43 protein-coding genes (1 of these 43 running past the window's edge) are annotated in these 57,380 nt (G+C 39.7%); 13 read left to right on the top strand and 30 right to left on the bottom strand.

Features of this window, described 5'->3' with window-relative positions:
• Positions 1-482: 482 nt before the first annotated feature.
• Positions 483-860 carry a hypothetical protein gene (locus tag LV85_RS06565; protein ID WP_111317390.1) on the top strand — a complete coding sequence of 126 codons (378 nt, stop codon included), beginning with the start codon at positions 483-485 and terminating at the stop codon, positions 858-860.
• Between the two features lie 194 nt (positions 861-1,054).
• Here the strand turns inward: LV85_RS06565 and LV85_RS06560 are convergent, their stop codons facing one another.
• The 3 genes from LV85_RS06560 to LV85_RS06550 form a co-directional block, all read right to left on the bottom strand.
• Positions 1,055-2,167 (bottom strand): Gfo/Idh/MocA family protein, encoded by a 1,113-nt coding sequence (locus LV85_RS06560; RefSeq protein WP_111317389.1) that lies wholly within the window; start codon positions 2,165-2,167, stop codon positions 1,055-1,057.
• A 169-nt stretch (positions 2,168-2,336) separates the two neighbouring features.
• Positions 2,337-3,197 (bottom strand): sugar phosphate isomerase/epimerase family protein, encoded by an 861-nt coding sequence (locus LV85_RS06555; RefSeq protein ID WP_111317388.1) that lies wholly within the window; start codon positions 3,195-3,197, stop codon positions 2,337-2,339.
• 2 nt (positions 3,198-3,199) lie between these two features.
• The gene (locus LV85_RS06550; RefSeq protein ID WP_245942186.1) at positions 3,200-6,721 is read right to left on the bottom strand and encodes a PVC-type heme-binding CxxCH protein; all 3,522 of its coding nucleotides are present in this window, start codon (positions 6,719-6,721) and stop codon (positions 3,200-3,202) included.
• A gap of 142 nt (positions 6,722-6,863) precedes the next feature.
• Between LV85_RS06550 and LV85_RS06545 the strand changes: the two genes are divergently transcribed.
• The gene (locus tag LV85_RS06545; protein WP_111317387.1) at positions 6,864-7,736 is read left to right on the top strand and encodes an AraC family transcriptional regulator; all 873 of its coding nucleotides are present in this window, start codon (positions 6,864-6,866) and stop codon (positions 7,734-7,736) included.
• A 39-nt stretch (positions 7,737-7,775) separates the two neighbouring features.
• Here the strand turns inward: LV85_RS06545 and LV85_RS06540 are convergent, their stop codons facing one another.
• The 6 genes from LV85_RS06540 to LV85_RS06515 form a co-directional block, all read right to left on the bottom strand.
• Positions 7,776-8,456, bottom strand: a complete 681-nt coding sequence (locus tag LV85_RS06540) for a LytR/AlgR family response regulator transcription factor (RefSeq protein ID WP_111317386.1) — start codon at positions 8,454-8,456, stop codon at positions 7,776-7,778.
• 3 nt (positions 8,457-8,459) lie between these two features.
• Positions 8,460-9,602 carry a 6-bladed beta-propeller gene (locus LV85_RS06535; protein ID WP_111317385.1) on the bottom strand — a complete coding sequence of 381 codons (1,143 nt, stop codon included), beginning with the start codon at positions 9,600-9,602 and terminating at the stop codon, positions 8,460-8,462.
• Complete coding sequence (locus LV85_RS06530) at positions 9,599-10,999, bottom strand: sensor histidine kinase (RefSeq protein WP_111317384.1); 1,401 nt, start codon at positions 10,997-10,999, stop codon at positions 9,599-9,601. Before LV85_RS06530 ends, LV85_RS06535 begins: the two co-directional genes overlap by 4 nt.
• 960 nt (positions 11,000-11,959) lie before the next feature.
• On the bottom strand, positions 11,960-13,426 hold the full coding sequence (locus tag LV85_RS06525) for an SLC13 family permease (protein WP_111317383.1): 1,467 nt from the start codon (positions 13,424-13,426) through the stop codon (positions 11,960-11,962).
• 220 nt (positions 13,427-13,646) lie between these two features.
• On the bottom strand, positions 13,647-17,207 hold the full coding sequence (locus LV85_RS06520; RefSeq protein ID WP_111317382.1) for an ABC transporter permease/M1 family aminopeptidase: 3,561 nt from the start codon (positions 17,205-17,207) through the stop codon (positions 13,647-13,649).
• A 1-nt stretch (position 17,208) separates the two neighbouring features.
• Positions 17,209-18,099 (bottom strand): ABC transporter ATP-binding protein, encoded by an 891-nt coding sequence (locus tag LV85_RS06515; protein WP_111317381.1) that lies wholly within the window; start codon positions 18,097-18,099, stop codon positions 17,209-17,211.
• A 206-nt stretch (positions 18,100-18,305) separates the two neighbouring features.
• On the opposite strand from LV85_RS06515, the gene LV85_RS06510 reads away from it, so the two are divergent.
• A complete protein-coding gene (locus LV85_RS06510) occupies positions 18,306-19,433 on the top strand; it encodes a sensor histidine kinase (protein WP_111317380.1) in 1,128 nt (375 codons plus the stop codon).
• The gene (locus tag LV85_RS06505) at positions 19,430-20,134 is read left to right on the top strand and encodes a LytR/AlgR family response regulator transcription factor (RefSeq protein WP_111317379.1); all 705 of its coding nucleotides are present in this window, start codon (positions 19,430-19,432) and stop codon (positions 20,132-20,134) included. Before LV85_RS06510 ends, LV85_RS06505 begins: the two co-directional genes overlap by 4 nt.
• A gap of 94 nt (positions 20,135-20,228) precedes the next feature.
• Here the strand turns inward: LV85_RS06505 and LV85_RS06500 are convergent, their stop codons facing one another.
• The gene (locus LV85_RS06500; RefSeq protein ID WP_111317378.1) at positions 20,229-20,690 is read right to left on the bottom strand and encodes a hypothetical protein; all 462 of its coding nucleotides are present in this window, start codon (positions 20,688-20,690) and stop codon (positions 20,229-20,231) included.
• 237 nt (positions 20,691-20,927) lie between these two features.
• Between LV85_RS06500 and LV85_RS06495 the strand changes: the two genes are divergently transcribed.
• Together LV85_RS06495 and LV85_RS06485 are read left to right on the top strand one after the other, a co-directional pair.
• Positions 20,928-21,683: a sulfite exporter TauE/SafE family protein gene (locus LV85_RS06495; protein ID WP_111317377.1), complete on the top strand. Its 756-nt coding sequence runs from the start codon at positions 20,928-20,930 to the stop codon at positions 21,681-21,683.
• A gap of 282 nt (positions 21,684-21,965) precedes the next feature.
• Complete coding sequence (locus LV85_RS06485; protein WP_111317375.1) at positions 21,966-22,631, top strand: M48 family metalloprotease; 666 nt, start codon at positions 21,966-21,968, stop codon at positions 22,629-22,631.
• Here LV85_RS06485 and LV85_RS06480 read toward each other — a convergent pair.
• The 9 genes from LV85_RS06480 to LV85_RS06440 all read right to left on the bottom strand — a co-directional run bounded on the left by LV85_RS06480 (position 22,615) and on the right by LV85_RS06440 (position 35,181).
• Complete coding sequence (locus LV85_RS06480; protein ID WP_111317374.1) at positions 22,615-24,135, bottom strand: GH3 family domain-containing protein; 1,521 nt, start codon at positions 24,133-24,135, stop codon at positions 22,615-22,617. The genes LV85_RS06485 and LV85_RS06480 overlap by 17 nt on opposite strands.
• Before the next feature lie 490 nt (positions 24,136-24,625).
• Positions 24,626-25,474: a prohibitin family protein gene (locus LV85_RS06475; protein WP_111317373.1), complete on the bottom strand. Its 849-nt coding sequence runs from the start codon at positions 25,472-25,474 to the stop codon at positions 24,626-24,628.
• A gap of 299 nt (positions 25,475-25,773) precedes the next feature.
• Positions 25,774-27,129 (bottom strand): NAD-dependent succinate-semialdehyde dehydrogenase, encoded by a 1,356-nt coding sequence (locus LV85_RS06470; RefSeq protein WP_111317372.1) that lies wholly within the window; start codon positions 27,127-27,129, stop codon positions 25,774-25,776.
• Positions 27,130-27,162: 33 nt separating this feature from the next.
• Entirely contained in the window at positions 27,163-28,143 is a 981-nt protein-coding gene (locus LV85_RS06465) for a C45 family autoproteolytic acyltransferase/hydolase (protein ID WP_111317371.1), read from the bottom strand.
• A gap of 97 nt (positions 28,144-28,240) precedes the next feature.
• Positions 28,241-29,728: a biotin carboxylase gene (locus LV85_RS06460; protein WP_111317370.1), complete on the bottom strand. Its 1,488-nt coding sequence runs from the start codon at positions 29,726-29,728 to the stop codon at positions 28,241-28,243.
• A gap of 32 nt (positions 29,729-29,760) precedes the next feature.
• Positions 29,761-32,502 (bottom strand): aminotransferase class I/II-fold pyridoxal phosphate-dependent enzyme, encoded by a 2,742-nt coding sequence (locus LV85_RS06455; protein ID WP_111317369.1) that lies wholly within the window; start codon positions 32,500-32,502, stop codon positions 29,761-29,763.
• 3 nt (positions 32,503-32,505) lie between these two features.
• Positions 32,506-32,871 (bottom strand): VOC family protein, encoded by a 366-nt coding sequence (locus tag LV85_RS06450; protein ID WP_170125603.1) that lies wholly within the window; start codon positions 32,869-32,871, stop codon positions 32,506-32,508.
• 64 nt (positions 32,872-32,935) lie between these two features.
• The gene (locus LV85_RS06445; protein ID WP_111317367.1) at positions 32,936-33,865 is read right to left on the bottom strand and encodes a carbon-nitrogen hydrolase family protein; all 930 of its coding nucleotides are present in this window, start codon (positions 33,863-33,865) and stop codon (positions 32,936-32,938) included.
• Positions 33,862-35,181 (bottom strand): aspartate aminotransferase family protein, encoded by a 1,320-nt coding sequence (locus tag LV85_RS06440; RefSeq protein WP_111317366.1) that lies wholly within the window; start codon positions 35,179-35,181, stop codon positions 33,862-33,864. The genes LV85_RS06445 and LV85_RS06440 overlap by 4 nt, the downstream gene beginning before the upstream one ends.
• Before the next feature lie 799 nt (positions 35,182-35,980).
• Here LV85_RS06440 and LV85_RS06435 point away from each other — a divergent pair.
• Complete coding sequence (locus LV85_RS06435; protein WP_111317365.1) at positions 35,981-38,026, top strand: glutamine--tRNA ligase/YqeY domain fusion protein; 2,046 nt, start codon at positions 35,981-35,983, stop codon at positions 38,024-38,026.
• A gap of 457 nt (positions 38,027-38,483) precedes the next feature.
• Here the strand turns inward: LV85_RS06435 and LV85_RS06430 are convergent, their stop codons facing one another.
• The 3 genes from LV85_RS06430 to LV85_RS06415 form a co-directional block, all read right to left on the bottom strand.
• Positions 38,484-38,729 carry a type II toxin-antitoxin system PemK/MazF family toxin gene (locus LV85_RS06430; protein WP_111317364.1) on the bottom strand — a complete coding sequence of 82 codons (246 nt, stop codon included), beginning with the start codon at positions 38,727-38,729 and terminating at the stop codon, positions 38,484-38,486.
• Positions 38,730-39,399: 670 nt separating this feature from the next.
• The gene (locus LV85_RS06420; RefSeq protein WP_111317362.1) at positions 39,400-39,912 is read right to left on the bottom strand and encodes a M16 family metallopeptidase; all 513 of its coding nucleotides are present in this window, start codon (positions 39,910-39,912) and stop codon (positions 39,400-39,402) included.
• A 273-nt stretch (positions 39,913-40,185) separates the two neighbouring features.
• Positions 40,186-40,446, bottom strand: a complete 261-nt coding sequence (locus LV85_RS06415; RefSeq protein ID WP_111317361.1) for a hypothetical protein — start codon at positions 40,444-40,446, stop codon at positions 40,186-40,188.
• Positions 40,447-40,646: 200 nt separating this feature from the next.
• Between LV85_RS06415 and LV85_RS06410 the strand changes: the two genes are divergently transcribed.
• Positions 40,647-42,089, top strand: a complete 1,443-nt coding sequence (locus LV85_RS06410) for a M20 family peptidase (RefSeq protein ID WP_245942184.1) — start codon at positions 40,647-40,649, stop codon at positions 42,087-42,089.
• Between the two features lie 53 nt (positions 42,090-42,142).
• Here LV85_RS06410 and LV85_RS06405 read toward each other — a convergent pair whose 3' ends face one another.
• The gene (locus LV85_RS06405) at positions 42,143-44,167 is read right to left on the bottom strand and encodes a M13 family metallopeptidase (RefSeq protein WP_111317360.1); all 2,025 of its coding nucleotides are present in this window, start codon (positions 44,165-44,167) and stop codon (positions 42,143-42,145) included.
• 284 nt (positions 44,168-44,451) lie between these two features.
• Here LV85_RS06405 and LV85_RS06400 point away from each other — a divergent pair, with 284 nt between their 5' ends.
• Positions 44,452-45,363: an oxidoreductase gene (locus LV85_RS06400; protein WP_111317359.1), complete on the top strand. Its 912-nt coding sequence runs from the start codon at positions 44,452-44,454 to the stop codon at positions 45,361-45,363.
• 106 nt (positions 45,364-45,469) lie between these two features.
• Here the strand turns inward: LV85_RS06400 and LV85_RS06395 are convergent, their stop codons facing one another.
• From LV85_RS06395 to LV85_RS06385, 3 genes are all read right to left on the bottom strand, one after another.
• Positions 45,470-46,327 carry a sugar phosphate isomerase/epimerase family protein gene (locus LV85_RS06395; RefSeq protein WP_111317358.1) on the bottom strand — a complete coding sequence of 286 codons (858 nt, stop codon included), beginning with the start codon at positions 46,325-46,327 and terminating at the stop codon, positions 45,470-45,472.
• Between the two features lie 104 nt (positions 46,328-46,431).
• Positions 46,432-47,676, bottom strand: coding sequence for a ChbG/HpnK family deacetylase (locus tag LV85_RS06390; RefSeq protein ID WP_111317357.1), 1,245 nt, complete (start codon positions 47,674-47,676; stop codon positions 46,432-46,434).
• Positions 47,676-48,830 (bottom strand): hypothetical protein, encoded by a 1,155-nt coding sequence (locus LV85_RS06385; RefSeq protein WP_111317356.1) that lies wholly within the window; start codon positions 48,828-48,830, stop codon positions 47,676-47,678. Before LV85_RS06385 ends, LV85_RS06390 begins: the two co-directional genes overlap by 1 nt.
• 436 nt (positions 48,831-49,266) lie before the next feature.
• Between LV85_RS06385 and LV85_RS06380 the strand changes: the two genes are divergently transcribed.
• The gene (locus LV85_RS06380; protein WP_111317355.1) at positions 49,267-50,214 is read left to right on the top strand and encodes a zinc metalloprotease; all 948 of its coding nucleotides are present in this window, start codon (positions 49,267-49,269) and stop codon (positions 50,212-50,214) included.
• A gap of 61 nt (positions 50,215-50,275) precedes the next feature.
• Here LV85_RS06380 and LV85_RS22040 read toward each other — a convergent pair whose 3' ends face one another.
• Positions 50,276-50,419 carry a hypothetical protein gene (locus LV85_RS22040; protein ID WP_158531150.1) on the bottom strand — a complete coding sequence of 48 codons (144 nt, stop codon included), beginning with the start codon at positions 50,417-50,419 and terminating at the stop codon, positions 50,276-50,278.
• 21 nt (positions 50,420-50,440) lie between these two features.
• Entirely contained in the window at positions 50,441-50,917 is a 477-nt protein-coding gene (locus LV85_RS06375; protein ID WP_111317354.1) for a hypothetical protein, read from the bottom strand.
• Positions 50,918-51,170: 253 nt separating this feature from the next.
• Between LV85_RS06375 and LV85_RS06370 the strand changes: the two genes are divergently transcribed.
• Positions 51,171-52,277, top strand: coding sequence for an XdhC family protein (locus LV85_RS06370; RefSeq protein ID WP_111317353.1), 1,107 nt, complete (start codon positions 51,171-51,173; stop codon positions 52,275-52,277).
• Positions 52,278-52,283: 6 nt separating this feature from the next.
• On the top strand, positions 52,284-52,865 hold the full coding sequence (locus tag LV85_RS06365; protein ID WP_111317352.1) for a nucleotidyltransferase family protein: 582 nt from the start codon (positions 52,284-52,286) through the stop codon (positions 52,863-52,865).
• Positions 52,866-53,143: 278 nt separating this feature from the next.
• On the opposite strand, the gene LV85_RS06360 is transcribed toward LV85_RS06365, so the two are convergent.
• On the bottom strand, positions 53,144-54,286 hold the full coding sequence (locus tag LV85_RS06360; protein ID WP_111317407.1) for a cysteine desulfurase family protein: 1,143 nt from the start codon (positions 54,284-54,286) through the stop codon (positions 53,144-53,146).
• A gap of 356 nt (positions 54,287-54,642) precedes the next feature.
• Here LV85_RS06360 and LV85_RS06355 point away from each other — a divergent pair, with 356 nt between their 5' ends.
• Positions 54,643-54,987, top strand: a complete 345-nt coding sequence (locus tag LV85_RS06355) for a hypothetical protein (protein WP_111317351.1) — start codon at positions 54,643-54,645, stop codon at positions 54,985-54,987.
• Between the two features lie 242 nt (positions 54,988-55,229).
• On the opposite strand, the gene LV85_RS06350 is transcribed toward LV85_RS06355, so the two are convergent.
• Positions 55,230-57,380, bottom strand: partial view of a xanthine dehydrogenase family protein molybdopterin-binding subunit gene (locus LV85_RS06350; RefSeq protein WP_111317350.1) — the 3' portion only. The gene runs 15 nt beyond the window's last position; 2,151 of the gene's 2,166 nt are visible here — the last part of the coding sequence; the start codon falls outside the window, past its right edge — the gene reads right to left on this strand; it ends in the stop codon at positions 55,230-55,232.

Genomic DNA, 57,380 nt, shown 5'->3' with positions numbered 1-57,380 from the left:
TCCTGAAATCTCGCAGAAGTTACTTGTCAGATATCAGTAGGTCATTGTCCGCGATAGCTATCGGGACGATCCCGATAGGAGGCTCAAAAAGGAAACAGAAATGTTTCCCTTTTTGTATTTTAGGGCATTAATCTCTCCTTTTTAATTACTTTTTAAATCTGATTTTCCTAACAATTGCTGCCTATTTTAGCTATGTAGTTAATGCCAAGATAAAGTGAAGTAGTTTTTGCGACAATTCTGTATTTGCTTAGTTTGGCTAGATAGGGAAAGCAGTCAGTAGATCTTCTTGGTAAAAAAGACAGGTTCATTTATAGAGATGGGATCTCCATTGTATTGGTTCTATATTTCTGACTGTCCTCATCAAAAAATAGGTTTACCAAAGCTTGGCTTGCTGAGCCCCGCTAATAATAATTTCTGATCCAAAATTTGAGCTTTCAGATATTTTTTACTTATTGTATCAAATATAAACAATAACCCTAAATATGATGAGAAGTAAAATTACAATGTTAAGCACATTGGTGCTGTTAGTGACCATGAGCTTTGCTTTTGCCCTTAATAACCCTGACGAGAAGTATTTCGAAGGCAAATGGAATGTATTAGTAAAAGGAACTCCTAATGGTGATGCCACCATTCCTGTGCGATTTGAAACTGTAGACGGGAAGATTACAGGCTATTTCATGGAAGAAGGAGTTGTAGAGGAGAAAAAAATGAGTTCTGTAATCATAAAAGGTGATGTAATCAATACCGCGTTTTATATCTCTGGCTATGATGTGACACTTTCCCTGACAAAGGTAGATGCAGACAAAGCCAAAGGTGACCTAATGGGTATGTTTGATGCAGAAGGCACCAGAGTGAAGTAATTTTCATTTTCTAGCCTAAATTGGATAAGTTGGTATTATGACTTATCAACACGAAAAAAGGTGGCAGAACATTCTGCCACCTTTTTCGTCTTGTAACCCAATCTAACCCAGTAGTCAGTTAACAGTGAGCTTTTCGAAGCTCTATATTTACCTCCTACTAGTTTATTGTTTTTAGTCCGAAGACCTATCTTTTCTTATTTTAAAGTAAAGGCTGGCAACGAGATGATCTTACCTCCATCCATGGCGGATTCATGAGCCAGTATACCCACACAAGTAATATTAGCTGATTCCTGGGCATCTGGATAAGGTGCTCTTTCCTCAGTCAAAGCATTTAAGAATTCATTGACTAAATGTGGGTGAGATCCGCCGTGACCTGAACCTTGGATAAAGGACAAATGCTGATTGTCATCCCCGTCATATACTCCAGCCGTGGTGAATGGCGCTATTTCGGCTGGTAGTAAATGTCCATAATCAGGAATCTTCACTTTCTCAGGACTTTCACCAGTATGAATCACAGAATCCTCGTGTTCAATCAAAGTCCACTCAAAGGACTTTTTAGAGCCATAGACATCAAAACTCTCTCTATACTGTCTAGCTGTGTTGAAAAGCGATCGAGTCACCTCAGCAGACAGATCTGAGTCTTTGAATTTAATATGGCATGTTTCGATAGCAAATGGAGAACCGTATTTTGGAATTAATTCTTCGTCAATTCGTCCTGAACCAAAGCATGACACGTATTCAGCCTGGGCCTTCGGCAAAGCCAAAACAGGTCCCACGCAATGCGTAGCATAATGCATAGGAGGGAGGCCTTCCCAGTATCCAGGCCAGCCAGCCATTTCTTGCTGATGTGATGCTCTTAGGAACTGAATTTTACCCAGATCACCTTTCTCATACATTTCCTTTACGAAAAGGAATTCGCGGCTATAAATCACCGTCTCCATCATCATATAAGTCAAGCCTGTTCGCTGAACTTCTTCCACGATTTTCTTACAATCCTCTACAGAAGTAGCCATCGGCACTGTACAGGCCACGTGCTTACCTGCTCTTAGTGCTTTTAGAGACTGCTCAGCGTGATTTTGGATTGGTGTATTGATATGAACTGCATCGATCTCTGTATCCTGCAATAACTCATCATAATCCGTATAGACTTTCTCTATCCCAAAAGCCTTTCCGATTTCCTCAGCCTTTTCCTTATTTCTCTGGCAGATAGCATACATCTTAGCCAGTTTATGTTTCTGATAGATTGGAATAAATTCGGCTCCAAATCCAAGGCCTATAATTGCGATATTGAATGGTTTATTACTCATGATTATTTATTTCTAGGGTTAAAAAAGGTTGTTTTAGTTTGAAAGAAGTCGATAGGCAACAGTCCATAGTCGACGGTATTTTTACTGAATTTAAAGTGATTTAGGATTTCGTTCGGAGTCAATTAAAACTTCGCTGTATAAGTTGCTGACGTAAATCCTAATTCGTAAATCATTTTGCTGCCCAGCTTTTCAGGAATTCAATTCCTTCTTTGGCGAAGCCATCCTGAGAAGGTACCAAAGGTTTCCAGATACAAACCGCACCAGCTAATTCTTTTACCTCAGGAGTGAAGCTTTCTATAGAAACTACTCCAGTATAATTGATCGCTTCTAGACCTCGTTTGTAGGCCGCCCAAGGCGTCGTCCCTGTGCCAGGCGTGCCTCGGTAATTCTCCGAAACCTGAAAGTGAATCAGTTTATCTCCAGCAAGTTTGATAGCTGCCTCTGGGTTTGGTTCTTCGATATTCATGTGAAAACCATCCAAGATCACCTTTGCTTCTGGCTCATTGATATCTGCGATCAATCGCATCAATTCCTCGCATGTATTGATCAAATCAGTCTCGAAGCGATTGAGTGTTTCCAAAGCGATATCTAAACCAAATTTTCTGGCAGTTTGACAAACGATTCTAAGGTTCGTCACTGCTCTATTCCATTCAATTTTTTTCTGCTCGGGAGAAACCAACCTAGCCTTTCCTACAGCAGAATACATCGGTCCGGCTACAAACTTGGCATCCAAACCAGCAGCTATCTCAAAGCACTGATCTAAGTAATCAAAGCTAGTTTTGTGAAAGGAGGGATCCTCATTTGTAAAATCTCTGCTGGTCCCAAAGGCTCCGCAGATAACAGCCTCAAGACCGTTATCGCTAAGCGCTTGTTTCACTTCTGGAATATCAATCAAAGCAGGATCTTCCACTGGAATCTCCACTACATCGTAACCATAGGCTTTGATTTTTGGCAATAGACTCAGTGTCTCGAAACTGAAGGGGGAAGTCCATAACCATGTACTCACCCCAAATTTTACGTCTAATGCCATCTTTATTCTACTATTATGGTTCCGTTCATCAGTCTCCAGTGACCTGGGACTGTACAAACAAATGGATATACGCCCGGCTCATTTGGAACAGTGAAGACTAGAGCCTCCTTGCCATTAGGATCAACTAAGCTTGAAGCAACTATCACTTCAGGAATCTTAGGCACGAAGTTTTGCTCAGCACCTTTAGGATCTCGAGCTAGCTCATCTGCAGCTTTTCCAATCGCCTCTAAAGAACCTGCCTTTCCAATTACAAGATTATGTTGCATAAAGTCAGGATTCTCAAAATCAATCGTCACCTGAGAACCAGCTTTAACTCTGATCTCAGTTTTGTCGAATTTCATTTCGTGAGGAATTACAGCAATTTTGATTACCGTTCCGCTAGCTGTTGTAGCAGGTTTTGCCTCAGCAACAGCAGTTTCTTGAACAATGCCTGCTCCTGGTTTTTTCAGAGATAGACTTGATTTATTACTCAAACGTCCGTTGAACCACCAGTTACCTTCATAGTTTCCGATTCTGTTTCTACTGTCATCCTGACCTACACGTACCCGTTCTGGTCTTAGTGGCTCAGTAAATAAACCATTGGTTTTGCCTTTAGCGACTTCATTTCCGTCTATTTTCAGGGACATGCTTCCATCTTCTTTCAAGGATGCATCTATTGTAAATTGCTCTTCAGGAAGACCTTTGCGCGAGCTGATAATTTCAATTTTCTCATGCTGAGCTACCGCAAAGTGGACTGCATTCTGGTAGATATACAACTCGTATCCGTTTGTTCTATTACCCTGAGCTGCTAGAATACCTCTCATCTCATCCTCAGCTTTGGATACGATAATTCTAATATCGATTTCTTTTCCTGCAGGATCTGGTGGGAATAGAATGGTATTTCTCTGATCCAAATTGTATTGCTCCGCCACCAAACTTCTAGAAATTCTATCCGCTAGACTTAATTCTACATCTGGTGTATCATTCATTGCGTTTCCAGCATCACGATCAGCAAAAGCTGTAGGATGTGACAATACTGCTGCAAATATAGCCTGAGGGATATAAGCGTCTGTTTGATTTTCTTCAACAGCTGTGGCTTGAAGTAATTTCTTCGCCGCTTCTTCGGAGAATGGCATTTCGGAAGCTGCTAAGAATGCATATTTCCGAGTATGAAGATCTGGGTCTTGCATTAGGTTAGCCGTCAAAATAGCTTGCATAGCGTCTGGATTTCTAGGGATTACCCGAAGCGCATTTTTACGAACTGCAGCAGATGGATGAGTCAAAGCTTTCTCTACGATTTGCTGTGCTTTTGAATTATTACCATCCAATGCTCCTAATCCCTGTAAAGCCCAAAGTGCATTAACCGCTGGGCCATTGATGCCAATTTCATCTACCTTCTGACTGTTGATGATATCATAAAGACCTTCCAAGATATCCATGTCTTTTTTCTCTACGATCAGACGCTGAGCTGTGAGTCTCCAGAACATGTTTTCACTTTGAATGGCTGCCAAAAGCTCATCAGATTCTGCGTCTTTTAGATTAAATGTCTTTGATGGCTTGCCTCCTTTATAAGTAATGCGGTAAATTCTACCATGCTCCCGGTCACGCATAGGGTTGATGTAGGCATTGCCATCACCATTGTCCCAGCCACGAGGAGTCGGGTTGTGCTGGATAATAAAATTGTACCAGTCAGCTACCCATAACGATCCATCAGGTCCCACTTCTGCATGAACAGGGGAGAACCACTCGTCAGAACTTGCCAAGATATTGAAGTTATTCTTTTCAGTATAGCCAGAACCCTCAGGAAGTATTTTGGCATCGTGAAGCACTCGACCTGTAGGCTCAGCTACAAAGGCTACGCTGTTCCAATAGCTTTTAGGAAAACTTCTAGCAGTATAAAAATTGTGCCCCGCAGCAGCTGTGTAACTTCCATGCCAATCGACTTGTCTCAAAAATGGAGTCAAATGCGGCATATCATAATGTGTATCTATGCCATGTACGGTATTTGCAGACCCTTGATAAATTGGTCTCTTCAAGTAGTTGTTTGCCATGGAGAAATATACCGAGTGCTGTCCATTGGCAGTAGATATGAATGTTTCAAAATCCTCCGTGAAACCCAATCCCCAGGTGTTGTTACTGGTGTGACCTAGGTATTCGAGGTTAGAACCATTTGGATTGAATCGGTAAACTCCCTGGCTGAAAGAATGCTTTACGCCACTTACCTCGCCATTGAAGCCTGAGTAACCCAATACTCCCCATATTTTATTGTCAAATCCATATTTCAGATTGGAGGGTCCAGCATGGGTATCACTTTTTCCCCATCCATTGATCAATACTTCACGTACATCCGCTACATCATCACCATCTGTGTCTTTTAGGAATACAAAGTCAGGAGCCATGGAAATTACCATGCCGCCATTGACAGCCATGATAGAGGTAGGAATATTCAGTTTATCTGCGAAAATAGTCACCTTATCAGCTTTACCATCTCCATCAGTATCTTCTAAAATTTTAATCTTGTCGTCACCACCATCTTTGCGGATCTCATTTGGATAGTCTGTGGTTTCGATCACAAATAATCTACCTCGTTCATCCCATGCCATCGCGATAGGATTGATGATCATTGGCTCTGAAGCAAATAGCTCTAACTCAAAACCTACTGGAACCTGAACCAGTTTCATGGATTCCTCAGGGGAAAGCGGAAGCTGGAAGCGAGGTGCTGGATCTTTTTTCTCATAGTTTGGAATATCTGCTTTTTCAAATTGAGGAGTAGGAATATTGTAATCTACCAACAGCTTATTGACTTTGTCTCCTACAGCCCAAAGGATACCGTTTGCTACGAGGTTTTGGAACTCTTCATGCTCCCAAGTTTTTTCATTATGCCCATAAGCAGTGTAGAACACTCGGCCTTTGCCTTGCTCACGAACCCAAGTGTAGGGTTCTTGGCCATTCTCATCTACACGCTCCATCAGGATATGCATGTCTGGATTCACTTGGCTATGTACATAAGTCTCATCCCAGGTTTCAAACTCTGAAATTCCCTGCATCACAGGGTGTGCGGCATCAACGATGGTGGCGGTGAAATCACCGGTACCATGAGTGCTGAACTGCCCACCAACTGCCTCGATGTACCAAGGTGAATTCTGGAAGCAAAAAGAAGCGCTGTGAATTGGGATCAGGGCTTTCCCACCTTCTATATAAGACTTCAAGGCTGATTCCTGCTCAGGACTGATTTGCTCATGATTGGCATAGATCATTAGCCCGTCGTAATTATTCAGTGTAGTGGAGTTCAGATCATTAATATCTGTTGTATAACTGAGGTTAATCCCTTTTTGAAAAAGAGGTGTTTCCAAGTACATCATCAATTTCTCCGAATTGTGATGCTCGCTTTCATGCCCAAGAACTAGGATCTCTACTCGTCTTGGTTCGGTAGATGAAAGGAAGTTTTTGTTGCTATTTCCTCCGCATCCTGCGAGGAAAGCTAGCATTATAATCACCAAAGCATAAAAGGGTGATTTAGGAACTTTTTGGGTTTTGAAAATCATATCTATAATTATACATTATTTAGCCTACTAAATTCTTGTATTAATCTGACCCTTTCTCCCTGTTTAAGCTTGAAAAATGACTGAATTTTGTCAAATTTAACCTTGAAAACATACTATTAACATAGTAAATCAGCAAGAACCCATGAAAGAGCCTCTTCAGAAATCTGGAATACCCGATAGGAAAGCCTTCGTTATTCGAGATATGAGAGATCCTTATTACGACAAGCAATGGCATGCACATCCTGAATATCAGCTGGTGGCGATTCTGCGTGGCAGTGGCACCCGCTATATCGGTGATCATATCAAACCTTTCAAAGGTGGAGATACGGTATTGACTGGACCGGGATTACCGCATGTTTGGCGGAGTGATAACGCTTACTTTGAACCAGCAAACGGACTGGATATTCATGGAATCGTGATTTATTTCCCAGAAAACTTCCTGGGAAATGGATCTCTAGAAAAAGAAGAGTTTGAAGGTATTTCCAAACTATTATCTCAGTCCGCCCGAGGTTTGGAAATTACTGGAGAAACCAATGCAATAGTAACTCAGCAGATGAAAGATTTGGTCAATCTGAAAGGAGTTAGAAGCATTATTAAGTTGCTAGAAATTCTACTTGTTTTGGCTGAATCCTCTGAGCTTTTACCAATTACCCAAGTCAATTATTCCTACGATCATCCAGTATCAGAAAAAGATAAAATGGGGGAGATCTTAGATTACATTTTGAAAAATTTTCAAGACAAAATAACCCTGCATGAGCTAGCTTCCTTGGCAAATATGTCTGAAAGTGCCTTTAGTCGCTATTTTAAGTCCAGGGTAAATAAGTCTTTTTCTGATTTTGTGGGGGATGTACGCATTAGTAACGCACGAAAATTACTTCAAGACGAAGACTTGAATATTAGTCAAGTTTGCTTTTCAAGCGGTTTTCCCACACTTTCTAACTTCAATAAACAGTTTAAAGACCGCATAGGAAAAACTCCGCTCAACTATAGAAAAGAATACTTGGATTCTTTTTGATCAGGAGTACTTTTCATGGTATTCCCGAAGATTAGTATCTCAATTATTCCCAAACTTTTCTAGCACCAGTTCCATATAAGTGCTACTTACAGGAAAAGAATTAATGCCGATCAATAACTGATGTCGCTCAGCTTTATCCACCAACTTCATGTTCACGATATAAGAGCGATGAGTTTTGAGGAAAAAGGAGGGAAGCGACTTTTCGATTTCAGCCAGTGTTAAGCGGCTCATCAATCGCTCATTTTTCAGATGAAAAGTCACATAATTGCCCGTAGCTTCGCAGCACATCAACTCGTCAAATCTGACTTTAACCTGACCTTCTGTAGTTTTCACATAAATAAACTGCGGCTCATTATTAGGCTGAAGTTCCAGCCATTCCTGCGCTTTTTGACAGGCTTTGAGAAATCTTACCAGATTAAATGGCTTCAATAAATAGTCGATTGCATCAAGCTCAAATCCTTGCACTGCATAATCAGAATAAGCCGTAGTGAATACAACGAGCGTTTCCTTGGGTAAGAGTGCTGCCAGTTCCACACCGGAAATATCTGGCATATTAATATCTAGAAATACTAGGTCAACGGGATTTGACTTGAGGTATTCAAGGCCATCCACAGCATCGGTAAACACGGCAACCAATTCTAAAAAAGGGACTTTAGAAGCATGTGCTTTGATTACTTCCAAAGCCATGGATTCATCGTCTATTGCAATGGCTTGAATCATAGTTTAAGGTTTTAAATGATGTAGAAGCAAAACAGAACCTTCATTTTCTAAGTAGATTCGGACCTCCTCAGGATAGGCTGCCGGCTGTGCATCCCGACTAAAGGTAACAGGATCTATCATCGATATCAGCACATTATCATCACGATAAGCAGTTGGAAGAAGCATGTCCTTTAGATGCAGCTGAGTCATATCTACCTTGGTAGTATATAATTCCTGAGAACTGATACGATAAGCAAAAGTCCAGAATTCTTGTTTTGTGCTGAGTATTATGCCAAAAATATTGTCTCCAGCAAGTAAGGCGGGAGTTTGTAAATAGCGATAGGAAGCTTCCTGTTTTTTATAGCTAGAAACTATATCAAAGTCATTGACCGCTTCCTCAGGCAATCGATTTTCGCCAAAATCAATCACCAGACGTTTGCTCAAATCCCCAGTTGAGGTGAAGAAACTTATAGTGTCATTGGGTGGTCGATGATAGATCAGAGTATTTTTCCCGGCGTTCAACAGCCCTGCGTGATAATATAGATTGACATTATCCGCTCCTTCGGGATAATGAAAATACAGGCTATCCACTTGCATATCATTAGCAAAAATGCCTAGGATCTGATTGCTAATTAAACTATCCGCTTGATTATCGTAATTTATAGCAAGTGCCCATTTATCTCCCAATTGGGCAAAGCCTCCGGCATTCACAGGCAGCTTTACCTTTTCCTTCCAAATGCCCTCTGGCGAATAAATAACAATGGATTTTCTGAGTTTGTCCAAAACTTGTAGCTCCCCATTATCCGCAACTTGGAAGTCCGTGATCCCTTTCAACTGCTGTGGACCTTCGCCAAATTCACCAATCTTTTGAAGAAAATTCCCCTCCTTATCAAAAACCAATATGCCAGATTCTGCGAGATGATCAAAGAGGTAATAGCGGTCATTTTTTGCGATCAGCTTATCCACTCTATTGAATAAAGCAGCTTCTTCGGTGCTAAGAAGAATGTATTGCTGCTCCTCTACAAAATCTGTAAGCTTAAATTCTTCTGCTTCCGAAAAAGGAATCGTTAAATCCTTAGACTCTTCTGAAATTTGTTCGGATCCTCCGCAGGCAATTAGACTCAATCCTACAAGTACAGGTGAAATCAGAGTTTTAATCTTGATCATATTTGAACTGAAAAATGGACAAAATGCTCTTCATCATTGGCAACGATACTCAAATTGTGCCTATCAGGGTACTGCACCTTCAATCGCTCTTTGACATTGACCAAACCTATTCCAGACTCTTCCTTTGGGGCTTCAGTAGCTTTTTTGGGATGAATACTATTCACCACATCCAGGTGAACCGAACCTTTGAGACAGCGTAGATTGATTCGGATCCAAGATTTGTTTTTGGTGCTGATGCCATGTTTAAAGGCATTTTCTACAAAAGGAATCAACAGCATAGGAGCGATACTGCCCTCGCAGATATCATCTGAGATCTGCACAGATACCTCTAGATTTGCTTCGTTTTTGAAGCGCAACATCTGCAAATCCAGGTAGTTTCTTAGATAGGTAATCTCCCTGCTAAGCGGGATTCTATCCATTTGGTTTTCATGTAGCATAAAGCGCATCATGTCTCCCAATTTCTGAATACCATCAGAAGTCTTCTCCGCATTTTCCATCAGCGCAGCACCGTAAAGTGTATTCAGGGCGTTGAAAAGAAAATGTGGATTGATCTGAGAGCGAAGGAAGCTCAAGTTGGCAGAGCTTTGATTCACTTGGACAGAGAGTGTATCTATCCTTCCTAGGTAGGTTTCATATTTTGCAAATATCAAATTGGAGAAAGGAAAGATCACGAAGACCAATAAGGCGATCATCCCAAGGCCTAGCAGCATGATTTCAGGGACATTGTTTTCTGCCGCGATAATGAAAAACACAATCATTATAACGCTTATCAATCCCCATAGGTACCAGCGATATGCCTTGATATTTCCAGCCAATTTATTCCTGTAAAGCAAGAAGTAATTATAAATAACTAATATAAGGATGGAAGGTATTATGCCTAATAATATTACCAATACTACCTCATTTACAAATAGTTGTGATATAAATAGGAAAATCGTAGTGAACAGAAAAATCATGAATAATCGAACTCCATTGTAGAGTTGAAAATCTTGAAAATTGGGTGGAGTCAGCATTTTTCCGAGTAGAATCACCGTGATCAGATATCCTGGATAAAGAGCCAAAACACTGAAATAGAATCTAAAGAATCTATGCATGGATCCTCCAATTCCTGCTGCCCATAGTGCAGAAAAAACTCCGGTGAGTACAGCTGTTAAGATGCTAAAAAGTATGAGGTGTAGCACATTCCTATCTCGGAGGAACTTGGGAATAATAACCAGGTGAATCAGGTAAAACCCCACGTAAAGTACGATTGGCATAAAGATATAACCAAAGAATCGCATCATATCACTATAGGTGGTACCGAAGCTATTTAGGATGTTGACGATGATGATGGTCAAAAACACGAAGGTAAGAACCCACCATTCTATATCCCTAAAAACAAGACTTTTTGATTTCATAATTCACTAATATTAAATAAGTTAGACTACCTTGATTCAATTAGATTCGTCTGGATGTTCAAGGTGATCTTTTCTGGTTCTCCTTTTTGGCCGCTATGTCTGTACATGAGCAAGAGGTTGTAAATAACCGCTAAAAGGATTAGCAAATAAAAGACTTTCTTCGTGTTCATCAGTTCTACACCTAATTGATAGTTCAAGATTAGGGCTAGGAGCGAGGCAATACAAAAGTTTGGGACGAAAGGGGAAGTATTTGGGATGAGTTTTTAGTTAACAGTCAAAATGAAAGTTGTAGCAGATTTGTCTTTAATTAGGACTTATGATTTCATTTACGACTTATGATTTTGATTTTCGAGGCATATTTCTTTGCTGGAGATTAAACAGGTTATTTGGCATTACAATAACTTGCCTTTTAGAACGACTACGAAGTAGTCAAACTTTTAATAACCGCGGGTGAAACCCCTGGCAAAGAAGTTCATCATATTTCCTCCCGCGCACAAATATCTTTTGGAAATGTTTTTGAATGCGGGAGAGTGGAAATGATGTAATAAAAATGAATTAAGCTGAAAACAACGGATCACTTTTCCTCGCAATAAAGGAAACCGAATTATGAAGTAAGTCCAGCTCAAAGGATTAGGATAAAGTATCCATCCTTGCAAATGCCCTAAACCGTCAATTTGCCTTTTAGAACGACTACGAAGTAGTCAAACTTTTAATAACCGCGGGTGAAACCCGTGGCAAAAGAGGTCCATCATATTTCCTCCCGCGCACAAATATCTTTTGGAAATGTTTTTAAATGCGGGAGGGTGGAAATGATGTAATAAAAATGAATTAAGCTGAAAACAGCGGATCACTTCTCCTCGTAATGAAAGAAACCGAATCATGAAGTAAGTCGAGCTCAACGGACCAAGATATAGTGCCTACACTCGAAAATGCCGTAAATCGTTAATCCGATATCCTAATTCAAAAAGGATTGCTCTGCAAATCAATTCCCCACATCAGCGGAAGCACAAAATACACCATCAAGGTCACCAGAAGGATCGAAATCACATTCAACCAGAAACCTGCACTCACCATATCTCGCATCTGTAGATAGCCAGAACCAAAGACCACCGCATTAGGTGGAGTGGCAACAGGAAGCATAAAGGCACAACTGGCTGCTAAGGTTGCCCCAACCATCAGCCCAAAAGGATGCAAATCAAGTTTGAATGCAACAGAAGCCAGAATGGGCAACAACATGGAAGCTGTGGCGACATTGGAAGTAACTTCAGTTAGGAAGTTTACAGAGGCTATAATAATAAGGAGTAAGACAAAGAAAGATATTCCATCGATTAGGGTAAATCGTGTTCCTATCCACTCAGCCAGGCCAGTTTCCTTGAAACCTCCAGCCAAAGCCAAACCACCACCAAACAGAATTAGAATTCCCCAAGGGATTTTCTCAGCTGTTTTCCAGTCCAGAATTCGCACATTCTTGGTAGAGGAGGGGAGTACAAAAAGTGCCACCACACCTATTAGCACAATGATAGTATCATCTATTCCTGGAAAAAATTTCTCTAAGAAAAAGCTTCTCGTGATCCAAGAAAAACATACAATTCCAAATACGATCATCACTGTTTTCTCCTCATAACTGATCTTTCCAAGTGCCTCTAATTGCCTGGAAACAATGTTTTTACCACCATTTAGACTAAATTTCTTTGGTAGAGGATTTGCAGAATTCACTAAATAGTACCAGCAAATAAATAATAGAACAGCCGATAAAGGAAAGCCAAAAAGCATCCACTCATTGAACCCAATTTGGTAATTATATAAATCTGAGACTACAGCGGCAAGAATAGTATTTGTTGGCGTACCAATCAGCGTGGCAACTCCGCCAATAGAAGCTCCATAGGCAATTCCAAGCATGATGTTTTTTCCCAAACGATCAGCTATCTTAGAATTAGAAGAACCTAGTTGATCCTTGAACTGATTCACCACAGCCAATCCAATCGGAAGCATCATCAACGAGGTAGCAGAATTCGAAATCCACATGGAAAGAATTCCAGTGGCGAGGATAAATCCTAAAACAATATGTCTAAGATCTGTCCCTAATAAATTAATTATGTTAAGCGCAATTCTGCGGTGTAAATTCCATTTTTCAATTCCCGTGGCTAGTAAAAAGCCGCCCATGTAAAGCATTACTGTAGGATGCATATAATTAGCAGAAACTGTAGCTATAGGCAAAATCCCGAGCATAGGCATAAATATCAGCGGGAGAAATGCTGTGGCGGCAATAGGGATCGCTTCAGTTATCCACCAAATTGCCATCCAAGCTGCCAATGCCAGCATCGCTAAGGCCTGTGGATTTAATCCTGGCGAACTGACAAAAAAATAAATTAGCAGAAATGCTAGAGGTCCTAGATAAAGCCCCAGTCGAGGAAGCTGTTTGATCATGAATCAGGGTAGGTTTAATTGAAGAGCTTTAAGGTAAGAATTTATTAGAAAAGGAGGTCTTACAATTTTCTATTTAACATAATATAAATTATGTAACAAATATGCTTTTCCATTATCCATCCATATACCAGGTGGTCTATGCTTTAAGGGAAAAAGGTCAATACATAACTTTTTCAAATGCTGAGCCCAAACTATTACTGCAAGGCATCCATTCATAAACTCAATTAACGCGAACTGTATTATTGCTCATATTCTCATCGGAACGAGTTCCAAATGGATCAATTGAAACAAACTTAGGTAGTCTATCTACTAAAATTTTCAACTCTTGACCGTCCATGAAGATCTGATCCGCTTCGAGATAAATTATGCCAGCATCTTTACCTATTTCACTTGGGTGCCTATCGAACACACCAATCTGTATTGGTTCATTGATATTTATTTGATTAGCCTCACCATTTGCCTGGGTTTCGAATCGTTTGGCTTTTAAGGTCATTTTGATTTCAAATTTCCCATTGTCTAGCTCACGATGAGAAACATTTGCTACAGCCAAATCATAGGTAATCACACGCCTGAACCAATCGTCAATTAAGTCATGAAATTTACTTGGAGTAAGTCGGTAGATTTCCTCCAAAAAATCCGAGGAAGTTGCGCTGAATTCCACATCATTTCTAAAGCGATCAGTGATGTTTCTGAGTGCTTGATTCAACCTGTCTTCGCCAATCAAATCCCTCAAGGCAAGCATCACCGTGTAATTTTTTCCATAGGAAATAAATCCCTGCCCGCTGACCAGATAAATGGGAGATTCTGGCTCAGTTGCCCAAGCTCGACCTGTAAAATAAGTACGGTTGGCGTTTTCGCTAAGTTGATAAATAGCCTTTTTTCCATAAAGCTTTTCCATAACTACAGCTTCAGTATACTTTGCCAATCCCTCTATAAAAATTGATGCTCCCTCAACCACTTTAGGGGCAAGAATATGTCCCCACCATTGATGGGCAACTTCATGAATGGTCCTTTTTGCTACTAGATTAAAGTCATCCGGATTTCGAATATCAGTCAAATACAACCTATCCTCTACCATACTTATGACTCCGGGATGGGCAAAGCCTCCAAAGTTCCAATGACTTGGAATCTCTGCGATTCTTATCTGATTAAAAGGATAGGCACCGAAGTTCTTTTCGCAATAATCCAAGGTCGCTACGATGCTTGAAGCAATAGAATCAATATTGTATGAATGAGCAGGAAAATAGTACTGCTCAATGCTAAGTCCTTTAAAATCTTGCTTCTTAATTTGATAGCTTGAAGAGAAATAAGCGATCGTTGGCAAGATCTTCTGATCAGATTTGAAGTGGAAATAGTTTCTGCCATCTTGCTTCCATTCTTTAATCAGGTTTCCAGAACTCAAAGCAATTTCATTTTCAGTTGTAGAAATAACAGTTTCATAGTTTACTCGGCCGACTTTAATGTCATCCATTTCTAAATGACTGTCTGTAACTTTTTCTTCCTCACGAAAAGGAAGGTTCCTCTCCCCTCTCTCGAAGTTATCCGAAATCTCAAGACTTGCCCTATAGCCAAGAAATGGCTCAAAACTCCGATGGGATAAGTAAGTCCCGTTTTCAATAATCTCCTGATTGAATTCATATCCTGAGTCCTCATAATCAATTTCAAAGTTGAAGTCGACTTCTTGCTGTGGTTTTACTGGTTGATTGAACTCAAATAAATAGGAATCAAATTCAGGATAATATTCTATCAATTCAGCACCTTCTAATGAGATTTCTTTCAAAGGAATTCGGCCTGAAATGAATAATCGACTGACTGGGTAATCTTCTCTGTTGATTACCAGATAATTGGCCTTGATATGATACCTATTCTCTTCAGGATAAAGATCAACTGTGGTTTTGATATCGGTGGAATACAATTGGGGTAAGGATTCATATTGCTTGAATTTTCGCTCATATTCTTCCCTGTAGTCAAGCATATCATCTGAGGTGAAATACTCATTGACCAAATGCGTATTATATAAAAATGTAAGCCCAGCAGCTAAAAAGATTGAAAGGCTAAGTGCAAGACCAATTCGCTCCCAGTTTTTCCAATTCTTTTTCAAACTATTGAATTGAAATGGCAAGCTCTGTCCGATTCCCCTCTGCCAAAGTTTAAAAGAAATCATAGCCATTATACCGGCTAATCCAATCCAGAATATTGCTAAGTGAAGGAACTTCAATGTCTCTTTTGAATAGCCTGTCATAGGGGAAAAATCGACATGAGGCAAATTTCCAAACCGAAGTAAAGAATGCTCAATTCCTATATAAGGTGAGAGAAAGCTTGCTATTATGATGATACCGGTGATCCCCATTCCTAGGTATCTATTCTTTACCAAGCTTTGTATAAAAACAGCTAAAACAGAAAATAGGAAGAGCTGAAGTCCATTGAAATAAAACATAGCAAGGTAGCGTCCTAAGTCTATTTCAAAGAAGCCGCTAGCTATCTGGAAGCCCAGACCGATGATGATTCCTGAGCCAATTAGTATGGCAGGCAAAAGTAAAAGTGCCATTAATTTTGACACAAAAAGTACCCAATTCTTTATTGGAGTAGCGTCTATTATTCCATTGAAATTTAGAGATCTTTCTCTCCAAACTAGTTCTCCACTATAGAAGATAATGAGGATTACTCCCAATAACTTTAGAGGATCAATGATATTGATAATGATCAGATTAGTAAGCGGGTATAGCGAATCAGAATAATCTCCGCCGTGAAAGATTCTTGAATAAATTTCTGAGATAGAAAGTACTAGCCATATTAGCATGATAGCTATAAAAGGTAGACTTTTTATCAGCCCGTTTAGCTCGATTTTGAGAAATGAAAAAAGTGCTGCTAAATCAGACTTTAGATCAAAGCTTGGATTGAATGTTTTATAGGCAATTGGCTCTATTTTATCCTTAGGGTAAACTTTCACTTTTTCTACTTTCTGATTCAATTTTCGAAAAGAAAAAATGCGATATGAGACCAAAAGAATAAGTATTGCAATGCCTAGCCATAGTAATCTATTCCACATATACAGTCCTGAAAAGCTCAGCAAGTGACTATTCTTTTCAAAAGCTGTCCAAAACTGTGTTTGCTCAAAGAATGCGGATATACCAAATGGATCTGCCAGTGCGGCGATAGCCATCGCTTCCGGAGATGCGGGTACAGACTGAGCCATAAGGGGGGAATTAAGAAAAATAGCGCAGATCATGTAAAACATGTAAATAACTACTGCACTCACATAGGTAGCCACATTGCTATTAGACAAAATAGCGACCGAAAAAATGATACTTGAGCAAATGAAAATATTAGGCAGTACTACAGTCAACCAGGGATTCAAATAAGATGCATACCTGAAAGAAGCTATTCTCTCAGGATCCAAGGGAGCTATCGAATGTGCCAGCAGCATCCCTATTATAAATGCTGTAAAAGCCAATACGCTGAAAGCGAAAACCCCTAAAAAACGACTCCAGAAGAATTGCGTCTTTTCTACCGAGGTGCTATAAATAAGCGCATCCATTTTGTAATGTGCATCCCTTAGAATTCCGCTAATCACGAAAAACATGATAATAAATACACTCGCGAGAGAGAATAGCCCTACAAAAGACTGAATCTGATAAGCTGAATTGAAGCTGACATTTGCAGGTGCAAAACTATTAGAACCTGAAAAGTATCCTAGGAAAAGAAAAAGCACAGCCAGCAAGGGAAACGCACGTTGCTTGAGCTGATAGTAGGCTTCGAATTTTAACAAGAGACTAAACATATCAAGACGGTGTATTTGAGTGTTGATCGGATAAAGTGGAGAAATATAAATCCTCCAAATTGGGCTGAATTAGTTCGAATTCTGATTCAGGCTGGCATTCAGCAAGAACTCTAATTTGAGTTTCGCCCGAAACGAGTTTTGAGGAAATTACATTGAAAGTCTTCTTGTGAATTTCAAGATTCTCCTTCTTGATGATCTTGCTCCAAAGCTTTCCATTTAGCCCTTTGACCAGTTCTATGGGGTTACCTTCAGATACAATTCTTCCTTGGTAGAGAATTGCCATGTTTTTACAGAGATCCCGTACATCTTCCACGATATGCGTAGATAGAATTACGATCACATTCTCCCCTATCTCGCTTAGAAGATTTAAAAATCTATTTCTTTCCTCTGGATCAAGACCTGCTGTCGGTTCATCCACGATAATTAGTTGGGGATTGGCAAGTAAAGCTTGGGCAATACCAAATCTCTGGCGCATTCCTCCGGAGAAGGTGAAAACAGCCTTTTTTCTGTGTTGATATAGATTAACCTGCTGTAAGAGTGCTGTGACTTGCTCCTTTCTCTCCGAAGTGTTGATGATTCCTTTTAGAACTGCCATATGATCAAGCAGTTTTTCAGCAGACAATTTTGGATATACCCCAAACTCCTGCGGTAAGTAGCCCAACTGTTTTCGGATTTCCTGTGGATGCGCTATAATATCCGTTCCATTAAATGTAATAGAACCTTCACTTGGTGCTTGAAGGGAAGCAATTGTGCGCATAAGGGAAGATTTTCCGGCCCCATTTGCCCCAAGCAACCCAAACATGCCATTGCTGATGCTAAGTGAAATATCAGTTAAAGCTTTTACTCCATTAGGATAAGTTTTGGAGAGATTTGATATCGTCAGAATGTTCATATTGCTTGAGAATTAATTCAAAAGCGAACATATTAACTTCGATTGGCACACTATAATAAAATAGATGTATCTGTCAATTATGCCCTCATACACTTTCTGGGAAGAGCTAAATCAGGTACATGCTAAAAATCAACTTGTTCATGCCGATTACGCATTCCTTCATCATAATTTTTTTTCTAGGTATTAGATAGCCCTAAATTTGAATTATGGTTAGTTTTTTGAAAAAATACAGGGCATTTGGCATAGGAATCATCCTAATGATTATTCTCCGGGTGTTGCTTGAGTATTTTGGAGTTATTAGTGTTAACCCAAGTCATTTCTTAGAAAATGCAGTCTTGTTCTCTTTTTGGGCATTCGTGATATCAATTACGATTTATAAGTTTTCTTATCTCAAAGAGCGAAAGGATATTGTTTTCAAAGTTCTTGGATTAATTGTCTTGGTGTTTGTGACGCTGCTTTATGATTCCTTTGTGCGAATCCCAGATAATCCAATCACTTTTATACTGGTTACTACTTTTTGGATAGGTTTGGTTTATCTGGTACTACCTCAATTTTTCAAAAAGTACAGGTATCTCATTATTGGAGTTTACATCCTTATTCTAGCCTATTTTACTTTTGTGAGATTGGGTTCTGAATCATTTGAAGCCTATGTCTCTGATAGCAAAGAACGGGTATTGCTTTTACTGGTCATTCCTGTTCCATTATTTGCCATGCTTTGGTTTTATGAACAATGGATTTGGCTGAAGTCAATTAAAGAAGGGAAAGCCAAGGCTGAGTTAGAACTGCTTAAAACTCAGATTAACCCACATTTCTTTTTCAATACACTCAACAACCTTTATTCACTCACAATAAAGCAATCTGAAGAAGCACCAAAAGTGGTGCTGAAACTTTCTGATATGATGAGGTATACGATTTATGAAGGGAAAAAAGAGACGGTTTCCCTGAAGGATGAAATCGAGTACTTACACAATTACATTGATCTACATAAGATCCGTTACAAAAAGAAAGTGGATATTCAGTTTACCCATAACATTCGAGGAAATGAACAAATTGCTCCCTTACTTTTTATTATTTTGCTTGAAAATGCCATAAAGCATGGTCTAGAAACACTTTCGGAAAATGCTTTTGTCCATATCGAATTACTATCAGATGAAGATCAAATAAGCTTCACCATTAGCAACAATTTTGAGAGGACTGAAACTCCTGAAAAACCAGGAATTGGTTTGGAAAATTTGAAACGTAGACTTGAACTAATCTATCCTAAAAAACATACCTTAAGCATTGAAGAAGCTGGAAATGTGTTCAAGGCAAAATTAAACATAGTAGGCAATTGATTAAATATATCATAGTAGACGATGAACCCCTGGCGCATGAACTAATTGAAGAGTTCTGTAGCATGCTGCCTCATATGGAATTGAAAAAGAACTGCTACAATGCCATGGAGGCAATGCAATTCCTGAATAGCTCCAAAGTAGATCTTATGTTTCTTGATCTCAATATGCCTAAGTTAAAGGGTTTTGATTTCCTGAAAACCTTATCTAAACCTCCAAAAGTGATTGTTACGACTGCTTACAAGGAGTTTGCTTTGGAAGGCTATGAGTTGAATGTTTCTGACTATTTAGTCAAACCTTTCAGCTTTGAGCGTTTTGTGAAAGCGGTTAATAAAGCAACAGAGGATTTTTCTACGTTAACCCATACTACTGACCCTACTGAAGTTCTGACTGAGAGTTTCCGGTTTTTTGTAAAAGGAGATAAAAAGTACCATCAGGTCAATGCCGATGATTTACTTTACATTGAAGCATTTGGAAATTATACTAAATTATTTCTCTCTGGTGAAATGCTTATTAGCCACGAGAAAATATCTTTCTACGAGAATTTATTACCTAGCACAAAATTCCTTCGAGTTCATAAGTCCTTTATCGTGCCTCTGGAAAAAATCAAGCTAATTGAAGGCAACCGCATATTTATTAATGAATTTGAAATACCCATCGGTCAAACCTATAAAAGTGTGGTTAGCAGGTTATATAACCCATAAAATCAAGCTTACTTTATTTGAGTTATAAGCTTAAATTTTCGCATGTAAACTGCCAAAAACTAAAATAAGTTTACATTTAAACTAATCGTTTCCTTTACTCTCTCATTCCCAGATTCCCCCGTCTCAACTCAATATTTTCACGCACAGTGCTAGCAGCTTCTTTCAAAGATGCGATATGCTCAGCCCGTCCATATAAGTTATAGTCATCAGACAGATCGGCATTTGGCTTCTCCCTCCTTTCGTAGCGATTGTTCTTTATTTGCTGAGCTTTTGGGTTAAACTCCTCTACACTATCCCCATTATCAATGTAGTTAGCCTCATCGTAAGGGAGTTTATTATTTCTCAAGGTTACAAAAGGAAGCCCTCCCAATTCAAACAAAATCTCAATATCTATCGCCTCTTTCGAGTAAACTATCCAGAATTCCCTGCCTTTGAACTCATTCTTGGACAGTTCGTAGCCAAACTCTGAAACCAAAAAAGCGAACTCCTTTGCCACCTGCTCGACATGCGTATTAAAGGCTAAATTTTGGGTAAGAGGAGTGCTTTTTACTGCCATTTTGAGGATTTTAAGTGGAATATCAAAGGCGAAAGATCCACAATTATCCTGAGTAAAGGATCAAGCAGCATATAGAAATAAAGGGATTTTGGTCTAGCTGAGAGAAATAAAGACCAAAATCATAATTCACTAACCCTTGCACGTTTATTATAAGCCTCAATCCTAAAAGACCTACATTTGATTTTCATATGTTTGGGGCGTAGAAATATTTTCGCCCTTTGCCTTTGACCCCTTGCTATGTTTTTATCTGTTATCTCAGAGATCAGTACCACTTCATGGATTCTTAGTTTTTTAGCCGCTTTTGTGATCGGATTATCCAAAGCTGGAATCAAAGGAATCGCAATTATCAATGTGACTTTTATGGCAATAGCCTTCGAAGCCAAACAATCCACGGGCATAGTATTACCCCTTTTGGTAGTTGCAGATATATTTGCAGTCATCTACTACAACAGGCATACCCAATGGAAATATGTGGCCAAATTCCTTCCATGGATGATTTTGGGAATTATTCTGGGAAGTTGGATCGGCATGGACCTTCCTGAGCAAACCTTCAAAATAGGTATGGCTATCATCATCTTCCTAGTCTTGGCTATCATTGTTTGGTGGGATCAAAAAAAGGTGAATAATGTACCAACGCACTGGGCCTTTGCTAGTGGAGTTGGGACTTTGGCAGGCTTTACAACCATGGTTGGCAATTTGGCGGGGCCCATTTCTAATATTTATTTTTTAGCAATGCGTTTGCCTAAAAATCAATTTATAGGAACTGCCGCCTGGCTTTTCTTGATTATCAATGTTTTCAAGTTACCCTTTCATTTTTTTCTTTGGAATACTATTTCCGCTGAGACCCTCCTACTTGATCTGAAATTGATTCCTGGGATTATCTTGGGTTTTGTACTAGGAATCAAGCTAGTAAAAATGATCAATGAGGAGTTTTTTAGGAAGATGATATTAGTGTTGACGGCATTGGGCGCGATCATCATTTTATTTAAATAATGTGATCATTCTCATCTGCTTTTGGTAGTATTAGAAAATAAAAATCATTTACATACTCCCGCATGAGAATTCATTTCCAGAAGATGGCTTCAGGTGGTAAATGGATTCTATGGATATCTGGTTACAAAAATGCCACTTCAACGGAGCAGTTTTCAAAGTAATTTATGATCCAATACTATTTGAAATTCAATTGCATGGTGGTATCTCGGGAATGAGCCTCTCAACTTGGCAAAGTTTCTGCTTTTTCCCAGCTATGGAACGTTCTTTGTACCTTTTCGGCTGATGCTTTACAAACACAAAATCCTTGCGGGAGCTGTGGCACTTATCGTTTTGGGCCTGATTACATTCAAATCACTTCAGACTCCCTCTCTTCCTACAGATACACCAAATTTTTCTCCAGGCATACATGCCAATATTCGGAATGCCTTTCTCGACGTCTGGCAGCATTATAAAGAACTTCACAACTATAGTTTTGACGTAATTCAAAGTAAACTGAGTTCCTCAACTATGCAGGCTCAGCCGGTGATTGAGATCAGTGATGTGTTTGGCAAAAACAGGCGATATAAACTAGATGTGGCTGAAAAGGTGCTTGATTCTGAGGACTTGTATATTGCAGATTTACCCGAGAATGTTTTGAGGGGATGGTTTGCACATGAACTTGGACATATCGTAGATTATGAGAATCATTCAAATCTGGGGATGATTGTATATGGATTACGTTATACTTTTTCGGATCAATACAAGCGTGATCGGGAACATGAAGCAGATAGTATTGCTATTCGACATGGCTTTAGAGGTGATGTGATCGCAGCCAAAAAGTATATTCTTGAGAACGACTTTATTTCCCCAGCCTATCAAATTCAAATTAGTAAATACTACATGTCTATTAGAGGAGCAGAACTTTGCCCTGATGATATTATTCCAGTACTTCCTAAGGTCGAGATATAAAGTCCAGAAGTGATTTCATTTTTTCTTCCTTCATGACTTTGGGAGTTTTGGTCTGCCCTCCTTTTTTATTAGTTTCTCCCAAAAAAGTGGTGTACTGCTCCTTAGAGATGACTTTTACTGAAATCCCTTTGAGGGCTTTGGATCTTGCTACAGCATAATTCTTATTTGCTGACTTGAGTAACTCGTCTAGTTTCTCAGCAAAATCATCAGACTCCAACTCAGATACTAGCACCCATTGATGGATGTAATCTCCTTTCTCATTCTTAATGGCCGACACCATATATTCATTGATGGTAGTTTGGTTTTGCTCGGCTAGTTCCAGAATAGCCTTATCCATCTTTTCTTCAGAAAGCTGAGAACCTACTACGTTCAGGAAGAATTTGGTACGTCCAGTAATTTTGATCTGGGGAGGATTAAGACTTTCAAACCTGATCACATCGCCAATGGCATACCGCCAAGCTCCGGCACAGGAACTCAAGATGAGCACGTACTCCTTTCCTACTTCTACCTCATCTATTCCCAATACTAAAGGATCGTTGCGCAAATCTCCAAATTCATTTACTCCGCGCTCATCAAAGGGTACAAACTCGAAAAAGTATCCGTGACTTAGCGCTAGTTTCATCGCCATCGTATTTGGCTTGCTGCTGTAGGCAATAAATCCCTCAGATGCCAGATAGGTGTCCAAAATAGTTATGGGTGTCATGCATATAGCTTCAAAATCCTCTCGGTATGTTTCAAAAGCAACTCCCCCCGACGCAAAGACCTGCAGGTTTGGCCAGATTTCATGAATATTGTTGAGCTGATGACGTTCTATAATCCGCTGAAGCATGAGTAGAACCCAGGAAGGAATTCCGGCTATGGCTCCAATATTCCATTCGGGTGCCTGCTCAGCGATGGCATCTACTCGCTTATCCCAGTCAGAGATAGCCGCTATTTCCTTTCCCGGTCTGTAGAACATATCGTACCAACCGGGGAAATTACTCACGTTGATTCCCGAAATTTCTCCCTCTCTAAAACCCTGTTCATTTTTATCCAAATTGGCAGAACTGCTCAACATCAAAACCTCAGATTCAAAAAGTGATTCTGGAAAGTCGAACTCATGAAGTGAGTTAATCATGGAAGTTCCCACTGAGCGCATGGATGCTATAAACTCATTAGTAATAGGAATTCGCTTGCTACTTTTCCCCGTTGTACCACTACTTCTGGCAAAGAAATCGGGTTTGCCTGGCCAAGTAATATCCTCAAAACGTTCCTGTCTAGACCACCATTTGGCGTGCATTTGCTCGTAATTGAAGATAGGAACCTCTTTTCTATAGGATGAAATCAGGTCCTCAGATTTCAAAATTTCTTCAAAACCGTGATATTTTCCGAAGGCAGTATTTTTTGCTTGCGTTAAAAGTTCTCTAAGTTGTGTTTCTTGTGCATGTAGAGGTTCGTCTTCTGAAGATTGAAGTTTTGCAGAGATATCTATTCCTGCTTTTACTAGCTTTCCTATAATGGCCATAAAGTTTCTTTTAGGGTTCTTTTAGACAAAGGCCATGCCTGCTGGGTAGTATATTTTGATCCTCATGGGTTCAAGGCACTACTATTTTTTAGGAAGCTATTTTGGGTTATATGATAATAAGGAACTTCATTTCCTTAGCTACCATCTAGGTAGGCATCCTCCCGCATGGACGTTCATTTCTGGATGATGATTTTGCGAAGGAGGGGAATTGTATCGTGTTTTATTATAAATGGTTGTACCTTAGTCTCATATGTTGATAGCATTTAAGCTATCAATATTTCGCTTTTAGGACGTTAATTCAATTTTAAGTTGGAACCCTGATTCCAAAAATGACATAAAAAAGCTACCAACTGAAAACAGCTGGTAGCTTTGAAATATTTACTCCTCAAGCCTCAGGAGCATCTCTGCTCATCAGGACCTTTGGTTAGGTGAAATCGCGTTACCTTAAATCAGGTTAAACCCTCTGACTTTCAGGCTTTAGCTTCATTTACTAATTCTTTCTGGCTGCCTCACCAACTCCAATGAATGGAATAGCACCGGCACCAGTTACCTCAGGTAGAATACCATTCCATTTTTCAATGGCTTTTAGGTTGGCTTCTATTTTTCTTAACTCGATTAGATCAGGTGAAATATTCATTTTCTGTAATCTCAATGCTTCTGCTTCTGCAGTAGCAGCAGCGATAGTTTGCTCAGCTTCCACTTTGATTCTATCTAGATCTCTCTTAGCCTTGAGCGCATTCTGTTCGGCGGTTTGCTTGGCTTCAATGGCATCCGTAAAGGTCTGTGAAAAGCTAAAATCTATAATCGAAAAGGCATCAACAGCGATGTTTGATTCAAGTAACCTTGCAGTTAAAGATTCTTTCATTTCAGAACTGACAATTGGTCTTTTAGTAATTAATTCCTCAGCCGTATATCTTGCCGATACCGCTTTGACTACTTCTTGGATAGCTGGATCAATAATTCTCTCTTTAAATTGAACACCGATTTTTTGATAGACCTGATTAGCTTCTTCAGGAATAATATGGTAGTTGAGTGCTACTGACATATCTACATCCTGAAGGTCGGAAGATGAAGAAGCGGCATCAGTCATTGCTTTTTGGATTTTCACGTCCATTAGAATTACAGTCTGAACAATCGGTATTTTGAAGTGAATTCCCTCATTTAAAACCAGGTCTTGTACTGCTCCAAAGTTCTGAACAATACCACGTTGACCTGCTCCTACTTGAACCCATGGTTTAAAGAAAAATAACACGATTAACAATAGACCAACAATGAAAATATACTTCCAAGGGCCCTTTTCTAATACTCTATTTATATCACTCATATTTTCTTCATTCATAGTCATTTGGTTTAGCAACAAAAATGGATTTTACCATTTATTATTTGGTTACATCTTATCAATCCAAGCATGCGGAAATCGCAAGTCTCGGATTGCCTGCAAGATACACGAATTGGGCGGCTTAACCCGACAAGGAGAGGTATGATTAGCCTATTTGCCCTAATGAGCAAAGAATAAGCACTATATGAACCAGAGAATCAATTCTTACCAAAAAGTAAACACTATCCAGCCCCAACAGATCATAGCTCCAAAGGAAAGGATGTAATTATTCTATTTACTTAAGACTCGTTTGATTAACCTTATTTGACGTAGATGGTCTTGCGATTGATAAATTCCATCATCCCATCTTTAGCAAGTTCACGTCCGTAGCCTGAGCGCTTAGTTCCTCCAAAAGGCAGTCTAGGATCAGATTTGACAAGTTCGTTGATAAAATAAGCTCCATCACTCACTCGGGATGACATCTCCAAGGCCAAATCTATATTCCTTGTGCAAACTGTTACTCCTAAGCCATACTTTGAATTTTCGGCAAGCTCAAAGGCTTCTTCAATATCATTAGCTCGGATCATCGCCGCCAATGGACCAAAGGTCTCTTCGTCAAAGGCAGGCATCCCAGGTTTTACATTTCCCAGAACTGTAGGTTCATGGAAGCAGTCCTTCTGATTTCCTCCTGAAAGTAGTGTCGCTCCAGCTTCCAAAGATCGCTTCACTTGGGATTGAAGTTGATCTGCTAAATCCTTTCTTGCCAAAGTGCCCAGTTGGGTAGTATCATCTAAGGTGTCACCAGCCTTTAGTAATTGGACAGCGGCGGTGAATTTCGTGACAAATTCCTCATAGATTTCATCGACCAAGATAAATCGCTTGGCAGCAATACAACTTTGACCGCAATTCATCATTCGAGCAACGATTGCAGTTTTTACTGCCTGATCGATATCCGCATCTTTCCACACAATAAAGGCATTATTTCCGCCCAATTCCATTAGAGATTTTTTCAGATATTTCCCTGCCAGAGCAGCTACTGCAGAACCAGCACCTTCACTTCCAGTGAGGGTTACCGCTTTAATGGCGTCATGAGAGATGATATTTTCGGTCTGATCATGATGTACGATTAGATTTTGAAAAACTCCTTCCGGAAAACCTGCTTTGGTAAAGACATCTTCGATCATTTTGGCGGAGCCAAATACGTTAGGGGCATGTTTTAAAATCCCTGTATTCCCTGCCATCAAGCTAGGAGCTGCAAATCTAAACACTTGCCAAAAAGGGAAATTCCAAGGCATAATGGCCAATACTGCACCAATAGGTTCGTGCTTTACCAGACTTTTGCTTGCATCTGTAGCAATGATTTCATCTGCCAAAAAAGCTTCAGTTTGCTCTGCATAATAATCACATACCCAGGCACATTTGTTTACTTCTCCTCTGGCTTCTGAGATCGGCTTTCCCATTTCCAAAGTGATCATTTCAGCATAAGTTTCCAGGTTTTCCCGCAGGACTTCCCCTGCTCTATGCATCAATTTGGCACGGGCTGGAATACTTACTTTTCGCCAAGATTGAAATGCAGTCTGTGATCGATCAAGCATTGACTGGACTTCGTCGGAAGTATGAGCAATATGCTTGGCTATGAGTTTTCCGTTATAAGGATTAATACTTTGAAATTCCATTTGTTGGTGGCTGAATTAAGTTTTCAGGCAGAATTATACTGCTGAATTAATAGGTCTTTCGTATGTGACTATTTTGATTTCTTCTTTGAAATTATCGAAGGATTGGCTCATTTGCTCATTGGGCCAATGAAGCTCCACCTGTCCTTCCATGGGTTTATACACTGCAGTGTATAGCGTACCAAATCCCTCTGCAAAATTGGTGTTGTATAGCGGTGGTGTCAAAAATACTCTAGTCAGTTTTTCGATCGAGAATCCCCGCTTCAGAAGTGCTTCCAAAAAGTTGGCACGCTCCCTAGTTTTAGCTATGTCCACAGTTTCTTCCCAATCGATTTTACCTTGATGGTTGGTTGCAAAAGCAAATTCTGAAATCATAGTCTTTCTATCAGGTGCGATTTGAGCGGTACGGTATTCTCCACTTCGGTCTGCTAGGGTCACATTGTAGGACATATGTGAAGGCACATTCCGGAGCACTTCTAAACCCTCTTTCACTGTGCTACAAAATTCTAGAATATACCTCAGGATATAAGGTATCCCAAACCCATACCCCACTTTGGTCCTACCGCCAAAGGTAAGCGAGACAGCTAGACCGTCTTCGTTCATCCCATCCAAAACACCAATCAGACAATCGCTACTGGCAATGACTTTCTTGCCATTCCATGCTGTATTAAGCAGTATTCCTTCGAATCGATCAAGGTGATAATCATAATTGCGGATCAAAGAAATATCACCCACAGTAGTGACAGCCTGAGAGCAGGCACTAAAATAAGTGGGTGGCTGAAATCCAGTCAAAAAGACACTTGCAAGTTCATCGGCACCTACTAAAGCGCATAGTCGCTCATGATTAGGAACCATCTCGGGCATGTACTTCTTAAGAGCAGCAAGTGCAGTGGGTAAATCAGTAGTAGGAATACTTTCATTAATCCATGCTCTATATGCTGGCCATCGCTGCAGGAACAACTGTTTCCATTTATGATCCGGTTTCGGCTCGGATATGGCTGTAAAATATCGCTTCATTCAAATTGATTTTGTTCCAAAAGGTAGCGTAAAATTACTTCTAGAACAGATAAAAGACAATCCACTTTTAGGTCAATAAAAGTGGATTGAAAACACATTATTTAGTTAAGCTTCCTTTAAGCTTGGCCCCTTCTCTTTTATCTTCCACCATTGCTGAGGTGTATTGGGATTTGATAGCATTGATCCAACCTATGGCTCTAGGCGTCAGTTGGAAATCATCTGTCATCATTCGACCTCTGGATACTAATATTCCCATATCTGCACCCTCATAGAGGTAATCTCCTTTTTTGGTGATACGAAGGAAAAACGCTTCACTTTCGGATTCTACAGCTCTTCGATGGGTATCCATTCTATCAAACTTGATATGACCATTGTCAAACATATTCCAGATTCCTGAGGCCGGTGCATCATGCACATATTCTACGGTGTCCTCTGTATGCTTTATTACCATCTGGCTCCAATTGTCAATGTTTTCCTGCCTTCCCCAGCGTTGATTGAGGGCTTTTACGCTAAATTTGTAGTCCGCATCCATCCATTCCAAAATATGGAAAAGGTGTAATGGAGCATCTGCTAGCGCAAATACAGCATGGTTAGTGATCGAGCTAGCACCTGTAATTCTAGGGTTTAACTCACCCAAATAAATCTGGCCATTGTCCTGATCGATTAGAAAGTCAAGTTCAAAGTACCCCTTATAACCTTCCTTACGGAGCTGGTCTCCAAACAGTTGAGTGTATTTCCTAGCGTTTTGTCTAATCGAAGGAGTAAAGGCATTTGGATATATCTCATTTCCACACCATCCACCCTTGTAAGGAGTCAGTTCTTTGAAGCCTACGAGTTCAGTCATGAGTGGTGCCACGATTGTACCATTTTTGGTCACACAAGCCTCAATCGCTGAACCTCGGCAATTGATGCGCTTCATGATCTTTACCTCATCCTCCTGCTCTATTTCATTTGCATGCTTCAGATATTCTTCCTCGTTGGATATGAAAAAGGTGGTATGACCAGAATCTCCAAAAGGAGTTTGAATAACTAGGTCATCGCCCAATTCTTTTTTGGACACTTCTCCTAGATGCTTGTAATCATTCACTGGGGACAATACATAAGGCACGCAAGGCACGCCCGCTTTCTCAGCTATCCGGTTAGTGTTTACCTTGTTGTCCATTGAGTTTCGCATCTTGGCAGAAGGGAAAATCACCTCTAATCCCAGTTTCTTAGCGAGTTTTTCTGTTTTCTCATCAAACATCAAGAACATCACTTTTCCTGCCTTGCCGTTTACTTTTCGGGAATGAATATAGGCCTGAACCTCCGGGTGCTGTAATAGGTAGTTATTGATATCCTCAATACTTTCGAATTCGTCATGAGGTATTTCTTCCTTAGGCGAAAAAACATTAGGATGCAGTCCATCAAAACATTCTATGTTCAGGATGAACTTAAACCCTTTGATCCATTCATCTGCTCCTAAAAGATTGAAATTGGTTGCACTGACGAAATAGATAGGAGTTTCGTTTTTATAAAAGAATCTTCTTATATCTGAAATGCCCTTTAGTATAGATTTCGAATGCGTTACTTTTTTCTTAGCAGTCATATTTTTAGTTTAAGTGGTTAAAATTTACTTAGCTATTTCTTTTTTAATGCTCCCATTGCGCCCATAGCCGTAGCTGTTTTCTGACGATTGAGGACGGAGTCCTTGAAAATTCGAAGACCTAGATCTGCCCGGTAACCGTGGATTTCAGAAACATCCAATACCAGCATAAAGCGAATGATTTCCGCAGAGACCACCTGACCAGGAACTAGTACTGGAAAACCTGGTGGATAAGGTATCACAAAGGATGAAGCAACTAGCTCTTTACCTTCCTCTATGGCCTTTTTACAATCAAGCATAGATATGTATTCACAATTCTCTTCACTGTAAGCGAGAAAATATGCAGCTCTCAAATTACCCCCTGGCACTCCAGGGACGGCAAGAAATGAGGAATGGAAGCGTGAGAAGTCAGGCAGAGGAGGAACGTCTTTGGTCAGTGATTGTATAAGAGCATCCGAGATTTCTCGTTCTCGCCTATTTAGGGAGGCAAAGTATGAATCCAAATCACTAGCAATTTTTAATAACACCTTGGTCAGGTAAGCCACAGATCCTCTAGTCGTGCCAATGTTAGTCATAAAGAGCACCGTATTTCTAGAGGTCTTATTGATCTGAATATTGTACTTATCCATGAGGTATTTATTCTTGAACGTATCCCCGTCTATACCAGTACGACCTATGAATAGGGTAATCTTAGTAGGATCGAGCATAAACTCATCCTTCTCCCAAGCTTCTTCCATCCTATTCCATCCTACAGTGGTATCATAATATGCTTTCAATCCACTATCTCGGTATTGCAATGGAATAAAATCTTTAACTGTAAGGACATCAAAATACTTACTCAATAAGGGATTTGAAACTACCTTGGCGCGAAGTACCATGGCTAGCTCAATGCTACGCTCTACCATTTCATATCCTTCAAACTGCGTCTGCCTTCTTCCTACATCGAGAGAAGCCAGCATTTGATAGTTTGGAGAAGTTGAGGTATGCGTCATATAGGCTTCCAAAAAGGTGTTTTCGGCTTTTCTCCTAAATTCCTCATCCCAAATATGAATCATCGATCCCTGTCGAAAACTACTTAGTGTTTTGTGGGTACTTTGCGTAGCATAGACACGAATCCGAACTTTATCTGGATCTGGCAAAGTGGCGACTTCTCCCTCTTTGAGATTTTTGATATGTGTCTGATATTCTTTACGATAAGCATCAGATTGATATTTGCTATGTAACTTATTTGCTGAGAACATCCCCGTACGCTGCTTATAGGTATAGGTGAATCCTGCAAATGCAAACCAAGCTTCGTCCCATAAGAATATCATATTTGGCTTGATAGCCAAAACCGCTTCCATAACCTGCTGTACATTATAGACCATCCCATCGAAGGTGCAATTGGTCAAAAGAAGCATTTTCACCTTATCTAACCTACCAGCCTTTTTCAAGACTAGTAATTTCTTGGTGATCTGCTCTAGTGGAACTGCTCCATAAATGGAATATTGCTCTATAGGATAAGAATCCAAATACACTGGATATGCGCCAGATAAAACCAAACCATAGTGATGTGACTTGTGACAATCCCTATCGATCAGAACCAGATCTCCTGGCTCTACCAGAGCTTGTAACACAATTTTGTTGGCAGTGGATGTTCCATTTGTCACGAAAAATGTTCGCTGAGAACCATAGGCCACAGCGGCCATTTCCTGGGCTTGCTTCAAAGGTCCTGTAGGTTGCAGCAATGAATCTAATCCTCCCGTGGTCGAAGAAGATTCTGCCAGAAACATATTCCTTCCATAGAAGTCACCAAAATCTTTGATCCACTTGGACTTGAATACCGAGTTGCCGCGGGATATCGGCATTGCATGAAAAATCCCTGTAGGTTTTTGGCTATAATTCTTCAGTGCAGAGAAAAATGGTGTATGGTATCTTTCATTGATGCCCCTAATAATTGCTAGGTGTAATTCCTGAAGATCTTCCTTTCTATAATAGATTCTTCTGAAGGTCTCTATGGTACTGTCTTTCAGGTCTCCAAGCGCAGTGTCCGTTACGTAATACGTGTCGATTTCTGGTCTGAAGTGCTTGATCAACTGACCTAATTTAGGACCCAATTGAGCCTCAGGCATATCCTGATGATCTATGTTTAAGACATTTTGGATATAAGGTTTTATGAGTGGGTTGATGTTTTCTGAGCGATACGGGGGAGCATATCGAATGACTACTGCTTGAATATTAGGATTGAAAAACAAAGCAATCAGTGCATCCTGAAAGGAATGTTGTACCACCACGTTGTAGGTAAACTGATCGTTGGGATCATGTAGTTCTCTCAATCTTTCAAGTAGTGTCGTCTCATCTACTGAATTGAGGTTTTCCAGAAAAAGTACTTCAAAGTAATTCTTGCCTGAGTTTTGAATGGCACTAAGCGCAAATTCGCTTTCAAGCTGGTCAGAGTCCTCGTCATTTGGAAGATAAGGGTGCCCACTGTACACATCGTTTATCAATTGCCGACTGGTATTATTAATATGATGAGACAATACGGCATGGTCCCCACTTTCAAGGCACTTTTTTAGCTTCTCGATAATTAGCTTCCCTGGAATTGCAAAATACTGCTCTACAACCTTCAGATCTTTCAGCAAAAGCCTAATTTTATCTTTATGCTTCGCCTCATTTGTTGAGCCTACTTTAGAAGATGATAATTCTTCACTTTCATTTTTAAGCTCATTCCACTTGTCTAACCTAAGCTGGCCAATACTATAATAAGGAGCACTAATTAATTTTTTAGGATCTGGCATTGGTTAATTTTTTGAGTGTAGTGCTAATTTATTTCCCTCGGTATCAATGAATAAGGCGAAATACCCAGCATCTTCACTAATAAGTGTTTTACCCATAATAACCCGTCCACCCGCTTCTTCTATTCTGCCGAGAACTGGTGCCAGATCCTTTCCTGCATTTAAATAAATCAAGGGTCCTGTTTCACTAGGGACAGAACCTTCACCTACGACTATAGCTCCTCCTATACCATTGTCTGCTGGAAAGAAGGCCATAGCATAGCCATTGGATTCCGTAGTCTCCATTTCTATACAGTAGATGAAGTTGTAAAAGTCCACCGCTCTGAGGATATCAAGGGCAGGTATTTCAAACCAACTAACGTAGTGTCTCAATTTAGCGCTCTTTTTTCCTGTCGATGGTAATCCCATAGTGTCTCAGTATTAATAGGTATATAAATTATTGTAATCCCTTGTACCCTGTAGTAGGCTCACTTTGATTGAATTCACTTTCTTTCTGTCGTAGTTCTGAGAGCTTTTCGAGCTTAGTAGGCTTAATCAGCGGTCCAAGTGAATCCAAGTAAGGAAGTGGAGCGCCATGTTGATATATCTCGAAATTCCCGATATGGTCTCTAAAGCTTTTCAGAGGCTGTCCAAGTCGAAGTATACCCAATTCTCTACTTCGTTTTACTCGCTCAATATCCAGTTCAATAGGTATTATTTCTTCCGTGCTTCCCGCTTGATATAGCACTCTTCCGTCTGGTCCACAGACGATAGAACATCCACTGCCCCCAGTATCGAGACCATTGACGTCAAATAGAAAGCATTGATTGACAGATGCCATAGCTCTGGCAATTGAGAGTTCAATATCCCGATCAATCGTCCCTGTCAAAGTTGGGTGCAAAATGACCTCTGCTCCCATTACTGATAAGGTTCTAATCGTTTCTGGAAACCACATATCATAGCAAATCGATATGCCAAACCTCCCCACGTCTGGGACATCAAATACACAAAATTGATCTCCAGCAGTCACACCAGTTTCGTAAGGATAAAATGGAAACATCTTGCTGTACCTTTTGATCACCTCACCATCCGGATTAATGACAGATGCTGTATTGTAAATCAAGTCGCCTCTTTTCTCGAAAATGGAACCAGGAACCAGCCAAATTCCATATTGTTTGGCCTTCTTTTTCATTTCCTGCTCAAATAATCCCGGGACTTCCTGAGCAGTATGTAATAAAGGACCAAAACCACATAATTCACTAAAAACCACCATCTGTACCCAAGGATAAAGATTCATGGTGATATCAAGTTTCAGTTTCATCATTTCCACGTTGGAATGAACAGCTGAGACTTTCATCTGTATGCCGGCAATTGCGAATGGCTTCATAGTTGGTTTTGTGTTTTCTCTTTAATCTGATTTTCTATGATGTCTAGTCCCTTATTGAGCAGCTCATCGTCGATAACTAATGGTGACAAAATCCTGATAATGTTTTTATAAGTTCCTGCACTGATGATGATCAGTCCTTGCTCTGCACATCCTTTGACTACTGCATTACACAATTCCGCATCAGGCTGATTAGGATCGCCGTCTTTTACAAATTCCATAGCATTCATGGCTCCCACTCCTCTGATATCTCCTACTTGTTTGAATTCTCCTTTGATTTTTTCAAAGCGCTTCATTACAATGTCACCTATCTCAATAGCACGTGCATTAAGGTTGATGTCTTTCATGTATTGAATGGTGGCCAAAGCAGCTACACAAGCCAGCGGGCTACCAATGTAAGTTCCTCCAATAGTCCCAGGAGCTGCTGAATCCATTATATCAGCTTTACCTACAATTGCAGCTATGGGTAAACCAGAACCTAAAGACTTAGCATAAGTACTTAGATCTGGTTGTACATGATAATCTTGCCAACTCGCCCAATTTCCTGTTCGTGCAAAACCACTTTGGATTTCATCTGCTATCAATAAGATGCCATGTTGATCACAGAATTCTCGAAGTCCTTCAAAATACTTTTGAGGAACAGCATTAAATCCACCCTCTCCTTGAATAGGCTCTATGATTACTGCAGCAATGTTTTTGGGATCAAATAGATTTTTACTCGAAGCATGCAGGTTTTTCAAACTTGTTTCAACAAATGCTTCCAAAGAAGCCCCTTTGCCATATCGGTAAAAATTTGGAAATGGTATTCTATACACTTCAGGTGCATATGGTCCACAACCAAGTTTATAATCTACCTTACTTGTCAGAGTCATAGCCATCATTGTACGACCGTGGAAGGCATCCGTGAAGCACAACACTCCTTGTCTATTGGTGGCTTGTCTTGCAATCTTAATAGCATTTTCCACAGCTTCTGCACCCGTGCTAACTAGCATGGCCTTGGTTCTGTCACCGTGTGGTAGAATCTCACAAAGTTCCTCACATAGTTTGATATATGGCTCGTAAGTCACTACGTTAAAACTCGTATGTAGGAATTTGTCAGCCTGGTCTTTGATGGCCTGCACCACTGGTTCAGGGCAATGACCAGCATTGACTACACCGATCCCACCGGCAAAATCAATTAATTCATTTCCGTCTTCATCGATAATTATAGCGCCTTTGGCCTGTTTTACAGTTGCTGTATTAAAAACGCCTACTCCGTTGGCTACGGCGTTTTTTCGTCTCTCTAATAATTCTTGAGACTTCGTAATTGTTTTCAACATTGGATTTTGTTCTGTGGTTTGATAGTAAATGATCAAAGTCTAGGATCTAGATTCATTAAAGCGCTAAATGTTGCTAGTGAACTTAGCCAGACCTCTGATAATTAAATACTTGTAAAATGTGTGTGAAATCTTGATTACAATATATGTATTGTGCTGAATCAGTAAAGCTAATCTAGGATAATTATTCAATTTATGCGATATTTTTAATGTACGTAAAATATCCGGTCCTATAAGTATCATTACGTACCTAATTTAGGTGATTGAGTAAGTTTAAATGTTATGGGACCAGTTTAAATTCTAGAATTCTTCCATTTAGCGCTGAGTATTCCACTAAACTTTTTTGAGGACATAGCTGGATGTCTTCAGGAATATGCCATAATTCATAGCCAATCTTTGCCTGAGTGGATGAACCCTATTTTCTGAGTAAATCTTGGCTTACAGCAAAGTGATTCATACTCTAAATGTTTTAAGCTTTGCATTATCAAAGTCCCAACTTGATCCAAATTCAGGTATAAATAAAAAATTATAACACTATAATTATAATATGACAGTATCTTAATTTTATATAAAATAAGCAAATGAGTATAGGGTTTTTAATGTGTTTATATATTAATAAAAAGTTATTAGATAAGTGATAATGGATCAAAACTATTTTTTTTTCGAAAAGTATTCTTCGGCAAGAACATGTTAGAAAAGGAGTACATCCAATGCTGGACATCCAACATCTCTTCACAAGCAATTTCTCTTTTCAGTTGCAAATACATGCTTTTGACTTAATTTTGGTTTTCAAATTTGATCTATGACTGAAGAATCGACCTCTCTTAATTTTATCGAACAAATCATTGCTGACGACCTGGCTGCAGGATTTTCTCCTGACAAGCTTCGTTTTCGTTTTCCACCTGAGCCCAATGGCTACTTACATATAGGTCATGCTGCTTCTATCTGCCTGAATTTTGGCTTAGGAGAGCAGCATAATGCACCTGTCAACCTTCGCTTTGATGATACCAATCCTAGCAAAGAAGAGCAGGAATATGTGGATGCTATCAAGCATGATATCCAATGGTTGGGTTTTCAATGGGCGGCTGAATGTTATTCTTCTGATTATTTCCAGCAGCTATATGATTGGGCTGTACAATTGATCAAAGAAAACAAGGCATATGTAGATAACCAGTCTTCTGAGGCTATGGCTGCACAAAAAGGTACTCCTACGACTCCTGGTGTTGCTGGTCCAAACCGTGATCGCTCAGTAGCAGAAAATTTGGATTTGTTTGAGCGGATGAAAGCTGGTGAATTTGAGCAAGGAAGCTATGCGCTTCGTGCTAAAATCGACATGTCTTCGCCCAATATGCTGATGCGTGATCCTATTCTATACCGAATAGTGAAAAAAGCACATCACCGTACAGGAAATGACTGGTGTATTTATCCTATGTACGATTGGACTCACGGAGAATCAGATTATATAGAGCAGATTTCCCATTCTCTCTGTACTCTGGAGTTTAAAATGCACCGGGAATTGTACGATTGGTTTTTGGATCAAATTTATGACCCGGCCAAGTTGAGGCCTAAGCAGCGGGAATTTGCTCGTAGAAATCTTAGCTATACTGTGATGAGTAAGCGAAAGCTTCTCGAACTAGTGCAAAATAATACCGTGAAGGGTTGGGACGATCCTCGGATGCCTACCATTTCTGGCTTGAGACGAAGAGGTTACACCCCAAATTCTATCCGCAAATTCTCTGACCTTTCTGGAATCTCCAAGCGGGACTCAGTAACTGACGTGTCTTTATTAGAATATTGTATTCGTGAGGATTTGAATAAAACAGCTACTCGAGTGATGGGAGTACTAGATCCAGTGAAATTGGTGATAACCAACTATCCTACTGGCAAAACTGAGATACTTACTGCTGAAAATAATCCTGAAGATCCTAATTCAGGAACACATGATTTACCTTTTTCTGGCGAACTCTATATCGAAAGAGAAGACTTCAAGGAAGAAGCTGGAAACAAGTTTTTCCGTTTGACCTTGGGAAATGAGGTTAGGTTGAAAAGTGCTTATATCATCAAAGGAGAATCTGTACTGAAAGATGCTGATGGAAATATCACTGAAATCCACTGTACTGCTGATTTGGATTCCAGATCTGGAAGTGGAACAGAAGCAAGCACGCGGAAAGTTAAGGGAACCATTCATTGGGTTTCTATTCAGCATGCTATCAAAGCGGAGGTTCGGGAATATGATAGATTATTCTTAGACGAGGCACCAGATAGCCATGAGGACAAGAATTTTATGGAATTTGTCAATCCTGATTCACTTAAGGTAATTAAAGAAGCCTATTTGGAGCTTTATCTGAAAGAGGCAACTCTGGATGATAAGTTTCAATTCCAGCGCTTGGGTTACTTTACCTTAGATAAGGATTCTGCTTCGGACAAGCTAGTCTTTAATAAGACGGTGGGTTTGAGGGATTCTTGGGCGAAGCAAAAACCTGTTGCAGCTTCACAAAATTCTCAACCAGCAAAGCAAGCAAACCAAGGCGGAGGACAGCCTCAAGGGCAACGCTCAGCGATCAATGAAATTCAGAAGATAGCTAAGAAATACACGAACCTATCTGGTGATAAATTGGCAGCAGCCAGAGCCTCTATTGCTAAATTGGCGGAAGAAGTAAGTTATGAGGAATTAGAACCTTTATTTCAAACAGCTGCTAAGAAAGTAGGAACTCGTATTGGGGCTATGATCACTTTAGGCGTCTTATTGAACAAAGGTCAAGAAAGAAATTCGGAGATCGAAGCTTTCATTTCGGCTGGATTAGCGGATGGAAATGAAGAGTTGGTAAAGGAGTCTGAGAAGTTGTAAGTTGGCTGTTTTTAGTCTCCCTCTGGCTCCGTAGTTAGGAATAAAAGGGTTGGTATATAAATAAGAATCGCTCGTTGGATTGTCCAGCGAGCGATTTTTTTTAGGATCTGTCATAAAAATGCTGGAGCGAATGGCAAGGCGTATTTCTAGAGGTTCAATTAACTTTTTTCACCTAAAGATTTTGCCTACGGGGTGAAACTGATACTTAGTTTATGGATCTTACCACTGGCACTCAAAGATTTATTATATCAAAGTACTCCTGAATTTCGCTTCGCAGTATTCAGGGTTATTATTACCTGTGCCTTTGGTATATCTTTAAGTTAAGTTTTCGAGTTTCTAGCCAAAGTGGAAGTTTAGCGCCAAAATTCTATAATAAATCCAGGATCTTCATTAATCCTAGTTTCACTTGATTCATTTCATTCTCAGAAAGGATTCCTATTAGCTTTATGAATCTTTCTTAGGATAATGATTTAATCTGGAAACAATCCGCAGCACTAATTTTAGATAACCCATTCCCAGGATTTGGATAAAGTTCAATATGCCAATCCTTTATAACCTTACTAGCATTAGTTATAGGAACAACCACTTTTAATTGAAGTACTCCCATGCTGTCATGATTGACAATAACAGCTGGTCGTTTTTTGTCTATTTCTTGACCAATTTTTGGGGCAAAATCAACTAACCATATCTCCCCTGTTCTCATTCTTCGATTATATCTAGATCAATATCAGAAAGATCGTTATTCGAATTTTTGTAATAAGCTATTGTTTCAGGTTCATTCGCTTGCGATTCAATTCTCTTATAGATGTCCGTTTTGTATTGACGTAATTCATCTACGGCTTTCTGGAAGCTTTTTCCATCAACTGCTGAGCGTATTAATATTCCATCAGCTTTTTCCTCCAAAATCACTTTGTCCTAACCATACTTCTCAATCAATTCTTCAGGAATTATCAAAGCTTTATTTTTACCGATCTTTGTTAATGAATTTGACATAATTCAATATACTAAATTGTACTAAAGAAGTTGTAACCTGCAATTCAGTTTCTGCATTTCGACCATTAAAAGCTTAGGTAGAGCAAATGTTCCGCTGACTCTTTCATTCAATATAATACCTCGTCAACTAATCACCGAGCTATTCTAGTCCAATTAATCAGAACCAACATCAAACAAGCAATTCCTACCGATCCACACCCATTGAAACCTTCTCCTCATTAATCAGAATAGGCTTTCCAAACCCGAGTTTCTCTAGTCCTTTCAACTGAGTCTTCGTATCGCCTACTACCAACCAAATCATCTTATCAGGATCTAGATAGCGCTTAGATAATTTTGGATACGTTCCACAGTCATCTCTCTTACAATCTTCTCTCTACCCTTTACATAGCAGGAGCCCAGCCATATTCACTGATGTTTTCTAGCATGGCAAGCTTTGCACCAGCTGTCTCAAATGCGCGTGCATTGCTTTTGATCATAAAACTCTGAGTGGTTTCCAAATCTTCTGGCGTATAGGTTGCAGCATAATTTGTCAGAATATCCTTTACCAGTTGAGCAGATTCATAGGTCACGTTGCTTCGTACACCACTAGAAATACTAAATGGTCCTGCTACTTTTCCTCCAGAAAAAGAAGATCTAATCCCATAAGTATATCCCTTACCTTCCCTCAATTCCTGTGTGAGTCGGGAAGCAAAACCTCCCCCTCCCAAGATGTAATTCATTACTACCGCAGGATAATAATCTGGATTGGTAGAGGCGAGTGCTGGATAGCCAAACTGTAGAATAGATTGTTTAGAGTCTGGAATATCATAAAAGTACAGTTTTGCAGTCTCTGGTCTAGCTGGAGCGTCAAAAGCAGGAATGCTCACCTCCTTGCTTTCCCAAGAAGTAATCAAGTTCTGTTAAGAGGAGATGATATTAATTTTGCCCAAATCCCCAACAACATGCAAGCGAGTGACTGATGGGGATATGAAATTTTCATAGTATGTTCTCAAGTCATCTATGCTGATGGCTTCAACAGTTTTAATACTTCCCAAGATGTTTGTTTTGAGCTCGTATTTTTCCTTCGCCGTAGATTAGTTTATTGAATTCATTTTGAGCGACCATAGTTGGACTGGATTCAAGCTGACGAATTCTGCTAATAGTAGATTGCTTGGCTAGCTCATAACCTAAACTCCAAGGCTTATTCTACTTTCAGAATAGAGATCATATACAGCAATCAAAGCTTCGGATCCTCTGGCATCTGGATACAGTTCGTAACGTGCTATCTCTTCCCGTTTTTCCACATAAACTGGATTGTATTTTTCGTCATACACATTCCATACGATAAGCAAAAAATGATAACTGATTAGGCTTTCCCTTCCTTCGGCCAGCCAGGTTTCGAAAATTTCTTCAGTAATAGATCCAGGGTAATCAGGTCCGTCAAACATAGGTGGTATTTCTAATGATGTAAGTATATAATGGTGCTGGTAAAGTAGGTTAAAGATGAGAAATTATCTGAAGGAGGTGGCTATCTAATGGGTTAGAGATTATAATTGACTTCTGTTCGAAGATTTACCAGCAATATCAGATTTATCATCCTACTTTCTTATATTCAATCTTTTACCCACAACCTTTAAAATTATTTCATATGAAAAAAATTGGAAAATTATTTTTAGGCCTACTGGTTCTGGCCCTCGTATTAGGAGCGGTTTTGACTTTCAATGCTCTCAGAATGGAGTCAAAACAAGTAGAAGCAAAACCTTATCAGCCGGTAACAATTTCGGACCAGGTTTTTCAAAATCTTTCTACAGCCATTCAGTTTCAGACTATTTCTTTTAGTGAAGATGCCGTTCCAGATTCTACCATTTTTAATGGTTTTCATCAATTTCTAGCAACGACTTTTCCTAGGGTTCATGAGACTATGTCTCTAACCAGAATCAGTGAATATAGCTTATTGTACACTTGGGAAGGGTCAGATCAAGCTAAGAAGCCAATTATTTTAATGTCACATCAAGATGTTGTTCCCGTGGATGTACCCACCATGGAAATGTGGGAGGCTGGACCATTTGAGGGAAAAATAACTGAGAATCATATCATAGGAAGAGGAACACTAGATGATAAATCCTCACTTATTGCTTTATTGGAAAGCGCAGAAATGCTTATAAGAGAAGGCTTTGTTCCAAACCAAACCATCTATTTTGCCTTTGGGCATGATGAGGAAGTTGGGGGATCTACCGGAGCTGCCAAAATCGCAGACTATCTGGAAGAAAAAGGGATTCATGCAGCTTTCACGCTAGATGAAGGCGGTATGATAGCGGAGGGAATGGTGCCTGGTATTGATCAACCTGTTTCCATGATTAATGTGGCAGAAAAAGGATTTGCCTCCTTTAAATTAATTGTTGAAACAAAGGGTGGACATAGTTCTGCACCTCCTAGGGAAAATACTATTGGTATCCTTGCTCAGGCAATAGTGGATTTGGAGAATAATCAGCGTCCCTACAGACTGGTAGATCCTGTACGATATCAACTTGAATACTTGGGTCCCGAAATGCCCTTTGCGCAGAAAATAGCTTTTGCCAATCTATGGCTTTTGAAAGGTCCAATATTGAAAGCGCTCAACTCACATACTACCACCGCGCCTACTATCATTGATGGTGGAGTGAAAAACAATGTGATACCCACTGTAGCTGAGGCAACTATTAACTTTAGGATTTTGCAGGGAGAAACAATAGAATCCGTTCAAGAGCATATCGAAAACACAATCAGTAATAAAGTTCGAGTGGAGAAATCAGGCTTCTTGACTAATCCATCACCCTCATCAACTATTGACTCGGATGCCTACAAACTATTGGAATCTACTATTCGGTCTGTGTTTCCGGAAACTGTTGTGGTACCTGGTTTAATTGGAGGAGGAACTGACGCTCGATACTTTTATAAGATTTCCGACGGGGTTTATAGATTTTATCCTATCCGGATCAATCCTGAATCCATGAGTAGATTTCATGGTATTGACGAGAAAATCTCCAAAGAAAACTACAAGGAAATGATACAGTTTACATACCAGTTGATGAAAAAGTTCAACGAAATCTGATAGTTTAAAAAGCTAGGAGACTCAAGATTAAATTCCTAAGTCTCCTGGCAACATTACCAAATTTTAATTCTTTCCTCCTCTGACTTATAATTTACATCCCCTGGCTGAACGTTGAATGCCTCATAAAAAGGATCAAAATTCATCAGTGGGCCATTTACTCTCCAAACTGCCGGAGAATGGGAATTGGTATTCACATAGGCTCTTAGGAATTCGTCTCGCGTTTTTACTCTCCAGATTCTAGCGATGGAAAGACAAAAGCGTTGGTCCGGAGTAAATCCATCAATCGTGGTAGTATCCTGACCTTGCTCAGTTAATTTAAACGCCTCATAGGCAATGTATAGCGCGCCGTTGTCTGCAGTGTTTTCACCAATGGTCATTGCACCTTTCACATGCACAGAATCTAGCACTGTGAAGCTGTCATAGCGATCGATAAGTTGTTGCGTTTTTCCTTTGAACTTCTCGTAATCTTCAGTAGTCCACCAGTTTTTCACATTGCCGTCCTTATCGTATTGCGCACCCTGATCATCAAAAGCATGCGTCAACTCATGGCCAATTACCATTCCTATTCCGCCGTAATTAATCGCATCATCGGCATACAGATCAAAGTATGGATATTGTAAAATTCCCGCTGGAAATACGATCTCATTCAATGAAGGATTGTAATAAGCTGTCACCGTGGAAGGCGTAGTTCCCCACTCATCTCTGTTAGGTTCCTTACCGAATTTATCTAACTGATAACGACTCTGATCTTGTCTCAAAGCAAGCACATTTTCAAAATACTTGTTTCTGTCTATACTCACATCATATTCTCTCCACACATCTGGATAACCGATTTTCTTGGTGATGGCATACAACTTTTCCTTCGCCTGAGTTTTGGTGCTATCGCTCATCCAGTCGAGCTGGTTGATTCTACTTTCAAATGCTTTTTGAAGATTGTTGACCAAATCCAATACGCGCTTTTTAGCATCTTCTTTAAAATATCTCTTCACATATAACTGCCCTAAAGCAAATCCTAATTGTCTATCTACTTTTTGAACCATCTGCTGAGCTCTAGTCAATTGAGTGGATTGCCCAGAAATAACTTTTTCATAGGCAAAAGACGCATCCTCAAAGGGCTTGCTCAATTCATCTGCATAGGATGCCAAGGTATGAGCCTTGATATATGTTTTCCAGTCAGAAATGGGAACAGACTTCAGCATTTTATTCAGAGTGGAATAATAGGCAGGTTGGCGAACATCCACAGAATCTGCATCTAAGCCCAATTGCTTTAAAGAGCTAGACCAGCCAATATTTGGCTCTTTCTGATCCAATTCCGCAACAGCCATTTTGTGATAATTCTCCTTTATTACTCTTCGCTCTATTCGGGTCTTATGAGATTCAGCAAATTTTTTCTCAATCCCATAAACGGTTGCAGCATCCTTTTTCGCAGTAGCCCCATCAGTTCCAGTCAGCTCAAAAAGCGTCGCTAGGTAATCCAAGTATGCTTGCTGAATTCCCAAAGTAGAGGAATCAGTCTTGAAGTAATAATCTCGGTCTGGTAAGCCCAATCCCGTCTGTCCAAAGTGTGCAATATTAATACTGCTATTTTCAGCATCAGGTGAAATACCCAAACTCAAAATGGTTTGATTGTTAGATTTGATTTCTTCAGTGACAAAACTCATCAGAGAAGGAACATCGTTTATCGTCTCGATCTGAGCCAAAATCGGTTTGATAGGTTCATATCCGCGTGCATTGATCGCTTCTGTGTCCATTCCTGAGGCATAGAAATCTCCAACCTTTTGATCAATACTTCCTGCCGTATTTTCAGCAGCAGAAACTTCCTCGAGTATATTCTGTAAAAGCATTTTTTGAGGAATGTTCAAAAAGGAATAGGAACCTACACCTGATTGATCGTCAGCGATTTTGGCGGTATCATACCAAATCCCATTCACATGCATGAAGAAGTTGTCTCCTGGTTTGATAGAGTTATCTATTTCAGCCACTTCTACAAAATTACGATCCGATTTCGCCTTTTCGGGTTCATTTTGCTGGCTACAGGAGATCAAAAGGATAAGTGATGCGAAAAGCAGATTTTTCATAGCTGATGGTTATTTTTCAAAAAGGTAAATGAAATTTCGAAATCCACAAACACCATTTATATAAGCGTTGGTTTGCGCACAAAAACTTGACTTTTACTTTGCTCTTTTGTGACATGTTATTTGTTCCTCTCAAAGTGAAAATCAGCGAATATATTTTTTAGCTACCGCTATTTGTATCTATAAGTTACTGATATACTTTGTGTTGATGGGGCTCATTGAACCATTACTGTTGTATTGGAGTAATAGTAGATGAAACTATTTCTCCAACCTAAACCATATACTCAATGAGTACTTTTACGCTTGATAATGTGCCTCCTCAAAATGGCAAAATAGCGATCGTCACTGGAGCAAATTCTGGTTTGGGTTATGAAACCGCACTGGCACTAGCCAAAAAAGGAGCTACAGTTATACTTGCTTCTAGAAACCTATCAAAAGCACAGGATGCAATGCATCAGATTCTGCTGGAGATGCCTAACGCTGCTCTGGAAATAATTTTACTAGATCTGAATAGTCTTCAATCCATTGAAAATTTTGCTAAAGAATTTTCAAGTAAATATGATCGCTTGGATTTGCTGATCGAAAACGCAGGGATTATGATGCCTCCCTTATCCAAAACTAAAGATGGATTCGAAAGTCAATTAGGGGTGAATTATTTAGCTCATTTTCATCTTACCAATCTACTTTTTCCAATAATAAAAGAAACGGCAGAAGCTAGAATTGTGACGCTTAGTAGTCTGGCTCATCAAAGCGGTAAGATTGATTTTGACAATTTAAATGCAGAAAAAAGCTATTCTAAGTGGAAGTTTTATGCGCAGAGTAAACTGGCTTGCCTGATGTTTGCCTATGAATTACAAAGACGAATTGACTCTGCTGGTATTGATGCGATTTCGCTTTCTGCCCATCCAGGATTTTCTGACACCAATCTAGGTACATTTCTTCCGTCAATAGGGAGAGCTTTATTTTCCCCACTTACTTCCATAATAGGTCAGGGCTCTAAGCAGGGAGCACTTCCGACATTGAGAGCAGCCTTGGATCCTGAAGCAAAAGGTGGCGAGTATTATGGGCCGTCTGGATTCAGAGAACTCAAAGGTGATCCTGTGAAAGTAAAATCTAGCAGCAGATCTCATGACTTAGGAGTAGCGGCTAAACTATGGTCGGATTCTGAAGAATTGACAGGTAAAACCTTTGAGCTATAATAGGTAATTCAACTATAGATTTTCCTATCCAAAGCTGAGATCAGGCTACCTATTTCAAAAATCTATCAACATTAATAGGATTGTTGTCTGCAGTTTCAGAATTAGCTTATTTCTTCAAACTATGTAAATACTCAATACTTTTAGGCACCTGCTGATAGTAAATGGGGCTTTCATCCTCTATGTAAAAGTGCTCCACTCCAGCTTTTTTTGCGGCTTTAATAATAGCAGGTATATCGAGTTGACCTCTGCCTAATATGACATCATTCTCTTTAGGTGTTCCACCAGATAGGTTGCCCTTCACTCCTTTTCGTAGGTCTTTCAGGTGCATTAGCTTAAAGCGATTACCATATTTCTCAAGTAAAGCAGCTGGATCTGCCCCAGGGAAAAAGGTCCATAAAATATCCATTTCGAAACTCACATAAGCTGGATTGGTCTCCTGAATCAAAAGGTCATATAGTGTGCCTTCTCCATAGGGCTCGAACTCAAAGCCATGATTGTGATAACAGAAAGTAAGATCAAAATCTTCCTTGAGGACCTTCCCAACAGCATTGAAAGCAGCAATGGTTTTTTGTGCAATTTCCAAGGTAAAAGCTCCATCGCGAGGTATTGAAGCTACTCGCACGAATTTAGCGCCTAAGGCCTTTGCATTTTCAGCAACTGTGGCTGTCTTTTCCATCAGATCCTTGTATCCTACTCCGAAAGAAGAACAATGCATCCCTCTCTTGTCAAGCTCCATTTTGATATCAGCAGCAGTATGCCCGAAAAGGTTAGAAAATTCCATGTCAGTAATTCCCATTGCCTGAAGAGTGTCTAGTGTTGCTGGGAGATCCTTGGTAAGGCTATTTCTATAAGTATAGGAAACCATTCCCGGTATTTCTGGAAAAAGTGCATCGCTAGTCTGCGCCAAAAGTGAAGATGAGCACAGCATGAATAAAATGACAAAAACTGAGTGATAGTGTTTCATGAGCTTATGAGTTTTGACGAAGTCTTCATACTAACAGACTTGTATTTCCAGATCTTTGAAAATACATGCATTTGACTCAAAAACAGTAAGACACATCAGATTTATTACACCTTGAGGGCTCGACAGTCATCAGACTTCATAAAAGGTCGGAAATAGGCTGGAGATAAATCAAGAGCTGGATGTGTAGTCCAGGGTCTCTTTTCATGAAGTGAAAGGTATTCTGCAGCTCTACCGTCAAAATACTTGATTTCTATGCCAGGATAAGTAGATCGAAGTGGATCATAAAATTCAACGAATTCACGTTGGTCGCGAAAATCAGTTTTAATCAAGTGAATGACGATCTCTCTGCAGCTGTCTGTGCTCACAAGGAAATCACTTGTCCATTTGATAAGTTTCTCTTGCTTTTTCCTTTTGGTACTTTCATAGCAAGTAACACCAAAAGGAGGAATTGGCCCGTAATGCTCTACTACCGTATGTTGCGGGCTTTCAAACTCTGCTTCACCAAAGCCCGTTTCCCAAGAATTCATAGTGCTTATAGAAGGTAAATTAACCTGCGTGAGAGCTATTGTATCATACCAAAATCGCTTGGAAGAAGGTAAAAAACGATGGTTTCTTAAAGGGATTCCTTTCTCTCTAGACCAAGCGTGCATAAAGTGAAATAAAGGATTGTTGAAAGTAAGTACATCATGATGAGATGTAAGGTGATCAGGTTCACGGCCAAATATCCGTTTGAATTTTTCATATTGAGCTAGAAACTCCAGCTTGATTTGATCCACATAATCTGAGTTTTCAAATTTCTTATCGAATTTACGAAAGTTGAGAAACTTGTGATCATCATCAACTAATCGCCAAATTCTTGACCAATCTGAAACTGGTTCACCAGAAGTTATGGTAAAATGAAGCCCTATGTGAGTAGTTTCAAATAAGCTTTTGGAACTACCATTCCGGTTGTGATTCTTTAATGTTTCTGCAAACCGTTTTAGGTATTCCTCTTTGGGATCATCTGGTCGATTGACTAGTACAGCGAGAGAATTAATCCAGCCTTCTTTTAAGGCAATTTGAGCACCTACGTCGATTTGATCCACAATCCCTATATCATCAGCAGTGACTATGATTTTCTTATCTATTAGAGGGATTTCAGAACTGGCATAAACAGCCTTGCTCCAGACAAAACTATGATTTGTCAAAACATACCAAATGTCAGAATCTAAGTAAGGCTCCCCTATCACTGCATGCGAAATTTCCACTTCATCATTTGGTTTGAGAACTTTGAACACGTCCGAATTAACCGATGGCCAAAACTCTCTAAGGTTTACATGAAGCTTTATGATTCCTTTGTAAGTTCCCATTAGCCGACTACGTTTGTGCTCTTGCTTTCAGATGATGTAGAAGCTGAAGCTGTGTTAACTGGGATTTGAACGGAATTTCGGACCTTCATTAGCTTGTTTAGTATGTCAAACCAAAATGGAGCTCCTAGGGAAATAGCAAAGGCAGTGATCAACCAACCTAGATAGGTCCAGAAGGTATAATCATCATCCTTACTGGCTCCCAATACAGCATTATATTTACTGAGTGTGGTATTCAAAGAGTCTATGTATTTCATCTGGGAATCCAAAGTGGCAGTTGTTCCTCCTTCAGGATTTTCCGCTATATGAGACTTGGCACTATCTACCAAAAGGGCCCGCATATCATCGTTTTTACTAAGATCAGTGGTGAGTTTTATAGTGTCCACATTGAATAATCCAGCGATGATCAATCCTACGAAAAAGGTCAATAAAGTCAGTTTACGCTTATACCATCCAGCGATTCGATCCATTTGATCATCGTACCAGTTTTCCATCAGGGCACGGAACTTAGCCTTATCATTGGCTGCGTTTTTCCAGAGTGTTTTAAGTTGGTACTTGGTTTCATCACCGAGGGAAAATCCTTCTATTTCCCAGGGATGTTCTTTATTGTTTCGTTGAAATAGTTCCTCTTTCAGAAAGTTAAGTTCTTCAGTTAGAGATTCAAGGCTTATCTTATCTGGATCAGGAGATTGCCCCAATGCTTTCAATTCCTCTTCTGTCCTTTTAATTCGGGCTACCAATCCACTTGAATCGTATTCTGGAATCATCCCAAGTGTAGCGGAAATATTATCGACCTCATCTAGATAACTTCCTTGCTTGAGCAAGTCAAACAAAGTACTTGCAAAACGGTCTTTGGAGATATAGGAAGGCTTGGAATTAATTCCTTTATGTCCTAGATATTTGATGGAAGGATGCTTGTAAAAAGCCTTCGTCAAGGGATTGTCAGTTTTGACATAAAAGAGATTCAGAACGGTATGATTGATACTGTTCGATTGCTGATCATCCGCGAGTAAGCGATCAATTCCAGTGATTAGATTTTTTGCTCTAGAGCTAAAGCTGGTGGTTATGGCCTCAATAACCGTCATCGCAAAGAGACTATAGAGCAGATAAATGAACACCAAACTGATAAAAACGTCAAGTACGACTAGTCCTGTCATGGCATTTGTAATAAAATTGTTAAAAAACTATTCTTAAAAATTCAATTTAAACGATTGATATATTGATAATTAAACTACAAAAAACAGTTGAAATAGTAACAATCTAAGTTCAAAAAAGAAGTAGAAATAAGTGTAGGCATCTAAATACTCAAGTTTTTTTTTACTTAGCTCAAATGAATTGACTGCGAAATTTAACTTAGACAAAGCCTCAAGTTTTTCCTTCTACTCCATTCGTATGGAAATGATACCTGTGCATTTCTCGCATTCCAACGGTAAATTAGTAGGAAGAACTATATCTACAACTGTATTTATTGCCTTTCGGATCTACGGCAGACTTTTCATATTTCATCTGTTTATTACTAAGTCCATAAATTTCTCAATAGATATACATATATTAATACAGTATTAATTATCAACCACTTAAAACCTCTTTTTTATGGAAAAATTAAAAATAGCAAGCATTGCACTTCTAGCTTTAGCCGTGCAAGGATGTCAGGATGTAGATCCAACTAGTGATGTATTGGATCAGAGTCAGATCAACGAGGAAGTTGTTTATAAGGACTTGGATTGGAAACCAATTGATGTAAAAACAATTGATCCTAATGCGCGAACTACCAATTCTCCTTATCAGGTCGAACTAGTCAGTGCTGAGTACATTACTGCACCAGAGAGTAATATGGCTGGGCAAACTGTGATCTTCTCCGATCGAGGATCAAAGAAATTAGATTTTGATTTTTCACCTATTGCCAAGCTGAACGAGACACCTGATATTTCTTACTATGTAGATCAGGTAAGGCCAGGAACTGATTTGGATTTAGCCACTAAAGAAGCGGCTATAGATCGAGCTGCCGCTACATGGGATGGTGTGAATTGTTCTGATTTTGGATTGTACAAAGTTGACGGACTACCGCTACCTATTGGAATTGTAGCATATGAATTAGGTTATCCAAGTATTCCAGGATACATCGCTGATGTAAATCATGCAGGCTGGATGCCAGCTAGTTTCTTTGATTTTTTAGCTCCAAATGGTAGTCAATTTATACTTGGCGTCACTTTTACCTTGCTACTAATAGATGAAAATGGAGAATACATTGACACTAATGGCGATGGAAAATTTGACGTAGGCTTGAGAGAAATATATTACAATGACAACTTTTACTGGGGAGATGGTGAACTAGTAGATGTAGAAACTATAGCACTGCATGAAATGGGGCATGGTTTGAGTCAAGGACATTTTGGAAAAGCCTTTATTAAGAATAAGGGAGGAATACAATTTGCACCAAGAGCAGTGATGAACGCTTCATATACTGGTGTACAGACTCAAATCAAAGGAACAGATAATGGTGGACATTGTGGTATTTGGGGAAATTGGCCAAATAACTAATAGTCTTGGATTGAATATGATAACAAGGGGAAGTCAAAAAATACTTCCCCTTTTCTTTGTCTTATTTCTCGTATTCCAGCACCCGATTAGCCCAAGGAATAAAGTGCTGCATATTCGGTCCATCTGTATGACCTCCATCATGCTGTCGCCAAGCCAAATCTCCATTCAGCATATCGGTATTATAAGGAGGCATTTCATATTTCATGTAGACATTTGTCCACTTGTTTCAACTCGTCAATTCTTCGATTCTCCCCTCGTAATCAAATTGCAGATCTTCGTGAAGCCCTGAAATCAGCTTTACCGCTTTACCCAACTGCATTTGATAGATATTATCCAAAACTTGATTTCTATGTCTGAGGAAGCCGTATTCCTTTAGCTTTTCACAGAAAAATAAAAGCACTTCTATCTGATCCGTTTTCACTTTACTCAGTTTAAGCAATTTGTTCATTTTACGCCGTAGTTTCTGAGCAGACTTTTTCGCATAGTAGGAATGATCGCCTCTTGCAGTTTGAAAATCCAGCTCCAGTTCTTCCTGCACCATTTCTAAATAGAGTGTCGGATTATCTTTCTCATTCAACTTAAAAAATAAATAGGACTTGTTATCCCTGCTGAATTTGCTCAAGTCCGCCACCAAATCTATCAATTCTTTCTCGTTGAGATAGCTGAGTTCTTTCTTGAGTTGCGCGAGACTTGGGATTTTCATGGTAAAGGGTGGTAAATGACTAGATCAAATTTTAACAATTTTTACCGATCAAGCTTCATACCTATCGAAAAACAAGTGATTCTTCTAATTAAAAAGAAGTGTAAGTCATGAAATTGATCTGTGCATCGAGTATGCTTATTAGGGTACATTTCAAACAAATTTATACGAAAATCAAACCTTTGCTCCCGTTCATATTTATTCTTTTGATATTGGAAAGGTAGTCGCTTATCTTAATGACTTCAGATTTTAATTTATGAAAGAATTTCAGGCCATTATACAAGCTTACGTGCAGTACAAAATCACAGGAAAGAAAACTGCGTTGGCCACGGTAGTACAGGTCGATGGCTCTGCCTATAGACGACCGGGAGCTCGAATGTTAGTATCCGAGGACGGTGAATTAACTGGTGCTATCTCAGGCGGATGCTTGGAAGGTGATGCGCTCCGCAAAGCTCAAACGGTGATCTTCCAGCAAAAATCTATGCTGGTCACTTACGACACTACAGACGATGATGATCAGAAATTCGGAATTGGTCTAGGCTGCAATGGAATTATACATGTATTAATAGAACCTGTTGATTATCAAAATACTATAAACCCAATTGAATTGCTAAAAATAGCAACTCAGGATCGTGTGTTATGTAGATTGGTCACTGTATTTTCTGTCAAATATTCCAAGCAAGAGCAAGTTGGAACCAAAGTCCTTTTGAAAGAAAATCAGGTCTTTGGGGATAAAGAAAGTCTGGATAATTCACTTTGGAAGCAGGTTCAAAATGAAATAGAAGAGGCTGATTCTAATCATCATATCATTCTTAAATATGAAGCTTTTGATGATGTGCAGGTATTCATAGAATCCATCAAACCTGTAATTAAAGTATTACTCTTTGGAGCAGGAAATGACACGATTCCATTGGCTAAAATCGCTGAGGTATTGGGATTGGAAGTCATAGTCATAGATGGCAGAAAAAATCTAGCCACTGCTCAACGTTTTCCAGCGGCTATTCAACTTGTAACTGGATCAGGTGATCAAGTAGTGAAGCAATTGAATACTGACGCACATACTGCAGCATTGTTGATGACGCACAATTTTGACTATGAGGCTCAGGTTTTGGAAGATTTGCTTCCGCTGGAACTCCCGTATGTGGGGATTTTGGGCCCAAAGAAAAAGTCTGAAAAACTAATTGAACGATTGGAGAAGAAAGGACTGGCTGTCAATCAAGCTGCTATCTACTCCCCAATGGGTTTGGATATAGGCGCCGAAGGTTCGGAAGAGATTGCTTTGTCCATTTTGGCAGAGGTGAAAGCGGTTTTGGCAAAAAAACAAGGTACCTTTCTGCGAAATAAGACAGGCCCCATACACTAAAATTAGATGAAGACAGGAATTATCATACTTGCAGCAGGAGAATCAACCAGACTTGGCTATCCAAAACAAATAGCAAAATACAAAGAGAAGACCCTGCTTCAACTAGCCATAGATGCCGCAAATGATTCCAATGCAGATAAGAGAGTACTTGTTTTGGGAGCGAATCGTGATGAGATCAAGAAGACTTTTCCGGGATCCAGCATCCCAAATATTCCCAATCCATATTTCGAAAAAGGCATGTCTTCCAGCATCAAAGTTGGATTGGAGTACATGCTGAAATTCGACAAGCCGGATCAGGTGATTATCATGCTTTGTGATCAGCCTTTTGTGGATGCAAAGATTCTCAATAAGCTAATTGCCACTCAGGAGAAGGAATCAAAAGGCATCGTTGCATGTAAATATGCCAAAGTTGTTGGAGTTCCGATACTTTTCGGATCTGCTTATTTCAAAGAATTGCTGGAGCTTACAGGTGACGAAGGAGCTAAAAGCATTGTACTTGCTCATGAGCATGATCTAGTCACTGTAGCCTTCCCAAAAGGTAAAGTGGATATTGATACTGAAGAGGATTTGAGGGATTTGAATTTGTAATGTAGTATCCCGCGTAAAGGCGCTTTTTTTTTCTCGCAGCGGCGCGTTGACGCAACGTTCTGTTAACCTTGGAGGTGTTACCCCGAACGATGTTGAAGGGTGACACATCACAGGTTTTCAAATAAAATCCCCTTTCATTTCGTAATCCTATCTTATACTTTATTTTCCTTCCTTCTTAAGAGTTAATATAAGTTAGGCCTGTACTGTGCATTTAGAAAGTTTAAAAATTGCGCCGTAGCGCGGGATTTTTCGCCACACCGTTGAGCCGCCGTGAGAGATTATTTCCCTCTCAACTCTCCCATTACCTTTCCCACCCATTCCGCTGCATTCAGCACATCATGCTCTGTGGTATTCCTACCCAAGCTAAAACGAATAGAAGCTCTTCCTAGATCGGAATCCAAACCCATTGCTTGGAGCACATGAGAGGGTTTTGGTGAAATGCTGGTGCAGGCAGAACCTGAACTTACTGCTACCTTCTGACATACTTTACGAAGTAAGTCCTCTCCCTCTACTCCTCCAAAAGCGATGTTTGAGACATGAGTAAGTTTGTTTTGACCTCCATTCAAAGATGTGTTAGGAATCTGTAAAAGTTTGTTTTCCAGTATATCACGTAGCTTTTCCAAGCGGTTTGATTCTTCCTTCATTACCGAGAGCCTTATTTCGGCAGCCTTTCCGAAACCTACGATAGCCGGAACATTAAGTGTTCCGCTTCGAAATCCTTTTTCATGTCCACCGCCATGAATCTGAGACATTGGCTTAGGAAGTGAGTGATTATGTCGGATGTAAAGGGCCCCGATGCCTTTTGGTCCATATAGCTTGTGGGCAGAAATAGCCATTAAATGAATCCCTTTTACAGAAATTGGAATCTTACCAGCTGCCTGCACCGCATCGGTAAAAAAGATAATGTCATTTTCTTCGGCCAATTCTGCAATCTCAGAAATAGGATGAATGACACCAGTTTCATTATTTGCCCACATCAAGCAAATCATTTTAGTGTGCGGAAGTATGTTAGATTTCAATAATTCTAGATCAATATTTCCATGCTTATCAACTGGCAAATAAGTCACTTCGGCACCATTTACCTCAATGGCTTTCATGGTATCCAAAACAGCTTTATGTTCAGTTTGGCAAGTGATGTAATGATGCTTTGCTCCCTTGTATAAATCAAAAGTACCTTTGATCGCAAGATTTATTGCTTCTGTAGCTCCTGAGGTAAAAATGATTTCCTTTGCCTGAGCTCCGATCAAATTAGCGATTTGCTCTCTAGCTGTCTCAACTGCATTTTCTGCTACCCATCCATAGCCATGGGATTTGCTCGCTGCATTCCCGAAGTGCTCTCCAAACCATGGAATCATAGCTTCAATCACTTCTGGAGCGCAGGGAGTGGTCGCGTTGTAATCAAGGTAAATGGGGTAATTCATGAGTGCAAAATAGGCAATTTTATATGGGAAGGAATTACATATTTCAATCATAATATCACGTGTCAGTCCGAGTAAGAACAATTGAAATTAAAAAAAGACCGATGATGTTGCCTGTCTGAGCGAAGTCGAAGGATCTTTAAAATAAGTGAAATTATTGTCCTCGACTCCTCCCGGACTGACCAGCGTTTCGTGTCCTCATATCAATCCTTGGTAGCGAAGTCTAAACCATTTCAGTAAATTTTTATTGATTTGGAAATATTTACAATTTGTCATCGCTCAGTGACTAATTGCGGTTACCTGAATGCTACATAATATGCCATTACTAAGAGTCTGATAAGAATGCTTTAAATTTAGATATGCAAGAAACCTGGACATTAACACTCCCATCATCTGAAAAGCCTACTTCAGAAGAGCTCAAGCAAGTTTTGACCGAAAACGAGAAGGATTTAGGGATATTCCTCTCCTACTATTATAAGAAAGATGGTGCACTTGCCGAAAAAGTGAATCTGGGTTCTGAGATTAATTTCAAAGATGAAAGCTCAGGGGATTTTGAATTAGAATTTGACTTGATTCACTACAATGCCTGTCTGGCTATTCATGACCAAAAACGGGATCAGATGAAAATCACATTTGAGATAGAAAATGACAAGCTGAATCTCAAAGGAGCTTATTGGCCTGAACGGGAAATGGACGAAATCTAGATACTAGTATTAAGACATAAGTATCAAGTAGCTAGATAATTGTATTTAGACTTTAGACACAAAAAGTGAGAGCCTAGATTAAAAACCGGAAATAAGAATTACTAGGATTTACGAATTTTTATAGATCTTACCATTAAATAAAAAGCACTTCCAGTACATATGGAAGTGCTTTTTCTTGGTTCTTGAATCTGTTTTCTAGATTCTATAGTCTTGATACTTATGTCTAAAATCTAGCGTATAGATCACGCTCTTTTTATACCCAAATTCAGATCCTGAAACTCTTTCTGATCTATAAAAGGTTGGCTTCTTAGTCTTCTTTCGGTTGCGCTGAAAATCGCATTTGCTATTGCTCCGCCAGTTGGTGGAAGGCAAGGTTCACCCAAACCTGTTGGATCAAAACCGCTATCTACATAATAAGTATCTACAGCTGGCACCTCTTTCATACGTATCAAGCGATACTTATCGAAGTTGGTTTGGGTAGGAAGCCCTCCCTCGAAAGTCAGGTTTCCATACATCGCATGTCCCATCCCGTCTACCACTCCACCGCGAACTTGGTGATTGGCACCAGTAGGATTTACTACCATTCCGCAGTCTGTAACTACATGAATCTTCTTTAGAGATGGAGTGCCATTTTCCATCTCAATTTCAGCGACTTGTGCCACATAAGTTCTATGAGAGAAATACACAGAAAATCCCTGCTTTACATTTGGATTCTTTCCCCAATTTGATTTTTCCTTGGCCATTTTTGTAACACCGATCATGCGATCTACATCATAGCGAAGTTCTCCGCCCACAGGATTAGCTTTCGCTTTTTCAAATAGCTCTAGTCTAAAATCTACAGGATCTTTCTTAGCTGCTAGTGCAACTTCATCTAAAAAGGACTGTTCGGCATAAGCCAGGAAATTGGTAATTGGCGCACGCCAGGCATTGGTGGTAATCGATGAATTGTAATTCACATTTTCAATCAAGAGATTATCGACTGCTCCAGCAGGGAAGTTATTTTCTCTAGTACTATTACCAGCGTTCATACCAACACCACGAAGTTTGTAGCCTGTCATATTACCATCCGCATCCAAAGATGCTTCAAATCTATATCTCACTGCTGGACGATAGGCTCCGCCAGTTAGATCGTCTTCTCTACTCCAAGTTAATTTCACTGGAGCATTCATCATTTTGGAAACATGAACTGCTTCAGAAACATAATCTGCCCTAAGCCTTCTACCAAAACCTCCTCCCAATCTGGTGATTTCAACTGTGATATTCTCTGGAGCAATTCCTGTCACTTCAGCAGCCGCTCTTCTCGCACTTTCCGGAGTCTGAGTTGGACCAACTAATTCTACGGAACCTTCCATCACATGAGCAAAAAAATTCATAGGCTCCATAGGAGAATGTGATAGAAATGGACACTGATATTCAGCATTTACTACTTGAGCGGCATTTCTAAACGCAGTATTGACATTACCATCTTTTCGCTTTACTTCGGCTTTACCGTTTGCCAAAAGTTCTTTGAAAATCTCATCATGATCAGCCGAACTCTCTACTTTTCCATCAGCTTCATATTCTACTTTTAGAAGCTTCTTGGCTTTCATCAATGGCCATGTCGATGATCCGACTACTGCCACAGAGTTTTCAAAAGTGATGATATCCTTCACTCCCGCTACATTTCTCGCAGCGGCATCATCAATAGATTTGATTTTCATTCCAAAAGGCGCACGTTGAATCATTGCATGAAGCATTCCTTCTCTATAAAAATCAAGTCCAAATAGTGGCTTACCGGAAAAAATAGATTCATTGTCCACGTTCTTAACGGGAGTCCCGATAATTTTAAAGTCCTTTTTGTCCTTTAAAGTAATCTCCTCCGGAGCAGTTAAAAGTGCTGCATCATTAGCAACTTCCCCGTATCCTATTTTCTTTCCACTGGCTTTATGATAAATAATACCTTCTGAAGTACTTAGCTCATCGGCTGAAACTTCCCATTTGCTCGCTGCTGCAGCTACCAAAAGATATTTTGCCGTAGCTCCAGCTTTGCGAAGCCGTTCCCAAGAGTGAGGCATAGCTCCAGATCCACCTGTCAATTGACGCTGATACTTCTCAGTGTCCAGATTGGCTTGCACTACCCGAACTTTACTCCAGTCTGCATCCAATTCCTCAGCTACAACCATTGGAAAGGAAGTCTTGATATTTTGTCCCAACTCAGGATTTGGAGAATAAATCACAATATCCCCAGATGGCGCTATGCTCAAAAACGCATTGAAATTCTTGGCATTTGCAAGCACCTCTTCAGTGCTGAGAACTTCCATTTTTGGTGAGTCACAGCTCATCCAATTGAAGCCTATAAATAATCCTCCCGCAGTTGTTCCTGCTATTTTGAGGAAGTCTCTTCGGTTAGTTTT

It is taken from the genome of Algoriphagus chordae, assembly GCF_003254055.1.
GTDB lineage: Bacteria > Bacteroidota > Bacteroidia > Cytophagales > Cyclobacteriaceae > Algoriphagus > Algoriphagus chordae.
This window is presented reverse-complemented; position numbering and strand designations above follow the sequence as displayed.

Excerpts from the sequence above, each read along its gene's own strand:
- LV85_RS06390 (WP_111317357.1), bottom strand. The coding sequence starts at position 47,676 with ATGGGAACTTACAAAGGAATCATAAAGCTTCATGTAAACCTTAGAGAG.
- LV85_RS06495 (WP_111317377.1), top strand. The coding sequence starts at position 20,928 with ATGTTTTTATCTGTTATCTCAGAGATCAGTACCACTTCATGGATTCTT.
- LV85_RS06510 (WP_111317380.1), top strand. The coding sequence starts at position 18,306 with ATGGTTAGTTTTTTGAAAAAATACAGGGCATTTGGCATAGGAATCATC.
- LV85_RS06470 (WP_111317372.1), bottom strand. The coding sequence starts at position 27,129 with ATGGAATTTCAAAGTATTAATCCTTATAACGGAAAACTCATAGCCAAG.
- LV85_RS06525 (WP_111317383.1), bottom strand. The coding sequence starts at position 13,426 with ATGATCAAACAGCTTCCTCGACTGGGGCTTTATCTAGGACCTCTAGCA.
- LV85_RS06410 (WP_245942184.1), top strand. The coding sequence starts at position 40,647 with ATGAAAAAAATTGGAAAATTATTTTTAGGCCTACTGGTTCTGGCCCTC.
- LV85_RS06405 (WP_111317360.1), bottom strand. The coding sequence starts at position 44,167 with ATGAAAAATCTGCTTTTCGCATCACTTATCCTTTTGATCTCCTGTAGC.
- LV85_RS06480 (WP_111317374.1), bottom strand. The coding sequence starts at position 24,135 with ATGGCCATTATAGGAAAGCTAGTAAAAGCAGGAATAGATATCTCTGCA.
- LV85_RS06385 (WP_111317356.1), bottom strand. The coding sequence starts at position 48,830 with ATGACAGGACTAGTCGTACTTGACGTTTTTATCAGTTTGGTGTTCATT.
- LV85_RS06395 (WP_111317358.1), bottom strand. The coding sequence starts at position 46,327 with ATGAAACACTATCACTCAGTTTTTGTCATTTTATTCATGCTGTGCTCA.
- LV85_RS06435 (WP_111317365.1), top strand. The coding sequence starts at position 35,981 with ATGACTGAAGAATCGACCTCTCTTAATTTTATCGAACAAATCATTGCT.
- LV85_RS06400 (WP_111317359.1), top strand. The coding sequence starts at position 44,452 with ATGAGTACTTTTACGCTTGATAATGTGCCTCCTCAAAATGGCAAAATA.
- LV85_RS06360 (WP_111317407.1), bottom strand. The coding sequence starts at position 54,286 with ATGAATTACCCCATTTACCTTGATTACAACGCGACCACTCCCTGCGCT.
- LV85_RS06415 (WP_111317361.1), bottom strand. The coding sequence starts at position 40,446 with ATGTTTGACGGACCTGATTACCCTGGATCTATTACTGAAGAAATTTTC.
- LV85_RS06560 (WP_111317389.1), bottom strand. The coding sequence starts at position 2,167 with ATGAGTAATAAACCATTCAATATCGCAATTATAGGCCTTGGATTTGGA.
- LV85_RS06530 (WP_111317384.1), bottom strand. The coding sequence starts at position 10,999 with ATGAAATCAAAAAGTCTTGTTTTTAGGGATATAGAATGGTGGGTTCTT.
- LV85_RS06445 (WP_111317367.1), bottom strand. The coding sequence starts at position 33,865 with ATGAAGCCATTCGCAATTGCCGGCATACAGATGAAAGTCTCAGCTGTT.
- LV85_RS06520 (WP_111317382.1), bottom strand. The coding sequence starts at position 17,207 with ATGTTTAGTCTCTTGTTAAAATTCGAAGCCTACTATCAGCTCAAGCAA.
- LV85_RS06465 (WP_111317371.1), bottom strand. The coding sequence starts at position 28,143 with ATGAAGCGATATTTTACAGCCATATCCGAGCCGAAACCGGATCATAAA.
- LV85_RS06460 (WP_111317370.1), bottom strand. The coding sequence starts at position 29,728 with ATGACTGCTAAGAAAAAAGTAACGCATTCGAAATCTATACTAAAGGGC.
- LV85_RS06375 (WP_111317354.1), bottom strand. The coding sequence starts at position 50,917 with ATGAAAATCCCAAGTCTCGCGCAACTCAAGAAAGAACTCAGCTATCTC.
- LV85_RS06430 (WP_111317364.1), bottom strand. The coding sequence starts at position 38,729 with ATGAGAACAGGGGAGATATGGTTAGTTGATTTTGCCCCAAAAATTGGT.
- LV85_RS06370 (WP_111317353.1), top strand. The coding sequence starts at position 51,171 with ATGAAAGAATTTCAGGCCATTATACAAGCTTACGTGCAGTACAAAATC.
- LV85_RS06380 (WP_111317355.1), top strand. The coding sequence starts at position 49,267 with ATGGAAAAATTAAAAATAGCAAGCATTGCACTTCTAGCTTTAGCCGTG.
- LV85_RS06365 (WP_111317352.1), top strand. The coding sequence starts at position 52,284 with ATGAAGACAGGAATTATCATACTTGCAGCAGGAGAATCAACCAGACTT.
- LV85_RS06440 (WP_111317366.1), bottom strand. The coding sequence starts at position 35,181 with ATGTTGAAAACAATTACGAAGTCTCAAGAATTATTAGAGAGACGAAAA.
- LV85_RS06515 (WP_111317381.1), bottom strand. The coding sequence starts at position 18,099 with ATGAACATTCTGACGATATCAAATCTCTCCAAAACTTATCCTAATGGA.
- LV85_RS22040 (WP_158531150.1), bottom strand. The coding sequence starts at position 50,419 with ATGAAATATGAAATGCCTCCTTATAATACCGATATGCTGAATGGAGAT.
- LV85_RS06545 (WP_111317387.1), top strand. The coding sequence starts at position 6,864 with ATGAAAGAGCCTCTTCAGAAATCTGGAATACCCGATAGGAAAGCCTTC.
- LV85_RS06550 (WP_245942186.1), bottom strand. The coding sequence starts at position 6,721 with ATGATTTTCAAAACCCAAAAAGTTCCTAAATCACCCTTTTATGCTTTG.
- LV85_RS06535 (WP_111317385.1), bottom strand. The coding sequence starts at position 9,602 with ATGATCAAGATTAAAACTCTGATTTCACCTGTACTTGTAGGATTGAGT.
- LV85_RS06555 (WP_111317388.1), bottom strand. The coding sequence starts at position 3,197 with ATGGCATTAGACGTAAAATTTGGGGTGAGTACATGGTTATGGACTTCC.
- LV85_RS06500 (WP_111317378.1), bottom strand. The coding sequence starts at position 20,690 with ATGGCAGTAAAAAGCACTCCTCTTACCCAAAATTTAGCCTTTAATACG.
- LV85_RS06540 (WP_111317386.1), bottom strand. The coding sequence starts at position 8,456 with ATGATTCAAGCCATTGCAATAGACGATGAATCCATGGCTTTGGAAGTA.
- LV85_RS06355 (WP_111317351.1), top strand. The coding sequence starts at position 54,643 with ATGCAAGAAACCTGGACATTAACACTCCCATCATCTGAAAAGCCTACT.
- LV85_RS06455 (WP_111317369.1), bottom strand. The coding sequence starts at position 32,502 with ATGCCAGATCCTAAAAAATTAATTAGTGCTCCTTATTATAGTATTGGC.
- LV85_RS06565 (WP_111317390.1), top strand. The coding sequence starts at position 483 with ATGATGAGAAGTAAAATTACAATGTTAAGCACATTGGTGCTGTTAGTG.
- LV85_RS06475 (WP_111317373.1), bottom strand. The coding sequence starts at position 25,474 with ATGAATGAAGAAAATATGAGTGATATAAATAGAGTATTAGAAAAGGGC.
- LV85_RS06485 (WP_111317375.1), top strand. The coding sequence starts at position 21,966 with ATGCTTTACAAACACAAAATCCTTGCGGGAGCTGTGGCACTTATCGTT.